General features: G+C 57.5%; 47 protein-coding genes (2 of these 47 cut by a window edge). 31 read left to right on the top strand and 16 right to left on the bottom strand.

Going from position 1 to position 57,671, the window contains the following annotated elements; genetic code table 11:
- A protein-coding gene (locus tag FQB27_RS09280; protein WP_169560736.1) for an adenylate/guanylate cyclase domain-containing protein crosses the window boundary here: on the bottom strand, window positions 1-108 show its start. Its footprint begins 1,056 nt before the window's first position; only the first 108 of its 1,164 coding nucleotides appear in the window; the start codon lies at window positions 106-108; the stop codon falls past the left edge of the window.
- Window positions 109-244: 136 nt separating this feature from the next.
- On the opposite strand from FQB27_RS09280, the gene rfbA reads away from it, so the two are divergent.
- A complete protein-coding gene (gene rfbA / locus FQB27_RS09285) occupies window positions 245-1,120 on the top strand; it encodes a glucose-1-phosphate thymidylyltransferase RfbA (RefSeq protein ID WP_169560737.1) in 876 nt (291 codons plus the stop codon).
- A 34-nt stretch (window positions 1,121-1,154) separates the two neighbouring features.
- Here the strand turns inward: rfbA and cysN are convergent, their stop codons facing one another.
- Window positions 1,155-3,053 (bottom strand): sulfate adenylyltransferase subunit CysN, encoded by a 1,899-nt coding sequence (gene cysN, locus FQB27_RS09290; protein ID WP_169560738.1) that lies wholly within the window; start codon window positions 3,051-3,053, stop codon window positions 1,155-1,157.
- A complete protein-coding gene (gene cysD / locus FQB27_RS09295) occupies window positions 3,053-3,961 on the bottom strand; it encodes a sulfate adenylyltransferase subunit CysD (protein WP_169560739.1) in 909 nt (302 codons plus the stop codon). Before cysD ends, cysN begins: the two co-directional genes overlap by 1 nt.
- A gap of 267 nt (window positions 3,962-4,228) precedes the next feature.
- On the opposite strand from cysD, the gene FQB27_RS09300 reads away from it, so the two are divergent.
- The 8 genes from FQB27_RS09300 (at window position 4,229) to FQB27_RS09335 (ending at window position 11,748) form a co-directional block, all read left to right on the top strand.
- Complete coding sequence (locus tag FQB27_RS09300) at window positions 4,229-4,867, top strand: paraquat-inducible protein A (RefSeq protein ID WP_169560740.1); 639 nt, start codon at window positions 4,229-4,231, stop codon at window positions 4,865-4,867.
- Window positions 4,864-5,499, top strand: coding sequence for a paraquat-inducible protein A (locus FQB27_RS09305; RefSeq protein WP_169560741.1), 636 nt, complete (start codon window positions 4,864-4,866; stop codon window positions 5,497-5,499). Before FQB27_RS09300 ends, FQB27_RS09305 begins: the two co-directional genes overlap by 4 nt.
- A complete protein-coding gene (locus tag FQB27_RS09310; protein WP_169560742.1) occupies window positions 5,492-7,201 on the top strand; it encodes a PqiB family protein in 1,710 nt (569 codons plus the stop codon). The genes FQB27_RS09305 and FQB27_RS09310 overlap by 8 nt, the downstream gene beginning before the upstream one ends.
- A 1-nt stretch (window position 7,202) precedes the next feature.
- The gene (locus FQB27_RS09315) at window positions 7,203-7,853 is read left to right on the top strand and encodes a PqiC family protein (RefSeq protein WP_169560743.1); all 651 of its coding nucleotides are present in this window, start codon (window positions 7,203-7,205) and stop codon (window positions 7,851-7,853) included.
- 22 nt (window positions 7,854-7,875) lie between these two features.
- Window positions 7,876-9,417, top strand: a complete 1,542-nt coding sequence (locus tag FQB27_RS09320; RefSeq protein WP_169560744.1) for an alkaline phosphatase family protein — start codon at window positions 7,876-7,878, stop codon at window positions 9,415-9,417.
- 105 nt (window positions 9,418-9,522) lie between these two features.
- On the top strand, window positions 9,523-9,981 hold the full coding sequence (locus tag FQB27_RS09325; RefSeq protein WP_206374485.1) for a MaoC family dehydratase: 459 nt from the start codon (window positions 9,523-9,525) through the stop codon (window positions 9,979-9,981).
- A 39-nt stretch (window positions 9,982-10,020) separates the two neighbouring features.
- Window positions 10,021-10,941 carry an SDR family NAD(P)-dependent oxidoreductase gene (locus FQB27_RS09330; protein WP_169560746.1) on the top strand — a complete coding sequence of 307 codons (921 nt, stop codon included), beginning with the start codon at window positions 10,021-10,023 and terminating at the stop codon, window positions 10,939-10,941.
- A 177-nt stretch (window positions 10,942-11,118) separates the two neighbouring features.
- Window positions 11,119-11,748 carry a TetR/AcrR family transcriptional regulator gene (locus FQB27_RS09335; RefSeq protein WP_169560747.1) on the top strand — a complete coding sequence of 210 codons (630 nt, stop codon included), beginning with the start codon at window positions 11,119-11,121 and terminating at the stop codon, window positions 11,746-11,748.
- Window positions 11,749-11,762: 14 nt separating this feature from the next.
- On the opposite strand, the gene hutU is transcribed toward FQB27_RS09335, so the two are convergent.
- Genes hutU through hutI form a run of 4 tightly spaced genes read right to left on the bottom strand, consistent with a single transcriptional unit; the run spans window position 11,763 to window position 17,054 of the window.
- On the bottom strand, window positions 11,763-13,430 hold the full coding sequence (gene hutU, locus FQB27_RS09340) for a urocanate hydratase (protein WP_169560748.1): 1,668 nt from the start codon (window positions 13,428-13,430) through the stop codon (window positions 11,763-11,765).
- A 12-nt stretch (window positions 13,431-13,442) separates the two neighbouring features.
- Window positions 13,443-14,249 (bottom strand): N-formylglutamate deformylase, encoded by an 807-nt coding sequence (gene hutG / locus FQB27_RS09345; protein ID WP_169560749.1) that lies wholly within the window; start codon window positions 14,247-14,249, stop codon window positions 13,443-13,445.
- 2 nt (window positions 14,250-14,251) lie between these two features.
- Entirely contained in the window at window positions 14,252-15,796 is a 1,545-nt protein-coding gene (gene hutH / locus FQB27_RS09350; RefSeq protein ID WP_169560750.1) for a histidine ammonia-lyase, read from the bottom strand.
- A 19-nt stretch (window positions 15,797-15,815) separates the two neighbouring features.
- Window positions 15,816-17,054 carry an imidazolonepropionase gene (hutI, locus tag FQB27_RS09355; protein ID WP_169560751.1) on the bottom strand — a complete coding sequence of 413 codons (1,239 nt, stop codon included), beginning with the start codon at window positions 17,052-17,054 and terminating at the stop codon, window positions 15,816-15,818.
- Window positions 17,055-17,115: 61 nt separating this feature from the next.
- On the opposite strand from hutI, the gene FQB27_RS09360 reads away from it, so the two are divergent.
- From FQB27_RS09360 to FQB27_RS09370, 3 genes are all read left to right on the top strand, one after another.
- Window positions 17,116-18,486 carry a formimidoylglutamate deiminase gene (locus tag FQB27_RS09360; protein WP_169560752.1) on the top strand — a complete coding sequence of 457 codons (1,371 nt, stop codon included), beginning with the start codon at window positions 17,116-17,118 and terminating at the stop codon, window positions 18,484-18,486.
- Window positions 18,487-18,508: 22 nt separating this feature from the next.
- Entirely contained in the window at window positions 18,509-19,261 is a 753-nt protein-coding gene (hutC, locus tag FQB27_RS09365; RefSeq protein WP_169560753.1) for a histidine utilization repressor, read from the top strand.
- Window positions 19,262-19,434: 173 nt separating this feature from the next.
- Window positions 19,435-21,648, top strand: a complete 2,214-nt coding sequence (locus FQB27_RS09370) for a sensor histidine kinase (RefSeq protein WP_169560754.1) — start codon at window positions 19,435-19,437, stop codon at window positions 21,646-21,648.
- 87 nt (window positions 21,649-21,735) lie between these two features.
- On the opposite strand, the gene FQB27_RS09375 is transcribed toward FQB27_RS09370, so the two are convergent.
- From FQB27_RS09375 to FQB27_RS09395, 5 genes are all read right to left on the bottom strand, one after another.
- Window positions 21,736-22,125, bottom strand: coding sequence for a hypothetical protein (locus FQB27_RS09375; RefSeq protein ID WP_169560755.1), 390 nt, complete (start codon window positions 22,123-22,125; stop codon window positions 21,736-21,738).
- 47 nt (window positions 22,126-22,172) lie between these two features.
- The gene (locus tag FQB27_RS09380) at window positions 22,173-22,817 is read right to left on the bottom strand and encodes a hypothetical protein (RefSeq protein ID WP_169560756.1); all 645 of its coding nucleotides are present in this window, start codon (window positions 22,815-22,817) and stop codon (window positions 22,173-22,175) included.
- Between the two features lie 157 nt (window positions 22,818-22,974).
- The gene (locus FQB27_RS09385) at window positions 22,975-23,724 is read right to left on the bottom strand and encodes a hypothetical protein (RefSeq protein WP_169560757.1); all 750 of its coding nucleotides are present in this window, start codon (window positions 23,722-23,724) and stop codon (window positions 22,975-22,977) included.
- 343 nt (window positions 23,725-24,067) lie between these two features.
- Window positions 24,068-25,063 carry a GlxA family transcriptional regulator gene (locus FQB27_RS09390; protein ID WP_206374487.1) on the bottom strand — a complete coding sequence of 332 codons (996 nt, stop codon included), beginning with the start codon at window positions 25,061-25,063 and terminating at the stop codon, window positions 24,068-24,070.
- 59 nt (window positions 25,064-25,122) lie between these two features.
- Window positions 25,123-26,817, bottom strand: a complete 1,695-nt coding sequence (locus tag FQB27_RS09395; protein ID WP_169560758.1) for a formate--tetrahydrofolate ligase — start codon at window positions 26,815-26,817, stop codon at window positions 25,123-25,125.
- 305 nt (window positions 26,818-27,122) lie between these two features.
- Between FQB27_RS09395 and FQB27_RS09400 the strand changes: the two genes are divergently transcribed.
- From FQB27_RS09400 to FQB27_RS09420, 5 genes are all read left to right on the top strand, one after another.
- Window positions 27,123-28,373, top strand: coding sequence for a sarcosine oxidase subunit beta family protein (locus tag FQB27_RS09400; RefSeq protein WP_169560759.1), 1,251 nt, complete (start codon window positions 27,123-27,125; stop codon window positions 28,371-28,373).
- An 11-nt stretch (window positions 28,374-28,384) separates the two neighbouring features.
- Entirely contained in the window at window positions 28,385-28,684 is a 300-nt protein-coding gene (locus FQB27_RS09405; RefSeq protein ID WP_169560760.1) for a sarcosine oxidase subunit delta, read from the top strand.
- Entirely contained in the window at window positions 28,681-31,704 is a 3,024-nt protein-coding gene (locus FQB27_RS09410; protein WP_169560761.1) for a sarcosine oxidase subunit alpha, read from the top strand. The genes FQB27_RS09405 and FQB27_RS09410 overlap by 4 nt, the downstream gene beginning before the upstream one ends.
- A complete protein-coding gene (locus FQB27_RS09415; protein ID WP_169560762.1) occupies window positions 31,691-32,275 on the top strand; it encodes a sarcosine oxidase subunit gamma in 585 nt (194 codons plus the stop codon). Before FQB27_RS09410 ends, FQB27_RS09415 begins: the two co-directional genes overlap by 14 nt.
- 141 nt (window positions 32,276-32,416) lie before the next feature.
- Window positions 32,417-33,784, top strand: coding sequence for a glutamine synthetase family protein (locus FQB27_RS09420; RefSeq protein WP_169560763.1), 1,368 nt, complete (start codon window positions 32,417-32,419; stop codon window positions 33,782-33,784).
- An 86-nt stretch (window positions 33,785-33,870) separates the two neighbouring features.
- Here FQB27_RS09420 and FQB27_RS09425 read toward each other — a convergent pair whose 3' ends face one another.
- Entirely contained in the window at window positions 33,871-34,626 is a 756-nt protein-coding gene (locus FQB27_RS09425; protein ID WP_277346042.1) for a DeoR/GlpR family DNA-binding transcription regulator, read from the bottom strand.
- A 273-nt stretch (window positions 34,627-34,899) separates the two neighbouring features.
- Here FQB27_RS09425 and FQB27_RS09430 point away from each other — a divergent pair, with 273 nt between their 5' ends.
- From FQB27_RS09430 to FQB27_RS09445, 4 genes are all read left to right on the top strand, one after another.
- On the top strand, window positions 34,900-36,291 hold the full coding sequence (locus FQB27_RS09430) for an aldehyde dehydrogenase family protein (RefSeq protein ID WP_169560765.1): 1,392 nt from the start codon (window positions 34,900-34,902) through the stop codon (window positions 36,289-36,291).
- Window positions 36,292-36,300: 9 nt separating this feature from the next.
- A complete protein-coding gene (locus FQB27_RS09435) occupies window positions 36,301-37,479 on the top strand; it encodes an iron-containing alcohol dehydrogenase (protein ID WP_169560766.1) in 1,179 nt (392 codons plus the stop codon).
- A gap of 148 nt (window positions 37,480-37,627) precedes the next feature.
- Window positions 37,628-38,392, top strand: a complete 765-nt coding sequence (locus tag FQB27_RS09440) for a DeoR/GlpR family DNA-binding transcription regulator (RefSeq protein WP_169560767.1) — start codon at window positions 37,628-37,630, stop codon at window positions 38,390-38,392.
- Window positions 38,393-38,464: 72 nt separating this feature from the next.
- Window positions 38,465-40,915 carry a GcvT family protein gene (locus tag FQB27_RS09445; protein WP_169560768.1) on the top strand — a complete coding sequence of 817 codons (2,451 nt, stop codon included), beginning with the start codon at window positions 38,465-38,467 and terminating at the stop codon, window positions 40,913-40,915.
- 84 nt (window positions 40,916-40,999) lie between these two features.
- Here the strand turns inward: FQB27_RS09445 and FQB27_RS09450 are convergent, their stop codons facing one another.
- Window positions 41,000-41,863 (bottom strand): LysR substrate-binding domain-containing protein, encoded by an 864-nt coding sequence (locus FQB27_RS09450; protein ID WP_169560769.1) that lies wholly within the window; start codon window positions 41,861-41,863, stop codon window positions 41,000-41,002.
- A gap of 351 nt (window positions 41,864-42,214) precedes the next feature.
- Here FQB27_RS09450 and FQB27_RS09455 point away from each other — a divergent pair, with 351 nt between their 5' ends.
- From FQB27_RS09455 to FQB27_RS09485, 7 genes are all read left to right on the top strand, one after another.
- Window positions 42,215-43,255 (top strand): putative 2-aminoethylphosphonate ABC transporter substrate-binding protein, encoded by a 1,041-nt coding sequence (locus FQB27_RS09455; RefSeq protein WP_169560770.1) that lies wholly within the window; start codon window positions 42,215-42,217, stop codon window positions 43,253-43,255.
- 113 nt (window positions 43,256-43,368) lie between these two features.
- Entirely contained in the window at window positions 43,369-44,475 is a 1,107-nt protein-coding gene (locus FQB27_RS09460; RefSeq protein ID WP_169560771.1) for a putative 2-aminoethylphosphonate ABC transporter ATP-binding protein, read from the top strand.
- Window position 44,476: 1 nt separating this feature from the next.
- Complete coding sequence (locus FQB27_RS09465; RefSeq protein WP_169560772.1) at window positions 44,477-46,183, top strand: putative 2-aminoethylphosphonate ABC transporter permease subunit; 1,707 nt, start codon at window positions 44,477-44,479, stop codon at window positions 46,181-46,183.
- On the top strand, window positions 46,184-47,575 hold the full coding sequence (pbfA, locus tag FQB27_RS09470; RefSeq protein ID WP_169560773.1) for a (R)-1-hydroxy-2-aminoethylphosphonate ammonia-lyase: 1,392 nt from the start codon (window positions 46,184-46,186) through the stop codon (window positions 47,573-47,575). It begins immediately after the preceding gene.
- Between the two features lie 117 nt (window positions 47,576-47,692).
- Window positions 47,693-48,868, top strand: coding sequence for a 2-aminoethylphosphonate--pyruvate transaminase (locus FQB27_RS09475; protein ID WP_169560921.1), 1,176 nt, complete (start codon window positions 47,693-47,695; stop codon window positions 48,866-48,868).
- A 33-nt stretch (window positions 48,869-48,901) separates the two neighbouring features.
- Window positions 48,902-50,575 (top strand): Na/Pi cotransporter family protein, encoded by a 1,674-nt coding sequence (locus FQB27_RS09480; RefSeq protein WP_277346054.1) that lies wholly within the window; start codon window positions 48,902-48,904, stop codon window positions 50,573-50,575.
- A gap of 31 nt (window positions 50,576-50,606) precedes the next feature.
- Complete coding sequence (locus FQB27_RS09485; RefSeq protein ID WP_169560775.1) at window positions 50,607-51,479, top strand: GNAT family N-acetyltransferase; 873 nt, start codon at window positions 50,607-50,609, stop codon at window positions 51,477-51,479.
- Here FQB27_RS09485 and FQB27_RS09490 read toward each other — a convergent pair.
- Window positions 51,476-52,219, bottom strand: coding sequence for a glycerophosphoryl diester phosphodiesterase (locus FQB27_RS09490; protein ID WP_169560776.1), 744 nt, complete (start codon window positions 52,217-52,219; stop codon window positions 51,476-51,478). The two genes, FQB27_RS09485 and FQB27_RS09490, sit on opposite strands and share 4 nt — an antisense overlap.
- Window positions 52,220-52,243: 24 nt before the next feature.
- Window positions 52,244-52,930 carry a uracil-DNA glycosylase gene (gene ung / locus FQB27_RS09495; protein ID WP_169560777.1) on the bottom strand — a complete coding sequence of 229 codons (687 nt, stop codon included), beginning with the start codon at window positions 52,928-52,930 and terminating at the stop codon, window positions 52,244-52,246.
- Window positions 52,931-53,137: 207 nt separating this feature from the next.
- Here ung and FQB27_RS09500 point away from each other — a divergent pair, with 207 nt between their 5' ends.
- The 3 genes in view from FQB27_RS09500 to FQB27_RS09510 are tightly spaced (each overlapping or abutting the next) and all read left to right on the top strand, a layout consistent with a single transcriptional unit that may run on beyond the window.
- Entirely contained in the window at window positions 53,138-53,983 is an 846-nt protein-coding gene (locus FQB27_RS09500) for an FAD binding domain-containing protein (RefSeq protein WP_169560778.1), read from the top strand.
- Window positions 53,980-56,721, top strand: coding sequence for a molybdopterin-dependent oxidoreductase (locus FQB27_RS09505; RefSeq protein WP_169560779.1), 2,742 nt, complete (start codon window positions 53,980-53,982; stop codon window positions 56,719-56,721). Before FQB27_RS09500 ends, FQB27_RS09505 begins: the two co-directional genes overlap by 4 nt.
- Window positions 56,718-57,671, top strand: the 5' portion of a protein-coding gene (locus tag FQB27_RS09510) for a 6-hydroxynicotinate reductase (protein WP_169560780.1). It continues 480 nt past the right edge of the window; 954 of the gene's 1,434 nt are visible here — the first part of the coding sequence; the start codon lies at window positions 56,718-56,720; its stop codon lies off the right edge, out of view. Before FQB27_RS09505 ends, FQB27_RS09510 begins: the two co-directional genes overlap by 4 nt.

Here is a 57,671-nt window from a genome sequence, read left to right on the forward strand (position 1 = left end):
GGGAATCCCATCCTGTCTGATGCGGCGGCAAAGCGTATCCACAAAGTCCAGCGGATCCGGCAGAAGGCGTCCCTCCGTCAGGAGCCAGTGCTTCGTTCCATCGATCATCAATTCACCTTTATCTGTTGAAGGCGTGTTGCCTCCGGGGCAGGATCGGATAAACTTATATAAGTGGGGCAAAGTCTAGACCGGGACCGAGAGGAATTCCAGACAGGACTGGCGGCAATAACAGGAGGGGGGCGATATGACGCATAAGGGGATCATTCTGGCAGGGGGAACCGGGTCACGGTTGCACCCGCTTACCCTTGGCGTCAGCAAGCAACTGATGCCGGTCTATGACAAGCCCATGATTTATTACCCGCTGACGACGCTGATGCTGGCAGGGGTGCGGGATATCCTGATCATCACCACCCCGGAAGAACAATCCGCCTTCAGGCGCCTGCTGGGGGATGGCTCGAAATGGGGCCTGAACCTTGTCTATGCGGTCCAGCCCAGCCCCGATGGTCTGGCGCAGGCCTTCCTGATCGGCGAGGACTTTATCGGGGAGGATCCGTCTGTCCTGATTTTGGGCGATAATATCTATTATGCCACCCAGTTTTCAAAGGCGCTTCAGAATGCGGCAAGCCAAACGGAAGGGGCAACCGTTTTTGGGTATCATGTGTCCAACCCGTCTGATTATGGTGTGGCGGAGTTCGATGGGGATGGCCGGGTGATCGGGGTCGAGGAAAAGCCGGCCAAGCCCAAATCCAACTTTGCGATCACGGGCTTGTATTTCTATGACAATCAGGTGGTTCGGCTGGCCAAAAGCCTGAAGCCGAGCGCCCGCGGGGAGTTGGAGATAACGGATCTTAACCGGTTATATCTTGAGAAAGGGTTGCTTCGTATGGAGTTTCTGGGCCGGGGAAGTGCGTGGCTGGATACGGGAACCCATGATCACCTGATGGAGGCGGCCTCTTTTGTCCAGACCATCGAGAAGCGGCAGGGCCTGAAGGTCGCCTGCCCCGAAGAGATTGCCTATCAGCGGGGATATATCAGCGGCCCAGAACTTCGCGCCCTAGCGGAGCCCCTGATGAAAAGCGGGTATGGGGAATATCTGCTGTCCCTGCTCCCGCAGGGATAGGGAGCCCGGCTTGCGGGCTCCCCGGTCAGGTTCGTCAGATGAACCGGTTTTCCTTCAGGTAGGCGATGATGTTATCGGCTGCCTGTTCGACGCTGGTGGTGGCACCGTCAATAATGATCTCGGCATTTTCCGGCCGTTCATAGGCTGAATCGATACCGGTAAAGTTCTTGATCTCGCCAGCGCGGGCCTTGGCGTACAGTCCCTTGATGTCGCGTTCTTCACAGACTTCAAGCGGGGTGTCCACAAAGACCTCGATAAACTCGCCTTCTTCCAGCAGGCCACGGGCCATCTGGCGTTCGCTGCGGAACGGCGAAATGAACGAGACCAGCGAGATCAGTCCCGCATCCACGAACAGTTTCGCGGTTTCACCCACCCGGCGGATATTTTCCACCCGGTCCGCGTCGGTAAAGCCAAGGTCCTTGTTCAGGCCATGACGGACATTGTCCCCGTCTAGCAGATAGGTGTGCTTGCCAAGGGCGTGCAGCTTTTTCTCCACCATGTTGGCAATGGTCGATTTGCCGGAACCGGACAGGCCCGTAAACCACAGGACGGATGCCTTCTGGCTTTTCTGTTCGGACCGGGTCGCCTTGTCGATATCCACGGATTGCCAGTGGATGTTGTCGGCGCGGCGCAGCGGGAAGTCGATGACACCGGCGGCGACCGTCGCGTTGCTGAACCGGTCAATCAGAATGAAGGAACCGGTCTGGCGATTGTCCGCATACGGGTCAAAGGCAATGGGCTTGTCGAGGGCAAAGTTACAAATGCCGATCTCGTTCAGCGCCAGGGTCTTGGACGCCACATGCTCCAGCGTGTTGACATTGACCTTGTATTTCAGGCTTGAAACCCGGCCGGTTGTCGTGCTGGTTCCCAGTTTCAGGATATAGTTCCGACCGGGAAGCAGGTCTTCCTCGCTCATCCAGACAAGTTTGGCCTCGAACTGGTCGGCGCAGGCCGGACGGTCCTGCAATCCTGCCAGCATATCGCCGCGGCTGATGTCAATCTCGTCCTCAAGAACAAGGGTGACCGCCTGACCGGCAAAGGCTTCTTCCAGATCGCCGTCAAAGGTGACAATCCGCTTGACCGTGCTGGTCTTGCCAGAGGCAGGCACCACAATGCCATCCCCGACCTTGACGCGGCCGCTGGCGATGGTGCCGGAGAAACCCCGGAAATCCAGATTGGGTCGGTTGACCCATTGAACCGGCATGCGGAACGGCTTGGCATCCAGATCCTGATCGATCTGGACGGTTTCCAGATAGTCGATCAGCGCCGGGCCGGAATACCAGGGGGTATTCTCGCTGTTTGCAATGATATTGTCCCCTTCCAGCGCGGACAGGGGAATGGCCATGATTTCATCGAAACCAAGCTGGTTGGCAAACGCCTCGTAGGAGGAACGGATGTCCTCGAACACGGTTTCGCTGTAATCCATCAGGTCCATCTTGTTGACGGCCAGAACCACCTTGCGGATCCCGAGAAGCGAGACCAGAAAGCTGTGGCGCTGGGTCTGGGTCAGGATGCCTTTACGGGCATCGACCAGAATGATGGCAACATCCGCCGTTGAGGCGCCGGTGACCATGTTGCGGGTATATTGTTCATGACCCGGCGTATCGGCGACGATGAACTTGCGCTTGTCCGTGGCAAAGAAGCGATAGGCCACGTCAATGGTGATGCCTTGTTCCCGTTCGGCCTGAAGGCCATCCAGAAGAAGCGCATAGTCAATATTTCCGCCTTGTGTGCCGACCCGCTTGCTTTCGGCGGCCAGTGTCGCGAGCTGGTCTTCGAACAGCATCTTGGAGTCCCACAGCAGGCGGCCGATCAGTGTGCTTTTCCCGTCATCCACACTGCCGCAGGTGATAAAGCGGAGCATGCCCTTGCTTTCCTGTGCTTTCAGGTATTCCTCGACCGAGGCGGGCGTTTGTTGAGCGTGAATATTCATCAGAAATAGCCCTCCTGCTTTTTCTTCTCCATGGAGCCGGACTGGTCCTTGTCAATGAGGCGGCCCTGACGTTCGGATGTGCGTGCGACCAGCATCTCCTGAATAATTTCGGGCAAGGTGGAAGCTGTTGATTCAACGGCCCCCGTAAGCGGGTAGCAGCCAAGGGTCCGGAACCGGACAGATTTCATTTCGGGCGTTTCGCCAGCCTCAAGCGGCATCCGCTCGTCATCGACCATGATCAACATGCCGTCCCGGTTCACGACGGGGCGTTCCTTGGCGAAATACAGGGGAACAATGGGAATATTTTCCAGATAGATATATTGCCAGATATCAAGCTCGGTCCAGTTGGACAGGGGGAAGGCACGAATGCTTTCGCCTTTCTTGACGCGGGCGTTGAACACATTCCACAGTTCCGGGCGCTGGTTCTTCGGGTCCCAGCGGTGGTTTTCCGTGCGGAAGGAAAAGATCCGTTCCTTGGCGCGAGAGGCTTCCTCGTCCCGCCGGGCGCCGCCGAAAGCCGCATCAAAGCGATACTGGTTCAGGGCCTGCTTCAACCCTTCGGTCTTCATCACGTCCGTATGCAGGGCCGACCCATGGGTGAAGGGGCCAATCCCCTGTTCAACACCATCCGGGTTGATATGGACAAGCAGATCAAGATCGTAGTCCTTGACCAGTTGATCCCGGAACTCGATCATTTCCCGGAACTTCCATGTGGTGTCCACATGCAGAAGGGGAAAGGGAATGGGGGATGGGTAAAAGGCCTTGCGCGCAAGGTGCAGGAGGACTGAAGAGTCCTTGCCGATAGAGTACAGCATGACCGGTTTCTCAAACTCGGCGGCCACCTCACGGAATATGTGAATGCTTTCTGCTTCAAGCTGTCGCAGATGTGTCAATCGGTTGTGTGTCATGCTTTTCTCAATAAATACTGACAATATGAAAACAATGTCTTTTCCTGAAATAACGATATTTTCCGGCTTCCACAAGGGGGTAGGTCAAATATTTTTGAAATTTTTGTGTAAAACAAATAATTAAACACAATTTTAGTGTGAAAAAGGCGTGTGGTGGCTGAGAGAACGGCATGGCCTTGTTCTCTGGAAATGTTTAATAATCTGATTTTCTTGACATAATAGGCTGGCCAATCAAATGTGAGTCATGCTTCACACGGATCGGAATGAATGCCGGATATTCTAAGAAAACTGCCGGAAACAGGCCCCTATATTGCCTGCCCGGAATGCGACCTGATACACGAACGGGGCCGGATGAGGCCCGGTCATGTGGGTGTTTGTCGTCGCTGTGGGGCGGTGCTTTTCAAGTCGCAGCATAACAGCCTTGACCGGACGCTGGCCCTGTCGCTCAGCGGTATCGTGTTCTTTCTGCTGGCCAGCTATTTCCCGCTGCTGTCTTTCCGTATGGAAGGGGCGTTTCGTTCCAACCAGTTGCTGGATGGCACCTTTGAATTTGTAAACGAAGGTTATTTCTTCCTTGCGGTCGTGGTGCTGGTATCCAGCGTCCTTGCGCCGTTTCTGGTGCTGGTCCTTGTCTCCAGTATCCTGCTGCCGCTGAAGTTCGGCGTCCTGCCATTTGCGGTAAAGTCACAGGTCCGCATTCTGGAACAGATCCGTCCGTGGGCCATGGCAGAGATTTTTCTGCTGGGCATTCTGGTGGCCTTTGTAAAGCTGGGGGATTTTGCAGAAGTGTCCGTGGGCGTCTCCTTTTACTCTCTGGCCATGATGGTTGTGGCGACGGTACTGGCTTTTACCACGCTGGATGAACACGAACTCTGGTCCCGGATCAGGGAAGTGGAAAACGGATGACAAAGCCAAGAACAGCCCGGTCCATAGGCGCGGCCTCCTGCAAGGGATGCGGATTGCTGGTCGAGGTGTCGGATGCACCAAAGGCGTTGCATCACTGCCCCCGTTGTCACACCGCGGTTTATCAAAGAATTCCCGACAGTCTGGCCCGCACATGGGCGTTCCTGCTGGCGGCGATGGCGCTTTATATTCCGGCCAACCTGTATCCGATCCTGACCCTCGTATCCTTTGGACAGAAGAACAGCGATACGATCATCAGTGGCGTGTTCTCGTTAATGGGGGCCGGGCAGTGGTCCATTGCCCTGATTGTTTTCGTGGCCAGTGTTCTTGTCCCGATTGTCAAGATTGTGGTCCTGTTGTTCCTTGTCTTGTCGGTCCAGCTCAAAATACAATGGCGGCCGGATGTGAGAACCCGCATGTATCGGGTGACCGAACTGGTGGGGCGCTGGTCCATGGTGGATATCTTCATGATTTCGATCCTGATCGCGCTGGTCAAGCTGCAGGCCCTTGCCAATGTGGATGCGGGGCCGGGGGCTGCGGCCTTTGCCGCGGTCGTGATTTTAACAATGTTGGCCGCCATGTCCTTTGATCCGCGTTTGATCTGGGACGTACTGGAGGAAGAAACGAATGAGTGACGAGACGGGTGTACCCGTAGAGAAGCCGGTTATCCGGCGGGGCTATGGCGGGTTGTTCAGTATCTGGCTTGTCCCGGTCATCGCCATTCTGGTTGCAGGCTGGCTGATATTCCAGAATATCAGCGAGAAGGGACCGGAAATCAGGATTTTCCTGCCGAGTGCCAAGGGGATGGAGGCTGGCAAGACGCCGCTGAAATACCGGGATGTGGTCATTGGTGTACTGGACCGGATCGAGTTCCCGGATGATGACAACGGGGTCAACCTGATCGTCGAGATCAACAGTTCAGCGGAAAAATACCTGACCGATACGGCCCGGTTCTGGGTTGTGGCCCCGGCCATCGGGTTCGAGGGGGTGTCCGGGTTGGAGACCCTGTTGTCCGGCGCCTATCTTGAAATCGACCCCGGTACGGGCGGTAAGGAAAAGCGTGATTTTGTCGGGCTGGAGACCCCGCCGGTGATTACTTCGCGCACGGCTGGAACCGAATTTACCCTGCTGACGCCCCGGCTTGGGACGGTCAAGCGGGGAACCCCCATCCTGTACCGCGGGTTGGTGGTCGGGAAAATCCTGGGATACTCCCTGTCCGGCGACAAGCAGGCGGTGGAACTTTACGCTTTTGTCGAGAAACCGTTCGATGCACTGGTTCATGAGGCGACCCTGTTCTGGAATGCGGGCGGGGTCAGTGTGACCCTGTCGCCTGCCGGGCTGGAGGTCGGGGCGGAGTCCCTGCAGGCGTTGATCGCCGGGGCCGTTGAATTTGAAACCCCGCCTTTCCTGACAGATACCTTCCGGGCGTCCGAGAACCACCAGTTCCAGCTTCATTCGAACCGAAGCGCCATGGAGAATGCCCGCTTTACCGAACGGGTCTCCTATATTCTTTACTTTGACGGATCGGTGAGCGGCCTGTCCGTTGGGGCTGATGTTGAATTCAAGGGCATGAAGGTCGGGACGGTCAAGGACATCAAGTTGCAGATTAACCCGGACACGGGGCAGTATTTCCTGCCTGTCGTGATTGAGATCGAACCACAGCGGGTGCAAATCGCGGGAGAAGAGACCCGGATTGATTCCGTGGTCGAGGCCGGACAGAGACGGGCCCGGATCATTTCCGCCCTGATCGAGAAGGGGCTGAAGGCGCGCCTGAAAACCGCCAATTTCCTGACAGGGCAGCTTATTGTCGATCTGGACCTGCTGCCGGAAAGACCCGCCCAGTATGTGGCGGAACAATCCGATATGCAGGAAATCCCAACCGTTCCCGCCGGGATGGATGAAATCACCACATCCCTGGCCCGACTGGTCGAGAAAATCGAGCGTTTGCCGGTGGAAAGGGTATCGAAGGCCGTGCTGAATACGGCGGAAGGGTTGGAGCGGATCGTCAATTCGCCGGACTTTGCCGGATCGGTCACGGAAATCCGGGAAACAGCCCGCTCCGTTCGCCGGCTTGTAGATAATATCGACCGGGAAACCCTGCCGGCCATTGGCGGCGCGTTCGAGGATACCCGAAAGGCGTTGCAACGGGCCGATCAAACCCTGCAAAGTGCCGAACAGTTATTTGACAACACGAACGGGATGCTGGCGGACGGATCGCCTTTGAAATATGACCTCACCGTCATGATGCGGGAATTGGCCGCCGCCAGCCGGGCGGTGCGTAATTTGGCCGATTTTCTAGAACGGAACCCCAGTTCCCTGTTGGGAGGAAAGAAGTAGGATGAACAGTCAAGCGCGTATCCATGGTATCAGGGCGGTGAAGAAAGTTTCTCTTGTGGCCCTGACCTCCCTTGTGCTGGCAGGCTGCAGTGTTATTGGTCAGTCCGAACCGACGCGGTTTTATACCCTGACACAAGCCCTGTCCCCGGCCGAGGGGACCGAGCGATATGACATTCCGGCCCCGGTCTATGTGGGGATCGGCCCGGTCGAGATTCCGGGATATGCAGATCGGCCCCAGATTGTGACCGAGGGGGAGGCCGCTGTCCTGAAAGTTGCTGATTTTCATCATTGGGCGGAACCGGTTGCCGAGAATATTGAACGGTTGCTGGTGGCGAATATCGCGGCCTTGACCCGCTCCCGTCAGGTCTTTCCCTATCCGGCCCGCTTCAACCCGGACAGCAAAAGCCTGCAAGCCTCGGTCGAGATCACGGAAATGACCCAGCAGGCAAATGGGGCGGTCATCCTGACCGCCAGTTGGAATGTGAAACGAACCCTGTCCAATACGCTGTTGGTGCGGGAGAGCGGCGCCTATCAGGGCACGGCCCCGGCCGGGGACTATGCGGCCTATGCCCAGACCCTCGGGACCCTGATCGGTTCCCTGTCCCGGGACATGGCACGATCAATTGCATCAGCGGCGGAAATGGGAACCTGATTTTCGGTCTGCGGAGAATGGCATGACAAATGTTCTGTTTATCACAATCGACCAGTGGCGGGCCGACTGGCTGGCGGCCAATGGCCATGACCATGTGGAAACCCCGGCACTGGATGCGCTTGCCGCGGATGGGGTCCTGTTCCGGCAGCATTATTCCTGTTCTGCACCGTGCGGCCCGTCGCGGGCCACCTTGCATACGGGGATGTATCCCAGCAATCACCGGTCGGTCAGAAACGGAACGCCGCTGGATGGCTCCCTGACCAATATCGCCCTCGAAGCCCGAAAGGCCGGGTTCGAACCCACCCTGTTCGGATATACCGATACCACGGCCGACCCCACGGGACGGGACCTGAAGGACCCTGATCTTGCAACCTATGAAGGGGTGCTGCCGGGGTTCAAGGTTGGCGTCAGCCTGCCGGAGCATAGCGCCCCCTGGCTCGCCTATCTGAAGGGAAAAGGCTATTCGGTGCGGAAACCCGGTTTTGATATCTACCACCCGGATCCGGATTTTGACCTGCCGAAGGGACGGCATGAAACCTTTGCCCCGTCCCGCATCCGGGCAGAAGACAGTGAAACGGCATGGCTGACAAATCAGGTGATGGATCATATTGACGGCTTGTATGGCAAGCCGTTCTTTTATCATCTGTCCTACCTACGGCCGCATCCACCCTTTATCGCGTCGCCGGAATATCATGATCGCTATGCCCCCGGTGATATGAAGCCACCCATCGATTTCGGCGACCCCGATGCGGTGGCCGCCCGTCATCCCATGCTGGAATTTGCGCTGGCCCGCACCGGGCTGGAGCATTTCTACATGACCGGAAAGGGGCTTGCGCGGGATCTGGATGCGGACGGGATTGCCCAGATCCGGGCCATCTATTCCGCACTGGTATCCGAGGTGGACCACCATGTGGGGCGGTTGGTCGAGCAGTTGAAGGACGCGGACCTTTATGACGATACCCTGATTGTGGTGACCTCCGATCATGGTGAGCAGCTTGGGGATCATCACCTGATGGGCAAGCTGGGGTTCCATGACCAGAGCTTCCATATCCCCCTGATCGTGAAACCCCCACGGGACAAGAACCTTGCCCGTGGGCGAACGGTTGACGCGTTCACGGAATCCGTCGATATCATGCCGACAATCCTTGATCTGATTGGCAGGGACGTGCCGTTGCAATGTGACGGGCATTCCCTTGGTGATTGGATTTCTGGAGAAACACCGGTTAAATGGAGAAGTGCGGTTCACTGGCTGTTTGATTTCCGCGATATCGAGCATCGGGAGCCGGAGACCCTGCTGGACCTGTCCCATGATGAATGCAGCCTTCTGGTCCTTCGCGATGACCGCTTCAAATATGTGCATTTTGCGGCCTTGCCGCCGCTTCTGTTCGATCTGGTGAATGATCCGGATGAATGCCACAATCTGGCAGAAGAGCCGGATTATCAGGCGGTTGTCCTGCTCTATGCGCAGAGGCTGCTGTCCTGGCGCATGTCCCACGAGTTTGGGGCGCTGGACAAGCATCTTGCAACGTCTGATGGTATGATCGTGGGGCGGAAATCGCGGTAAAAGCCAGGGGCGCGTGTATTTTTCTTTTGGAATTAACGGAAAAATGGCTATCGTTTCCGCAACCAACAATCAAAAAACTCCAGTAAGGGGGGAGCGGGCATGTCCATGACTATTTCCAAAGAAGATTTCCTGAACTCAAAAGGCGCTGTTTACGGACCGGGCGAATGGTTCAAGGTTGATCAGGGGCGCATCAATGCGTTTGCCGATGCAACCGATGATCACCAGTTCATCCATGTTGACCCGGAAGCGGCCAAGGATACGCCGTTCGGCGGCACAATCGCCCACGGCTTTCTGACCCTGTCCCTGCTGGCCTATCTGGTGCCGAAGATTACGCCGGTCCCGGAGAACAAGAAAATGGGGGTCAATTACGGCCTCAACAAACTTCGTTTCCTGCAACCGGTGGCGGAGGGCAGTGAAATTCGGATGACAGCCAAGGTACTCGATGTTGCCGAGAAACGCCCCGGTCAGGTTCTGGTGAACACCGAAGTGACAGTCGAGATCAAGGGGCAGGAAACCCCGGCCCTGATCGCCGAGTGGCTCGGGATGACATTTTTTGAAGACTAAAGACAGTCAAGATTTCAGTTAGAGGATTGAGGAGCAAGAATGACGATCCGATTTGACGGGAAGGTGGCCATCGTCACCGGTGCCGGGAACGGCTTGGGGAAATGCCACGCCATCGCCCTTGCGGCACGGGGGGCAAAGGTTGTTGTCAACGATCTGGGCGGTGCCCGGGATGGTGTTGGCGCCTCTAGCGAGGCGGCCCGCGCCGTCGTTGCCGAAATTGAGGCCGCCGGCGGCGAAGCCATTGCCAACGGCGCTGACGTTACCAACTACGAGCAGGTCGAGGCCATGGTCAATGAGGCCCGCGAAAAATGGGGGCGCGTTGATATTCTGGTCAATAACGCCGGGGTTCTGCGGGATAAATCCTTCAGCAATGTGGAACTGGATGATTTTGGCTTTGTGCTGGATGTGCACCTGATGGGCGCCGTGAATTGCACCAAGGCGGTCTGGCCCCTGATGCGGGAGCAGAATTATGGCCGGGTTGTCATGACCACTTCTTCCAGTGGCCTTTACGGAAACTTTGGTCAGACCAACTATGGTGCGGCCAAGATGGGCGTGATCGGACTGATGAATACGCTGGTTCTGGAAGGCGGCAAATACGGCATTCGGGTCAACGCCCTGTCCCCGTGTGCGGCTACCCGCATGACAGAAGACCTGATGCCGGAAAACCTGCTGGGGCTTCTCAAGCCTGAAAGCGTGACCCCGGCCTTGCTGTATCTGGTATCCGAGGATGGCCCCAACCGGACCATCATTACGGCCGGTGCCGGAACCTTCGCCCGCTCCATCGTGTATGAAACCGGCGGGATGTGGCTGCCGGAAGAGGACCAGACACCGGAGAAGATCGCGGAACATTGGGACGCCATTTCCGATCCGTCGACCCAGAAGGAATATACAAGCGGTAACGACCAGACCCAGAACATGCTGACCAAGGCAGCAGAAGGACTGGGCATCAAGTTGCAGTAACCGCCGCATGACCGGAAAAAGCCGCCGATATTTTCGGCGGCTTTTTTTTGTGGTCAGCGGGTGCCTGAAAGCGGGCAGGCGGGGTTCATGTTTTCGTTATGTAGAAAAGTATAAAATACGACTTGTTATCAATCCGCCTGATTGACTAGAATTCGCGAGCACAGGTTGGGAGGCGATGTGACAAGAACAGCGGGATCAAGCGGCGAGAAAACCCTGAAGGCATTGCGGGAGGCAGGCTTGCAGCGGCTCTATCGGCAGGGATTTGCCGGTATGACCCTGCGCCAGCTTGCGGGGGATGTGGGGATACAGGCGGGGTCGCTCTATAACTATTTCCAGAATAAGCAGCATTTCCTGTTTGAGCTTCTGGAAAAGGTCATGACTGACCTGACGGATGAAATGGATGCAAGGTTGCAGGGGGTCGAGACACCGGAGCAGGCGCTGCTGGCCTTTATTGAGTGCCACGTCTCCTTTCACTCCTCCCGCAACAAGGAAGTGATTGTCAGTACGATGGAACTGCGCAGCCTGACACCGGAAAACTATACGGTGATTGTCCTGATGCGCGATCAATATGAAGGGCGGCTTCGGGATATTCTGGAATGGGGAAATCGCACCGGGTGCTGGTTGGTCCCGGATTCCCGGGTGGCGACCAAGATCATATTGGGGATGATGACAAGTGTGGGGAGTTGGTATCGCCCCGGAGGCCGGTATCGGATTTCCGATCTTGTCCTGATTTACCAGAAAATGGTGGAAAACCAGCTTCGCCTTGGCGGAGGCCCGAAGGATGCGAGCCCGAAGCTCGCATCCTGATCAGGGGACCTGATTTAGTCGATGGACGGCAGGTTAAGGCCGTTTTCGCGGGCGCATTCCTTGGCGATTTCATAGCCTGCATCCGCATGACGCATGACACCGGTTGCCGGGTCATTGAACAGAACCCGTTCAAGGCGGGCATCCGCTTCTTTTGAACCATCACAGACGATGACCATACCGGAATGCTGCGAGAAGCCCATCCCGACGCCGCCGCCGTGATGCAGGCTGACCCATGTGGCACCGCTGGCGGTGTTCAGCAGGGCGTTCAGCAGCGGCCAGTCGGACACGGTGTCGGAACCGTCCATCATGGCTTCGGTTTCCCGGTTCGGGCTGGCAACAGAACCGGAGTCCAGATGGTCGCGGCCAATAACGATCGGGGCTTTCAGTTCGCCGTTCCGCACCATTTCGTTGAAGGCAAGGCCAAGGCGGTGACGCTGGCCAAGACCGACCCAGCAAATCCGGGCGGGAAGGCCCTGGAAGTGGATTTTCTCGCGGGCCATGTCCAGCCAGTTGTGAAGGTGCGGATCATCGGGGATCAGTTCCTTGACCTTGGCGTCTGTCTTGTAGATGTCTTCCGGGTCGCCGGACAGGGCCGCCCAGCGGAACGGACCGATGCCCCGGCAGAACAGCGGACGGATATAGGCCGGCACAAAGCCCGGGAAGTCAAACGCGTTCTCGACGCCTTCTTCAAGGGCCATCTGGCGGATGTTGTTGCCATAATCCACGGTGGGAATGCCGCGTTCCTGGAATTCCAGCATGGCGCGAACCTGAACGGCCATGGATTTACGGGCAGCAATCTCGACCTCTTTCGGGGCGGATTCCCGCTTGTCCTGCCATTCGGCCAGTGTCCAGCCTTGCGGCAGGTAACCGTTGACCGGGTCATGGGCGGAAGTCTGGTCTGTGACAATATCCGGCAGTTCGCCGCGTTCCAGAATGGCCGGGAAGACATCGGCGGCGTTGCCCAGCAGGCCGACGGAAATGGCTTCACCGCGCTGGGTGGCTTCGCGGATCATGTTCAGGGCGTCGTCCAGTGTATCCGCACGCTTGTCCAGATAGCCGGAACGCAGGCGGAAATCGATGCGGCTCGGCTGGCATTCAACGGCCAGCATGGAAGCACCGGCCATTGTCGCAGCAAGCGGCTGGGCGCCGCCCATGCCACCAAGGCCACCGGTCAGGATCCACTTGCCGGTCAGGTCGCCGTTATAATGCTGGCGGCCTGCCTCGACGAAGGTTTCATAGGTGCCCTGTACAATGCCCTGACTACCGATGTAAATCCAGGAACCGGCGGTCATCTGGCCGTACATCATCAGGCCCTTGCGGTCCAGTTCGTTGAAATGGTCCCAGTTGGCCCAGTGGGGCACGATGTTGGAGTTGGCAATCAGAACCCGCGGGGCGTTTTTGTGGGTCTTAAAAACACCAACCGGCTTGCCGGACTGAACCAGCAGGGTTTCGTCTGTTTCCAGCTCCTGCAAGCTTTTGACAATGCGATCATAGGCTTCCCAGTTGCGGGCGGCGCGACCGATGCCGCCATACACAACCAGTTCATGCGGGTGTTCGGCAACCTCGGCGTCAAGGTTGTTCATCAGCATCCGAAGGGGGGCTTCGGTCATCCAGCTTTTACAGCTGAGGTCCGTCCCGGTGGGGGACTTGATGATGCGACTGTTATCAATACGGTTCGTCATTACTTTTCCTTCCTACGATCCATAGGTATTTCGGCCCCACGCGATCATGGTCTCGAGCAGGGTTTTCAGGTGCGGTTTGAGGGATGAAGCCTTGTCTTCCCGCCAGTCAAAGGGGTGAACCTCTTCCATATAGGCGGTCTGGGCGATTTCCATTTGAACGGCGTGGACGTTATCGGCTGGCGTGCCGTAGTGGCGGGTGATGAACCCACCCTTGAAGCGGCCATTGATCACGTAGCTGTAGTCACCGTTTGCCAGTGTCTGGTCCAGACACTGTGTCAGTTCCGGTGCGGCGCTGGAGCCGCCGCCTGTCCCAAGGTTGAGCATGGGAAGGGCCCCCTCGAAAAAGCGGGGGACAACGGAACGGATGGAGTGGCAATCATAAACCAGGGCGTAGCCGTGCTGCGCCTTGACGCGGGCAATCTGGGCGGCAAGGGCGTCGTGATAGGGCTGCCAATAGGTCTGTTTGCGATCTTCTATTTCGGCGGCATCCGGCTCTTGTCCGTCCTGGTACAGGGGGCTGCCGTCGAACAGGGTGGTGGTGCAAAGCTCGGTAACGCTCTGTCCCGGATAGAGGGAGACCCCGCCGGGGTCCCGGTTCAGGTCAATGACATAGCGGGAATAGTGGGTCTGGACCACGGTGGCGGACAGGTCTCGCGCCATGTCTGCATACAGGTCAGGGATGTGCCAGTCCGTATCGGGAAGCTGAAGCGCGGCCTCTGTCAGGCGGTCCTCCATCCCCGGTGCCAGTTGGGTGCCGGGGTGGGGCTGGCTCAAGATCAGGGGGGACGTTCCCTCGCTGACGGTGTAAATGTGACTCATTTTCAGTGCACCAATCCTGTTTTTGGAAGATATGCGGCAAATTCATTCCGCAATTCATCGGTTTTGACCCACGCCTTGATGGCTTCGATATCCGGGGCAAAGAACCGGTCCTCGTCATAGGCGGGGACCCGCTCCCGAATGCGCCCGAACAGGGTTTCCAGTACCGTTGAGGATTTCAGCGGGTGGCGGAACTCGATCCCTTGTGCGGCGGCCAGCAATTCAATCGCCACAATGGCGGCGGTGTTGTCGGCCATGCGCAGAAGGCGCCGGGCCCCGTGGGTGGCCATGCTGACATGGTCTTCCTGATTGGCGGATGTGGGGATGCTGTCCACGGAGGCCGGGTGGGATTGCTGCTTGTTTTCGCTGGCAAGGGCCGCTGCGGTTACGTGGGCAATCATGAAGCCGGAATTGACGCCCGGCTTGCCGACCAGAAAAGCGGGCAGGCCGCTGATTGTGGTGTCGATCAGCATGGCGACGCGCCGCTCCGACATGGAGCCAATCTCGGCAATGACCAGTGCCAGGATATCAGCGGCAAGCGCGATGGGTTCGGCGTGGAAATTGCCGCCGGAAATGACCTCCCCTTCCTCGGTGAAGACCAGCGGGTTGTCGGACACGGCGTTGGCCTCGATCTCGATGGTGTGGGCCGCGTTGCGAAGCTGGTCAAGGCAGGCGCCCATGACCTGTGGCTGACAGCGCAGGCAATAGGGGTCCTGAACCTTTTCGCAGTCTTCGTGGGATTTGCGGATTTCGCTGCCCTCGATGATCTTGCGATAGGCTTCGGCCATATCCACCTGTCCGATCTGGCCGCGGGCCTCGTGAATGCGGGCATCGAACGGGGCATCCGTGCCCTTTGCCGCATCTAGGGACAGCCCCCCGGCGAGGGTGGCCGCCGCCAGAAGTTTTTCAGCCTCGAACAGTCCGGCAAGGGCAAGGCAGGTGGAAACCTGTGTGCCGTTCAGCAGCGCCAACCCCTCTTTCGGGGCGAGGCTGATCGGGGTCAGGCCAAACCGGGCGAGGGCGTCTTTTGCGGGGATCAATTCACCGTCAACGCGGGCCTCGCCAACGCCCATCAGGCAGGCCGTCATATGGGCCAGTGGTGTCAGGTCGCCGGACGCGCCAACGGACCCCTTGGCCGGAATGGCCGGATAGATATTATTGTCGAGAAGGGCGATCAGTGCCTTGATGACCAGCGGGCGGACCCCGGAAAAGCCCCGCGCCAGACTGGCCGCCTTGGTGGCGATCACCAGCCGGACAACCCGGTCTTCCAACAGGGGGCCGGTGCCCGTCGAATGGGACATGACAAGGTTCTTCTGAAGCAGTTCCAACTGATCGGAGGGGATGACCTCCTGTGCCAGTCGGCCGAACCCTGTATTGATGCCATAGACGATGCGGTCTTCATCAATGATCTTTTGTACGGTGGCGGCGCTGGCCTCCACCTTGTCCCAGCAGGACGGGTCCAGCGAGAATTTGACAGGGCCGGCATAGATGTGCCGCAGGTCATCCAGACCAAGGTGCCCCGGAACGGCGAATATGGATTTGTCGGACATGATGGTTCCTTGTGTCTGATCAGTTAAACGGGGTTTCGGTACCGTTGAAGTACCGTTTGTACAGGCTGGCATTGCCGATGCTGTTGGTCAGTTCGGCAGGATGGTCAATATCCCAAACGGCAAGGTCCGCCTGCTTGCCGACCTCCAATGTGCCGATCTCGTGGGAAAGGCCGAGGGCGCGGGCTGCGTTCCGGGTAAAGCCTGCCAAGGCTTCCTCCGGTGTCATGCGGAAGAAAATGGCGGACATGTTCATGACCAGTGTCGGGGAAATAACCGGGGAGGAACCGGGATTGCAGTCTGTTGCCAGCGCAATGGGAACCTTGTGTTCCCGCAGCAATTCCAACGGCGGCAACTTGGTTTCCCTGAGGAAATAGAACGCGCCGGGCAGCAGAACCGCCACCGTGCCATGGTCGGCCATGGCCTTGACGCCGCGTTCATCCAGATATTCCAGATGATCCGCAGACAGGGCCTTGAAATGGGCGGCCAGTTCCGCGCCTTGCAGGTTGCTGAGCTGTTCTGCGTGAAGTTTGACCGGAACCTTCAGGGCCTCGGCGGCCTTGAACAGGCTGCGCACCTGCTCGGTTGAAAAGGCGATTTTTTCGCAAAAGGCATCGACCGCATCCACAAGGCCAAGGGCATGGATCGTCGGCAGCATTTCCTTGCAGACCTTGTCCATGTAGCCATCGGAATCGCCTGCAAATTCGGGCGGCAGGGCATGGGCCCCCAGAAATGTCTTTCGCACCCGGACCGGGTTTTGTTCGCCCAGCTTCTTCGCAACCTCCAGCATCTTGATCTCGTTTTCCAGATCAAGGCCATAGCCGGACTTGATTTCAAGGGTGGTCACGCCATAGCGCAGGCTTTCCTTCAGGCGAGACTGGCTGGCGGCCAGCAGGTCGTCTTCACTGGCGCGGCGGGTGCTGTTCACGGTCGAGATAATACCGCCGCCCTTTTTGGCAATTTCTTCATAGCTGGCACCGTTCAGGGCCATTTCAAATTCTTCGGCCCGGTTGCCGCCATAGACCATATGGGTGTGGCAATCGATCAGACCCGGTGTCATCCAGCGGCCTTCCATATCGATTTCAACGCAGTGGGACGGACGGGTGAAGGAGGGGAGCGCATCTTGGGTCCCGATCCAGGCGATCCTGCCGTTCTGGATGGCCAGACAATCGGCGTCTGTCGCACCGTAGGGAGAGGTATGCTCGACCATCGTGGCGAGTCGCGTATTGATGAACAACGTATCCCATTCTGTGTTCGGCATTTCTTCGTCCCTTGTGAATTTTGAATTTGTATATACAAATTATTATGATAAGATATTCGTCATGATCAAGCATTTTTTTCAAAACGCCTTCATCCAGGGCAAATGGGTAAAAAACGTCACCCTTACGGTTGGGGATGATGGTTGTGTGGCTGCTATTGAAACAGATAGCGCAGGGGCAGGGGCCGACAATCAGGGGGGTGTTCTGGTTCCCGGCATGCCGAACCTGCATTCCCACGCCTTTCAGCGGGCCATGGCCGGACTGGGGGAAATTGCTGGGCCGGGGGATGACAGCTTCTGGAGCTGGCGGTCGGTCATGTACAAGTTTCTGGCCGAAATCGACCCTGAGGATATGGAGGCCATCGCCGCCCAGCTATATCTGGAAATGCTGAAATCCGGCTTCACCTCGGTTGGTGAGTTTCACTATCTGCATCACCAGAAGGACGGAACCCCTTATGCCAATCCGGCGGAAATGTCGCTCCGGGTTATGGCGGCGGCGGAACAGGTGGGGCTGCAAATGACCCTGCTGCCGGTTCTCTATTCCTATAGCGGGTTTGGCGAGGCGGCCCCGACCGACGGGCAGCGCCGCTTCATTCATTCAACGGATGCCTATCTTGATCTGGTGGACCGGTTGGTGGCTGAAACCGCCGGAAGGCCGGGCTTTGATGTGGGCTTGACCCCGCATTCGTTGCGGGCGGTAAGCCGGGATCAGTTGCAGGCGCTGGCGGAATACCGGACCCCGGAGATGCCTGTCCATATCCACATTGCCGAACAAATGAAGGAAGTGAATGACTGTCTGGACTGGTCCGGTCAGCGTCCCGTGGAATGGTTGCTGAATAATACGACCGTCGATGAAAACTGGTGTCTGGTCCATGCCACCCATCTGACCCCGCAGGAAGTACAGGGCATCGCAGAGCGGGGCGCGGTTGTGGGGCTGTGCCCGGTGACCGAGGCCAATCTGGGGGACGGATTGTTCCCGGTAGAGGATTTCCTGTCCCAAGGGGGGCGCTTCGGGATCGGATCTGACAGCAACATCAATATTTCCGTCGCCGAGGAATGCCGCATTCTGGAATACGGCCAGCGGCTTGTACGGCAGAAACGCACCCTGATTGCGGAGCGGAATGCCTCAAACGGGGAACGTATTCTGTCTCTGGCTGTAGAGGGCGGGGCGCAGGCGCTCTGTCCCGGAAAGCCGGCGGGGATCGCCGTTGGCGCGCCAGCCAACTATCTGACACTGGATGAAAACCACCCGGCGCTGGTCGGGCGAGGTGTTCAAAATATTGTTGATGGATGGTTGTTTGCGGGCAACAACTCTGTTGTAAAGGATGTCTACGTGGCAGGGCGGCCTGTAATTCGGAACGGTCATCACGACCGGGAGGAGGAAATTCTGGCCCGGTTCAGCACGGTAATGAAACGGCTGGCCACAAAAATCTGATGCCGGACATCTGGAACAAGACATGACCCTGATCGAAGAACTGCCTGAAAACAGCACTGAACCGCTCTATAAGCAGATCAAGCAACTGATCGTCAGCAAGATAGAGGCAGGAGAGTGGCGTCCGGGGGATCGTCTGCCCACGGAGCACGCGCTTGTGAAGGAGCTGAAAACATCGCGCATGACGGTAAACCGGGCTTTCCGTGAATTGACACAGGAAGGGGTTCTGGTCCGCCGTCAGGGGTCGGGAACCTTTGTCTCGCCATCAAAACTTGAAACGGGCATGCTGGAAATCCGCAACGTGGCGGAGGATATCACCGCCCGCGGGAATGAGCATTCATCCGAGGTTCTTCTGCTGGAAACTGTCGATACCGTCCCGGCTGAAATCGCCGAGACCATGACGGACCTTCCCCGCGGTGCGGCCTTTCATTCCCTGTGTTTGCATTTCGAGAATGGCAGGCCGCTCCAACTGGAGGATCGATATGTGAACCCCCGGCTGGTGCCGGATTTCCTGAAACAGGATTTTTCGGTCCAGACCACCGGCGGCTACCTGCTGGACAATGTTATCTATACCCACGCCGATCACCGGATCAGTGCCGCCATCCCGACGGAGGAGCAGAAAAAGCTGCTTCGGCTGGAGGAGGGAGAGCCCGTTCTTGTGCTGGAGCGTCACACCTATTGCCCGGATGGGGTCATCACGACCGTGCGTCTTTACCATCCGGCAAGCCGCTATGAATTCAGCGGGACCTTCTTCCCCCATCGGGAATTGTCCGACTGATCATTTTGGCAAATTCTTGAGCGGGATACGCATTCCGGTTGTGGTGTCGCTTTAAATATGTAAAATGGTCTAATATAATAGGTTGTGGAATATTCAGCCCACAGGTGATACCGGGCTGAAAAACAAACATTGCAGTTCCCCTTTCACACAGAAGAATTGGCGCTTTTTCTGCTATGATTGAAGACCGACTGATACAGGCACAGGTTCTTGTTCGGAAAAAAATCAAGGAACTCATCCTTCCGTTGCTGATTTTTGTCCTGGGCTCGTTCGGGCTGATTTTTTTCGGCATCTGGCAAACATCGGAAATTCAGGATGAACAGACGGTTGAATCCTCCAAATTCCTGCTGGAAACCCTGATCAAGGAAGAAAAGGCGGCTCTGGAGACGCTGGTTTACGACTACGCCTACTGGCAGACCGCCCTTGAAAATCTTGTGGACACGCAGAATAGAGAATGGGCGCAGGACAATATCGGTCGGTACTTGCAGGAAACGTATGGTTTTGATGCCACTTTCGTTCTGGATGGGGAGAACCGCAGTGTGTTTTCCATCGAAAAGGGGGAAATCCTCTCGAAAGAGTTTTTGGCCTTTGTTCTGAACGGGGATGAGTTTGTCAGTCGGATCAGGACCGCCCGCGCCCTTGGCCGGAAAGCCCCCCTGTCGGAAGTGGTGCGATTGAAGTCCGGGGATATGGCGCTGGTGGCGGCGGCAATGATTGAATCCGATTTGCAGGAAGTCGGTGCCGACGGCGCGGGCGCCTACCGCAAGTCTGATTATGTTCTGGTGCTGGTCAAGCCCATGGGCGAGCGGTTTATCGAGGCCATTTCCAAGCGCTTTTCCTTTACCGGTCTTGAGGCCGTCGCCGGCCCTGATGTGGAAGAACACAAGCGGGCCTATCTGTCGCTGACGGATGGGCGGGGCCGGGTTGTTGGTTATCTGGAATGGAGCCCGGCACTACAGGGGCCTGCCTTTATCTCGCTCTCTCTTCAGAATATCGCCTTTGCCGTCATACTGTTGTTTGGATTGATGGTTTTGATTGTCTTGCGGACCATGAAGCTGTTTCGCATGTTTGATACCCAGTATCGGGATTACCTTGAGAACGAACAGAAAATGCGTCACTACGAAAGTGCCATTTCCGAACTGGTACAGGGGGAATTCCTGTATGAAATGACGGTGATTGAGGCGCTCAAGGAAATTGTCCGGAACGTGGCGGAAACCCTGAAAATCGACAAGGTCAGCATTTGGCAGATTGATATGGAACAGAACGCCCTTGTCAGTGCCTGCCGCTTTGATCGGGCAATCGGCGGGTTTCTGCCGGACCTGACATTGAAGGGGGAATTGCATCAGGATTTCTTCAAGGCCAGCCAGACAGGACATGAATTAAGCATTGCCAATGTCTGGAAGGATCCCCTGACCCGAGGCCTTCGCAAAATCCGTTTCCCCGAGCAGGAGCCCCTTAGCCTGATCCAGATGCCGTTCTCGATCCGCGGGCGGCAGGAAGGGTTCATCAGCCTTGCCAAGCGGGAAAACGATTATGAATGGACCAAGGAAGAGCGGCGCTTTGTGCAGTCCATTTCGGATATTGTGACCCTGATTTTTGAGGCCCATCTTAGGGACCAGATCGAACAGGAACTGCGCAAGGAGAAAAACAAGGCCGAGGCCGCCAATCTGGCCAAGACCGAGTTTCTGGCCAATATGAGCCACGAGCTGCGCACCCCCCTGAATGCGGTGATCGGCTTTTCCGATCTGATGCAGCAGAAAATTTTTGGGGAACTGGGGTCGCCGCGCTACGAGGATTATCTCAGTGATATCAATATGAGCGCCCGCCACCTGCTCAGTCTGATCAATGAAATCCTTGATGTGGCCAAGACCGAATCCGGGAAATACGAGATTTTCCCGACGGATGTGGATATCGCAACCGAGATCGATAGTGCGATCCGCCTGCTGCACGGACGTTTCAAGGACAAGAAATTCACGGTGGAAACCCGGCTGGCCGACGGGATCGGGACCATCAGCGCGGACCCGAAATGTTTCCGCCAGATCATCCTGAATATCCTGACCAATGCGGTCAAGTTTTCGGGCGATGATTGCCTGATCGGGGTAACCGCGGACGTCAAGGGGGATGCAGTTGAATTCTCCTTCTCGGACAATGGCATCGGTATCCCCCGGGATCAGCTTGAAGAGGTTTTCAAGGCCTTCCACCAGATTGAGAGTGCCCTCAGCAAGACAACGGAAGGCACCGGTCTTGGGCTTGCCATTACAAAGGCGCTGGTGGAAATGCACCATGGCGGCATTGCCATCGAAAGCGAGCCGGGACAGGGCACCACAATCCGGGTCACCCTGCCGGTCAAGCAACCCGAAACCCGCGCCCGCGCAAGGGATGCTGCCTGATCTATTCAGGCAGGAAAAAGATTTTTTGAGATAGGCTTGTCTTCGAGTATTTAAACATGCTGAGGATCGCTGCTAGGGAGTGTGAATTCACTCTAATTTAAAAGTGCAATGTCCGGTTTCTTCATCTAGGTAGGTAACCTTCCATTTTTGGTTACGTCGTTTTTTGGGGTGCCAGGGGTCGGCCTCTTTATAGCCTCTTTCAGGGCTGCCGGTTACAATGACCATATCCACATTGCCATTGAAGTCGGAGAGTGCTCGTTGCAAATGTTTGGTACGCTTTTTGTTCCCGGACTTGCGCCCCCATTCTTCATGTGGGGCACCAAATAGCTTGGAGTCAAAGGTCAGTACATTATCTATTTTCTTTATTTCTTGTTGCCAAACAGCTACGCAGATTCCATCGTCTTTCTCAGCGCTCCAGTCTTGGCGAGGCGAAATAAGATCGTATCCTAATTTTTTGAATGCTTCTGTATACGTCATGATTTTTTCCTTGCTAAGTAGTGCTTAAAATAATTGGTTTGTTTAACTTAAAGTTTGCCCAATAAGTTCTTTACTTCTTTCATGCACTCGACTGCTTGAAGTTTGGGGCAGTTGATGGAAAGGTGGTGGCAATAGATTGCGGGAATGCCCTGCCACTCGCCACGACCGAAAGTCATGTGGTTTTGTTTATGTTCAAATTTGCAATCTTGCCATTCTATATTGAACGCTTGAGAAGCCTTGTCTCCGAAAATGAGGATTGCTTTTGGTGATTGCGCCATTAATAAGCGTTTGTTCCAATTTAGAGAAAAATCTCGCCAGACCTTTCTGGGGCCAGTCTTCGGGTGCTCCCACATGCGAGCTTCCTGAGTGGGGGCAGAGGGGAAAATTGCGGCATGGGCAACTGTTCTTTCGAACAGTGTTTTTCGCAATCCCGCTTGAGCCATATATTTTCTTAGTATTTGGCCAAATCTATATGTATCGTTGAGGTAAAGAAGTTGGCTTGGTGCCTCGCGTTGAATGGATTTGTCTTCGCCGCCACCTTGAAATGTTATGAGTGCTAGGTCCGGGGTATCGGCAAGGGGGGCATATAGGGGATTTAGTCCATGTTGTACGACGCTTGCGAGTTCTTTATCCTCTAACATTTTTCCAACTTCTGCATACAGTTCCTCGGATAAAACGGTGAGCTTGGTCATGATCGTTTCCTTTAGGTATAGTTGTAGGTGCTTTGAAGAAGCTGTTCTCTAAAGCTTTTGAGAAAATACATTTTGAAATTGATTGATATGGGTGCGCTAAGCCTTTGTAGGCTCAAGGTGATCTGGCTACTGTTGAGTGTTCAGTGTTCCCGTGAAACTAATTTTTTGTTGCCTCAGGTCGTTTCAGTTTTAGGTATTCTGAAAACTGTAAAGATGGCCTTTCGTGTTTGTTTTCCGGTGAGGTGTATGGTGTGTCTATATCAATCCCGGCATGTATTAGAATGAGAATGCAATCATCGTCTCGGAGGGCGGAGGTATCGGAAAAATTCTGCTCTGTTCCAAAGGGGTGGTGGTTGCGAATATATTTGGCTTTTATCCACTCCGTCTTTTGAAATTTACATTCGAGGTCGTTCCATGCGTTCCGGTTGGTTCCTCCAGCAACTTCGTTTGCAAAATGAGAAGGGGAGAATTTCTGTTCGTTTACAAAAAGAGAGCCGTGACGAACTGTTGCAAGATCTAAGTCTAAATTTTTGTGTTTACCTTTATAGCGGGAGCGGACAAGTGTGCCGTTAGGAAGCCATGCACTTCCCCACCACATGCCCTCCCCGTATCGTCCCCAATAACTTTCCCAATCCGCTTTCATAAGTGCAAATTTATGCGGGGTGATGCCGAAAAGAGTAATGCTATCCTCATGTTGAAATTGGTTTGAAAGGTGTTCCGCAAGCACGTCATATATATATGCGGCTGGGCTAATTTTTCCCTCTGACAGATGGAAAATCGCGGCGCATTGATCTATGTGCACAGGTATGCTTACAAATTCAGACGGGTTTTTGGGTAGTCTTTCGACGATCCCTTCTTCTGAGTGCAGGCTTGTGTGCGAGAAAAAGTCAAATTTCAATACAGACATGAATGTTTTCCCTAGTGTTGTTTTGCAACAATAGCATGAGAATTTTCTTATGTAAATGCGAAAATAGTAAAAAAATTTCCGTTTTGAGTAATTCGCTCAGATTGCGCGCCTTTAGGGGGGGGCTCTTAAAAAACCTCAACTACGGCAGTATGCAAAGTTTCGACCTTTGAAAGTCGAGGTGGTGACTATATTTTTTTCTCAGTCAATATTGTGCGGTTGCGTCGTTCCGTTGAAAAAAACAAGGCTAGATATAGGTGGAAAAGGGGGATAGCTCTAAAATATGGTTTCTGTGTTATCAGTTTTCGGCAGTGATATTCAGAATGCTAGTCTTTACGGCTGATCGTCAGGTGCGGACCCGGCGTTCCTCGCTGGGGGTATGGCCGAAATGTTCGCGGTGGCATTTTGAAAAATGCGATGCGGATACAAAACCGCAGGCCAGCGCCACCTCGATAATGGGCAGGCTGGTCTGGGTCAGAAGATACCGCGCCCGATCCAGCCGCAATTTCAGGTAATAGCGGGTGGGGGAGCGTTTCAGGTATTTCTGGAACAGGCGCTCCAGTTGCCGGGTCGACAGGCCCACTTCCGTTGCAAGGTCACTGCAACTGAGGGGGTCTTCCAGATTGTCTTCCATACAGGAAATGGCGGCCAGAAGTTTGGGGTGGGAAATTCCCAGCCGGGCCCTCAGTTCCATGCGCTGGCGTTCCGACCCGTCGCGAATACGGTGATGGATCAACTGGTCGGCAACGGCAAGGGCCGCTTCATGATCGATCTGGCTGGAAATCAGCGACAGCATCATATCAAGGGACGCTGTTCCCCCGGCGCAGGTATACCGGTTGCCATCAATCTCGAACAGTTCCGTGGTAATCTCCAGATCGGGGAAATCCTCGCGGAAACCGGATGTGTTTTCCCAGTGGATGGTGCAGCGATGCCCGTCCAGCATGCCCGCCCGGGCCAGCACGTAAGAGCCTGTGCAGATCGCACCGATATCGGCGCCATAGGATGCGGCCTTCCTGAGTGCGGTCATCACTTCCGGGGTGCAGCGGGCCTGGATGTCCAGTCCCCCGCACAGAAAGACAATGCTGTGTTTCGGCATATCCGAAAAGCTGCCAGCCACCGGGATTTCCAGCCCGGCGCTGCTGCGGGCCGGGGCACCGTCTTCCGAATAGCATTTCCAGTCATAGATCTGCCGCCCGGCTGTGCGGTTGGCCAGACGCAACGGTTCAATCGCCGAGATAAAGGCAAGTGACGAGAAGTCGGGGACCAGACAAAAACCGATACTATATTGTGCTGTTGCCCCTTCCATCTTGTCGAAGGAAAGGGTTGTGCCTGAACTGTTCATACGCCAAACGCTACTCAAGTTTCATTTTTTCAGCAACGGTTTTCCGTGCTCCCTCCGGGCTAGAACAATCCGATGATCTGCCCGTTTTCAGTCACATCAATCTGCGTCGCTGCCGGGATGCGCGGGAGCCCCGGCATGGTCATGATATCCCCGCAGATGACAACGACGAACTCGGCCCCGGCGGCGACCCGAACCTCGCGGATGGGAACCACATGATGGCTGGGGGCGCCTCTCAGGGTGGGGTCCGTCGAAAAGCTGTACTGGGTTTTGGCAATACAGACCGGATAATGGCCGAAGCCCTGTTCCTGAAGTTCCCGGAACTGGTTCTCCACCTTCTGGTCGGCGATGATGTCATCGGCGGCATAAATTTTGGTGGCAACGGTTTTAACCTTCTCCCAAAGCGGGGTTTCATCCTCATATAGCAGAGAGATCGGTCTTGCCGGTTTTTCCAGTTGGCTGACAACCGTCCGGGCAAGGACCTCGGCCCCGGCGCTGCCCTTGCCCCAGTGGTCGCACAGCACTGCCTTGACGCCGTGGCTGGCGCAAATTTCCTGTACGGCCTCAATTTCCGCGGTGGTATCTGTTGAAAAGCGGTTGATGGCAACCACAACGGGCAGGTCGAACTTGTGCAGGTTGTCAATGTGGCGGGTCAGGTTTCTGGACCCCATCTGGACGGCGGCCACATCTTCCCGGCCAAGGTCCTGCTTGGCAACGCCGCCATGCATCTTGAGGGCGCGAACCGTGGCGACAACAACGGCGGCCTCCGGGTTCAGGTCCGCCTTGCGGCACTTGATATCAAGAAACTTCTCGGCGCCCAGATCGGCTCCGAAGCCCGCCTCGGTCACCACATAATCGGCCAGTTTCAGGGCGGTGCGGGTGGCCAGAACGGAATTGCAGCCATGGGCGATATTGGCAAAGGGGCCGCCATGGACAAGGGCTGGATTGTTTTCAAGGGTCTGGACAAGGTTCGGCTGGAAGGCATCCTTCAGGACCGCCGCCATGGCACCGTGGGCGTCAAGATCGCGGGCGTGGATGGGTTTGCGGTCGCGGGTAAAGCCGACAATAATATTGCCGAGCCGCTTTTTCAGGTCTTTCATATCCGTGGCCAGGCAGAAAATGGCCATGACTTCCGAGGCGACGGTAATGTCGAAATGGTCTTCCCGCGGGAAACCGTTGCTGACACCGCCCATGCTGTTGACGATATATCGGAGCGCTCGGTCATTCATGTCCACCACGCGCCGCCAGGTGATCCGCCGTTCATCCAGCCCCAGTTCATTGCCCCAATAGATATGGTTGTCGATCATGGCGGCCAGAAGGTTGTTGGCCACACCGATGGCATGAAAGTCGCCGGTGAAATGCAGGTTGATGTCGGTCATGGGGACGACCTGGGCGTAGCCACCCCCGGCGGCACCGCCCTTCATGCCAAAACAGGGCCCAAGCGAAGGTTCCCGCAGGCAGATCATGGCCTTCTTGCCAATCCGGTTGAGGGCGTCTCCAAGGCCAACGGTGGTGGTTGTCTTGCCTTCGCCCGCCGGGGTCGGGGACATGGCCGTAACAAGGATCAGTTTGCCATCGGGCCGGTCTGCAAGCCGTTCAATGTAATCCAGCGAGATTTTCGTCTTGTAGTGGCCAAAGGGCTCAAGATTGTCCTCCTCAATTCCCAGTCGCTCCTTTGCCAGGGGCAGGATTTTTTCCATGCTGGCGGCATTGGCGATCTCAATATCGGTTTTGGGAGTGGTATGTTGGTCGGTCATTCTGTCGGCCCGTTGTCTATGCCCGTTTCCGGTATGAAGGAGTGAGGTGCACGGGACCTGTCCCGGACCTCCTTGAATATTAACAAAAATAAAACCGACGGGGGATTGGGATCACCCGCCATTCTGCAGGGGACACTAAATCCTCCGGCCTCGGTTGAACAGGGATAATCTGCTTTCAGCAGGGGCGGCGTGTCGGATTTTTGGTGCAATATGGCGGATCGGTGTTTTTGTCCTTGCGGGTGTCGTATCACCATCCATAATGTAGAAAAACATCACGCAGGGTGAGAAACGGGAAACGGAAAAGAATGGCGAAATATTCTATTTTTTCCATCGCACGCAACGCCTTCAGTCATCATCGGAACTGGCCGCGTCAATGGCGCAGCCCCGACCCGAAGCCGGATTATGATGTGATCATCGTCGGCGGCGGCGGGCATGGGCTGGCAACAGCCTATTATCTGGTGAAGGAACATGGCATCACCAATGTGGCGGTGCTGGAAAAAGGCTGGCTTGGCGGGGGGAATACGGCCCGCAACACGACCATTGTCCGTTCCAACTATCTGTGGGATGAAAGTGCGGCCCTCTATGAAAAGTCCCTGCAGCTTTGGGAAGGCCTGTCACAGGATATCAATTATAATGTGATGCTCAGCCAGCGGGGGGTGCTCAATCTGGCCCATAGCCTTGGCGATGTGCGTGAAGGTCGCCGCCGGGTCAATGCGAACCGCCTGAACGGGGTCGATGCGGAATGGCTGGATGAGGAACAGGTCAAGGACTTTTGCCCGATCATCAATATTTCCCGGTCGGCCCGCTATCCGGTGCTGGGGGCCACCTTGCAGCGGCGCGGCGGCGTTGCCCGTCATGACAGTGTGGCATGGGGCTATGCCCGGGCCGCGGATGCGCGCGGGGTGGATATTATCCAGAATTGCGAGGTGACGGGCATTCGCCGTGACGGCGACACTGTCACCGGGGTCGAGACAAGCCGCGGCTTTATCGGCGCCCGCAAGGTGGCGCTGGTCACGGCCGGGCACAGTTCCGTTGTCGCCGCCATGGCCGGTCTGCGCCTGCCGATCGACAGTCACCCCCTGCAGGCGCTGGTATCCGAACCCATCAAGCCGGTGATCGACTGTGTGGTCATGTCGGGGGCGGTGCATGTTTATGTCAGCCAGTCCGACAAGGGGGAACTGGTGATGGGGGCGGGCATTGACAGTTTTAATTCCTACGGCCAGCGGGGCAGCTTTCACGTGATCGAGCATCAGCTTGGCGCCTGTCTGGAGCTGTTCCCCATTTTCAGCCGGGTTCGCATGATGCGAAGCTGGGGCGGCATCGTGGATACCTGCCCGGATGCGTCACCTATAATTTCAAAAACACCGGTTAAAGGTCTTTATATCAATGGTGGCTGGGGAACCGGCGGGTTCAAGGCAACCCCCGGATCGGGGTGGTGCTTTGCCCATACGGTGGCGCGGGACGAACCCCATGCCCTGAATGCCCCGTTCAGTCTGGACCGGTTTACCAGCGGGGCGCTGATCGATGAACATGGCGCCGCTGGCGTCGCCCACTAGAAGGAGGGGACATGCTCAAGATTGAATGCCCCTGGTGTGGGCCGCGACATGAAACGGAATTCCGCTATGGCGGGGAGGCCCACCGGGTTCGCCCTGAAAAGCCGGACAGCCTGACGGATGAGGCATGGGCGGCGTTTCTGTTCATGCGAACCAATACCAAGGGCGCCTTTGCCGAGCGGTGGTGCCATGTGAACGGCTGTCGGCGCTGGTTCAATGTGTTGCGCCATACGGTCAGTCACGAAATTCTGGCGGTTTATGCCATGGGCGAGGTGCCACCGGTTCCGGGCGCCCGGAAGGAGGGCGGCCAATGAGCATGTTGAACCGCACGGCCAGCGGCGGCAGCGTCGATCGGTCGAAACCGCTGAATTTTACCTTCAATGGTCAATCCTATCGGGGATTTGAGGGGGATACACTGGCCTCGGCCCTGTTGGCCAACGGGGTCCATCTGGTGGGGCGCAGTTTCAAGTATCACCGCCCGCGCGGTATTGTCGCCGCCGGGGCGGAGGAGCCGGGCGCATTGGTGCAATTGGAAACGGCAGAACATACGGAACCCAATATCCGGGCCACGCAGATCGAGCTGTATGAGGGGCTGGTCGCCAGCAGCGTGAATGTGTGGCCCAGCGTGGATTTCGATGTCAGTGCCATCAACGGCCTGTTTGCCAAGCTGTTCACCGCCGGGTTTTACAACAAGACCTTCATGTGGCCCCGGTCCTTCTGGATGCGGCTGTATGAGCCGGTGATCCGCCGGGCCGCCGGATGGGGGCGGGCGCCGACAACCTCGGATCCCGATTTGTATGACCACATGCATGACCACCCGGATGTGCTGGTGATCGGTGCAGGGCCGGCGGGCTTGTCAGCCGCGGTCGAGGCGGGCCGGGCCGGGGCGCGGGTGGTTCTGGTGGATGAACAGGCGGAGCCGGGCGGCAGCCTTTTGACGCTGGAGCGCGAGATTGACGGCCAACCGGGCCGGGACTGGGTGCAGGACCGCATCGCCGAACTGGAGGCCATGCCGGATGTGCGCATTTTGTCCCGGACGGTTCTGTTTGGCTATTACGATCATAACTATCTGGTGGCGGTAGAGCGGAAAACCGATCATCTGCCGGTCATGAAACGGCCGGGCCGGATACGGCAGCGCACCTGGCATTTTCGGGCCGGGCATGTGGTGCTGGCCACAGGCGCCCATGAACGGCCGCTGGTCTTTGCCGACAACGACCGGCCGGGGATCATGCTGGCGGGCAGTGTGCTGACCTATCTGAACCGATATGGTGTGTTTCCGGGCAAGGAAGTGGTGCTGTTCACCAATAATGACGGGGCCTATGAAACTGCGCTGGCCCTGCACGAACAGCGCCTGAAGGTTGCGGCGGTGGTGGATGTCCGGCATCAGGTCACCGGGGCCTTGCCTGCCCGTGTGCGGGCATTGGGGATCCCTGTCTTTGCCGGGCATGCCCTGTCAGCGACGCGGGGCGGGAAGCGGGTCTCCGCGGTCGAGGTTCGGCCGGTTCAGCAGGGGGCCGGAAAACTGACCGGTGCCGGTCGCTGGATCAATTGCGATCTTGTGGCCATGTCCGGCGGTTGGAGCCCGGTTGTTCATCTGTTCAGTCAGTCGCAGGGGCGGCTGGAATTTGACGCGGGAAAAAGCGCTTTTGTCCCGGCCCATGCGGTGCCGGCGCAAACGGTTGCCGGGGCGGCCAATGGCGATTTCCTGTTGAAAGACTGCCTTCTGGCCGGTCGGGAAGCTGGGCGGAACGGGGTTCTGGCCGCAGGCCTGAAGCCAAAACGCCGGAAACCCGCCGCAGCGGTCCATGAGCCGGAAACCGCGCCCATGGAGCCTGTCTGGCTGGTGCCGGGGCGCGAGCCTGTGGGGGTCGGGAAGGCCAAGCATTTTGTCGATTTGCAGAATGACACCACGGCGGCGGATATCGCGCTTGCCACACGTGAGGGGTTTGAAAGTTCCGAACATGTGAAGCGATACACCCTGACCGGTTTCGGCACGGATCAGGGCAAGACATCGAACATTAACGCGCTGGGAATTCTGTCCGGTCTGCTGGACAGGCCCCTAGGGGAGATCGGCACCACCACCTTTCGCCCGCCCTACACGCCGGTGGCCTATGGGGCGCTGGCGGGGCGGAATATCGGGCGCTGGTCCGATCCGGTCCGCACCACATCCATCCACCCGTGGCATGAGGGGAACGGCGCCCGGTTCGAGACGGTGGGGCAATGGCATCGCCCGTGGTATTACCCGAAAAACGGCGAGAACCTGCAGGCGGCCGTAAACCGGGAATGCCTTGCGGTGCGAAACGGTGTCGGGGTGCTGGATGCGTCCACCTTGGGGAAAATCGATATTCGGGGGCCGGATGCGGCGGAATTCCTGAACCGGGTTTATACGAACGCATGGTCGAAGCTGGGCGTGGGGCGCATTCGGTATGGCCTCATGTGCCGCGAGGATGGCATGGTCTTTGACGATGGCACCACGGCGCGGCTGGCCCCGGATCATTTCCTCATGACCACGACCACGGGCAACGCCGCCGTGGTTCTGGACTGGCTGGAAGACTATCTGCAAACGGAATGGCCGGACTTGAGGGTGTATTGCACCTCGGTGACCGAGCAATGGGCCACGGTTTCGGTGGCGGGGCCAAAGGCACGGCGGGTCCTTGAAAAACTGGCGCCGGAGATGAAACTCGGTCCGGACGATTTCCCCTTCCTCAGTTTCCAAGAGGGAACCGTTGCCGGTATGGCCGCCCGGATTTTCCGCATCAGTTTTACCGGTGAACTGACCTTTGAAATCAATGTCCCCTGGCATCAGGGCTTGGCGCTCTGGAAGGCCGTGATGGACGCCGGAGAGGAATTTGGCATCACTCCTTACGGAACCGAGACCATGCATGTCCTGAGGGCGGAAAAGGGTTTCATCATTGTCGGGCAGGAAACCGACGGCACCACAACCCCGCAGGATTTGGGGATGGACTGGATTGTGTCAAAGGCAAAGCCGGATTTCATCGGCAAGCGGTCCTTTACCCGATCGGATACAAGCCGCCCGGATCGCAAGCAACTGGTCGGCTTGCTGACGGAGGACCCGGAAACGGTTCTGCCGGAAGGGGCGCAACTGGTGTTTGACCCCCATGCCCCGAAACCCATGCCCATGGTCGGGCATGTCACGTCCAGCTATTACAGCGCGGCGCTGGGACGCAGCATCGCCCTGGCGCTGGTAAAGGGGGGGCAGGACCGGATGGGACAGCATGTTTTTGCCCCGCTGGAAGGGGGGACCGTTACCGCCGTGCTGACATCCCCCGTCTTTTTCGACAAGGAAGGGGAGCGACAAGATGGCGAAATATGAAAACTGGCTGTCTCCGGTTGCCGCACTGGCGCCGTCCTTTCCGCAAGGGCTTGAGGCCTTGCCCTTTTGTGCGCAGGTCAACCTGCGGGGCAATCCCGGCGACCCGGAATTCATGTCTCGTGTTAAGGGAGAGTTGGGGTTTGCGCTGCCGACCGTTCCGAACACGGTGGCCGGCCGGAAGAAATGCCGGGCCTTGTGGCTGGGCCCGGATGAGTGGCTGATCGTTGAAGAAGGAGATGCCCGGTTCCGTGACGCGCCGGAGGGGGCACTGGCGGCGCAGCTGGAACAGGCGCTGGAGGGCCTGCATCACGCCGTCACCGATGTCAGCGCCAACCGTATCCGCCTTGAATTGTCAGGGCCAGAGGTCAGGACCGTTCTGATGAAAAGCTGCGAGCTGGATTGCCACCCGGCTGTATTCAGGCCGGGGCAGGTCGCCCAAACCCTGCTGGCCAAGGCGCAAGTGATCCTGGAGAAACCGGCAGAGGATCGCGTTCACCTTTATGTGCGCAATTCTTTTGCCCTGTATGTGGCGGAATGGCTGGTGGATGCGTTTCGGTACAGCGGTGAATAATCTGTAAATTCTGAAAAAATATCACTTTGGTGATCATAACCCGTTGTATGGGTTGTGATTTTTATGCAATTGTCTAGGTTTGTTTCGCAAAATGACAAAAGCCGCTCCGCCCGGACCGGTGAATAGACAGGGTAGAGGAATATGGATCCAAGGGAAGTCAAAACCGCCGCAGACGCACGGAAAATCATTGAAGAGCGCGGTTTACAGTATGTGAAGGTAGGCCTGTTTGACATTGATGGGGTCATGCGAGGCAAGTATCTGAGCAAATCCAAGTTTCTGGGTATTCTTGAAAAAGGTTTTGGCTTCTGCGACGTGGTGCTCGGCTGGGATGTGAACGACCAGCTGTATGATCAGGAAAGTTACACCGGTTGGGCATCCGGCTATCCCGATGCGCATGTGGTGCCTGTCATCGACAGTTGCCGCGAATTGCCGCTGGAAGACAACATGCTGCTGTTCCTGCTGGAATTTTCGGATCGGGCAGAGACTGTCTGTCCGCGGGGAACCTTGCGCCGCGTTTTGCAGAAGGCGGACAGCATGGGCTACACCGCCACTGCCGCCTGCGAGTACGAATTTTTCCTGTTCAATGAAACACCGAAATCCGTGCGCGAGAAAAACTACCGGGACATGGACATGTTTACCCCGGGCTTCTTTGGGTATTCCATGCTGCGGGCCTCGGTCGAGTCTGACTTTTATCAGCAGTTGATGGATCTCTGTATTGAGATGGACATGGAACTGGAAGGGGTTCATACGGAAACCGGCCCCGGCGTGCTGGAAGCTGCGATTGCCTACGACGAGGCGCTGGCCGCCGCTGACAAGGGCGCCCTGTTCAAGACCTATACCAAAATTCTGGCGCAGCAAAATGACCTGATGGCCACCTTTATGGCCAAGTGGTCCCCGGATTATCCGGGACAAAGCGGACATATTCATCTGTCCCTTGCAGGCAAGAACGGCGAAAGCGTTTTCCACGATCCGTCCCGCCCCGACAGCATGAGCGATGAGATGCGGTATTTCATCGGCGGACAGCAGGCCCTGATGCCGCAGCTTCTGGCGATGGTGTCCCCGACCGTCAACAGCTATACCCGTCTTATTCCGGGTTTCTGGGCCCCGACCGAGGCAAGCTGGGGTGTTGAAAACCGGACCTGTGCCTTGCGGGCCATTCCGGGTGATGCCAGGTCGCAGCGGGTTGAATACCGGATTGCGGCCGCAGACATGAACCCCTATCTGGCCATTGCGGCGGCGCTGGGGTCCGGGCTGTGGGGCATTGAAAACCGGATTGAACCCACCGAAGGCATCAAGGGCAGCGCCTACGACAAGACATTCCCGCCGGAACTGGCCTTGCCCCGTACCTTGTGGGAAGCGGCACAAAGCCTCAAGGCGTCTTCTGCGGCCCGGTCCCTGTTTGGCGATGCCTTTGTGGATCACTTTGCCATGACCCGCGAATGGGAAGAACGCGAGTTCCGGAAGGCCATTACAGACTGGGAACTGCAGCGCTATTTCGAGATTATCTGATCCCGCATCTGCCTGCCAGGGCGCATGACATCAAAGAAAAACCGGCAGTCGCAACTGCCGGTTTTTTTTATGGGAAAGGGAGGCGCTCAGGCGACCTTGATCCTGTCCGGGCCAAGCTGCTCGACAAGGTCCCGGTCCGGCATCTGGTCGGTAATCAGCAAATCCACCTCTGCCAGATCACAGACCTTGACGATACCGGCCCGGCCAAACTTGGTGTGGTCGGCGGTGACAATCACATTCTCTGTTTGTGGAATGACGGCCCGTTTGAATTCGGCTTCTGCCAGATCGAAATCAAGGCAGCCTTTTTGCGCGTGAATGGCTCCCATGGAGATGAAGGCCTTTTGGGTCGTGAACTGACGGGCAAAGGCAACGGCGGCCGGGCCAAAGGCGGAACTGTCGTCGGCACGGATTTCACCGCCCGCCATGAAGACCCGGTTATTGTTGCGCGAACATAGCTCCCGCGCCACTTCGGTGGAGTTGGTGAGGATCGTCAGGTTGCGGTGGGAAATGAGTTCCCGTGCGAAATAGCAGGACGTGCTGCCGTTGTCGATAAACAGCACATCCCCATCCACCACCAGACCGGCAGAGAGTTTTGCGATCCGCTGCTTTTCCTCCCGTTGCTCCTGAAGCCGCCGCAGGAAAGGCGGCTCCTGCGAACTTTGGGGCAGCATGACGCCGCCATGAATTTTTTCGGCTGCCCCGCTCAGGGACAGTTGCCGGATGTCCCGCCGGATGGTTTCATCGGAAACCCCCAGTTTTTCGGCCAGTTCAATAACACTGCAAGATTTTTGGGCCTGCAGGATATTCATAATTTCAAGCTGTCTTTTTGATTGTTTAATCATGTCCCGGACGATCTTTAAAGCCTAGTGATCCATGTCTATTGCATCATTTTTGCTACAGAAATAGGACGGATACAATATGATTTGTGTGGATTTCCAAAATGGGATGACCGGTTTTTGTGGGGGATGGGGCGGCGGACGTCAAAACAGGGTGGAACAAGCACAAAAAAACGGTTGTGGGGGGCATTCAAAAGTGAGTAAATGACACATCTTTATGATGTGCTCACGGCAGGCCCGGTTGAGCCTCAACAGTACCAATCTATGGTGGGAGTATAAATGTCCGAAAGTTTGAAGACCATCAGTCCGGTCGATGGAACCGTCTATGTTGAACGTCCCTATATGGACAGAGTGGAAATTGATGCCGTTCTGGACCGGGCGCAGGCTGCGCAAAAGTCATGGAAAGGCCGCTCGCTGGAGGAACGCGCCGCGATCCTGACCGCCGGTGTCGAGAAATTCGTATCCATGAAGGACCGCATTGCCGAGGAACTGGCATGGCAGATGGGGCGCCCCATCCGGTTCGGTGCAGGCGAGGTTGGTGGGTTTTCAGAACGGGCCACCTACATGATTTCTGCGGCAAAGGACGCGCTGGCCGATATCGCGGTTGGTGAAAAGGAAGGCTTTACCCGCTATATCAAGCGCGAACCGCTTGGTGTGGTCTTTACCATTGCCCCGTGGAATTTCCCGTATATGACAGCGGTGAACTCCATCGTGCCGGCCCTGATGGCGGGGAACGCCGTTATCCTCAAGCATGCCACGCAAACCCATCTGTGCGGCGAGACCATGCGCGATGCCTTTGTTGCGGCGGGATTGCCTGCGGACCTGTTCCAGCTTGTGACCGTGACCCACGGTCTGGCGGCTGATATCATTCAGTCCGGGCGCGTCAATTTTGTGGCCTTTACAGGCTCCGTCCCTGCCGGTGCGGCGATCGAGAAGGCGGCCACAGGCCAGTTTATCGGTGTCGGGTTGGAACTGGGCGGCAAGGACCCGGCCTATGTGCGGAATGATGCCGATGTAGATTATGCGGCGGAAAACCTTGTTGATGGCGCCATGTTCAACTCCGGTCAGTCCTGCTGCGGGATCGAGCGGATTTACGTGCACGAGGACGTGTATGACCGCTTTGTGGAGGCTGTCGTCAAGACAGTAAACGGATACACGCTGGGCTCACCGTTGGATCAGGAAACCACATTGGGGCCGTGCGTCAACGCGGCTGCAGCTGATTTTGTACGCGGACAGGTGCGGGATGCCGTGGCCGCCGGGGGTCGGGCCCTGATCGATCCGGCGACCTTCCCCATGGACAAGGAAGGAACCCCCTATCTGGCGCCGCAGGTGGTTGTGGATGTGGATCATTCCATGCGCCTGATGACCGAGGAAAGTTTCGGTCCCGTTGTTGGCATCATGAAGGTCTCCTCTGACGAGCATGCAATTGAACTGATGAATGACAGTGAGTTTGGTCTGACCGCTTCTGTCTGGACCAGCGACGAGGACGCCGCCGTTCGGATCGGGGACCAGATCGAGACCGGAACCTGGTTTATGAACCGTTGCGACTATCTGGACCCGGCGCTGGCCTGGACCGGCGTCAAGAATTCCGGGCGGGGCTGCACCCTGTCCGTGGTCGGCTATGAAGGCCTGACCCGTCCGAAATCCTATCACCTTCGTACCAAGATTTAAGGTAAGTGAATGACCGTCGATATTAAAAGCCTGAGTGGCAACTGGAACTATCCGACTTCCGTTCGGTTTGGGGTTGGGCGTGCCAATGAAATCGGGGCTGCCTGTAAGGAACTGGGGATGACAAACCCGCTTCTGGTAACCGATCCGGGGTTGGCCGGTCTGCCGATGATCGCCAGCGCCGTTGAAAACTGCAAGGCTGCGGGGCTTGGATGCGCTGTTTTCAGTGATATCAAGCCGAACCCGGTTGGCAAGAATGTTGAGGATGGCGTTGCCGTCTACAAGGCTGGCAACCATGATGGTGTGATCGCCTTTGGCGGTGGCTCCGGTCTGGATGCGGCAAAGGCGATTGCGCTGATGGTGGGGCAGACCCTCCCGCTCTTTGATTTTGAGGATGTGGGCGATAACTGGACCCGCGTCAATGTGGACGGGGTGGCCCCGGTTGTGGCGGTTCCGACCACATCCGGTACCGGTTCTGAAGTGGGGCGGGCCTCTGTCATCACGGACGAGGCCAACCATGTGAAGAAAATCATCTTCCATGCCAGCATGTTGCCGGAAATCGTCGTGGCAGACCCGGAACTGACCCGGGGACTGCCGCCTCATATTACGGCGGCAACCGGTATGGACGCGCTGTCTCACAATCTTGAGGCTTATTGCTCGCCCTTCTTCCATCCGATGGCCGAAGGGATCGCGGTTGAAGGTATTCGTCTGGTCAAGGAATTCCTGCCGGATGCGGTTCGCGATGGCAACGACCTGGTGGCCCGCAGTCAGATGATGGTCGCCTCAACCATGGGCGCAACAGCATTCCAGCGGGGCCTGGGCGGTATGCACGCACTGGCCCATCCGCTGGGTGCCTTATATGACGCGCATCACGGTCTTCTGAATGCGGTTCTGATGCCTTATGTGCTGATCCGCAACCGCGAGGTTATTGCCGATCGTCTGGCCCGCGTCGCCGCCTATATGGGGCTTGAAGATGCCAGCTTTGACGGGTTCCTGGGCTGGGTTCTGGACCTGCGCAAGGAAATCGGTATTCCCAATGATCTCGGCGCGCTCGGGATTGATGATGAAAAGGCGGAACTGGTCGGGAAAATGGCTGTCGAGGATCCGTCCTCCGGCGGCAACCCCATTGCCCTTTCCGCCGAGGAATATACCGAAGTCTTCCTGAATGCGGTCAAGGGGAACCTTGACTGATCGCGAAGATGGATGGCAGGCGGTCTTGTCTGCCTGATCGGAAGGATCGAAACAGGGGTCTGCGTTTTGCGCAGGCCCTTTTTTGTTTTTGCAAGGTTTGCAAAATTTTGCAAAACACCTTACCCTGTTTGCAACAACAGGAGGCCATATGCTGGCAGAAGAGCGGTATTTTTTGATCATGCGGGAACTGTCCCGGTTTGGCGCGGTGACCATTCGCGATTTGAGCGACCGGTTCGGGATGTCGCGGGAAACGGTGCGCCGGGATATTTCCCATTTGGCGGAACAGGGAAAGCTGACCCAGATCAGGGGCGGGGCACTTTCGCCTTCTCGTAAGGAACCGGACCTTGAGGAACGCTTGAAAAGCAGCCCCGAAGGCAAGCGGGCCATTGGCCGCCACGTGGCAGGCCTGATCCCGGACGGGGCGTCGGTTCTGCTGGATTCCGGTTCGACCACCTTGGCAGTGGCAGAGGCCTTGCTGGATCACAAGGACCTTAAAATCCTGACAAATGACATGCGAATCTGTTTGCTTCTGGGGCGGGTGCCCGGCAATGAGGCAGCCCTTCTGGGCGGACGTTTGGCTTCTTTTGAGGACAGCGTTGGCGGTTGGGATACGGTTGACATGCTGTCCCGCTACTCTGTGGATTACGGGGTGATCGGGGTGGCCGCCCTGTCGGCGGAACCGGCGGTAATGACCTTCGATCGGGAGGGGGCGGCCCTCCGCGAGGCCATGATCCGCAGCGCCCGAATTCCGGTCATTGTGGCCGATCACAGCAAGTTTGGCGGGGTTGCAGACTGCCGGATCAGGGGGGCGGAAAAGGTCGCCTATCTGGTGACGGATCAGGCGCCGGGGTCGGACATGCGGGCGGCGCTGGATCGGTTGCCCGCCGAACTGATTGTCACAGAACGGTCTTAACTTCCCTCTCGACATTTTGCAAAATGATGCTAAATGGCAAATATTGCAAAATTCTGATCAGGGAAGACTATCATGACAGAACGGACACTTCCTTCCTCTGCGAAAGTGGTTGTTATCGGCGGCGGCATCGTCGGCTGTTCCATTGCCTATCATCTGACCAAACTGGGATGGACGGATGTTGTCCTGCTGGAGCAGGGCAGCCTCAGTTGCGGCACAACGTGGCACGCTGCCGGGCTTGTAGGGCAGCTTCGTTCGGTGTCCAACATGACCCGCCTGATCAAGTACAGCACCGATCTTTATGCCAGTCTTGAGGCGGAAACGGGTCTTTCCACCGGATGGAAACGGTGCGGATCGGTCGGGGTGGCCCGGACCGATGCCCGCATGACCGTTTTGAAACGCAGTGTGGCCATGGCCCGCAGTCATGGCGTTGAGGCTGAACTGATTTCCCCTGATGAGGCTGGTAAGATATGGCCCCTTATGCGAACCGATGATGTGAAGGGGGCGGTCTGGTTGCCGGGGGATGGCAAGGCCAACCCGACGGACCTGACCCAATCATTGGCGAAAGGCGCGCGGAAGGGCGGGGCGCTGGTTCTTGAAAATATCCGGGTCACCGATGTGAGTGTTGACGCGGGCCGCCCCGTTGCCGTTGAAACCGATCAGGGCCGCATTGCCTGTGAATATGTGGTCAATGCCGCTGGTCAGTGGGCGCGTGACCTTGGCCGCCGGTCCGGTGTGACCATCCCTCTCTATTCCGCGGAACACATGTATATCGTGACCCGACAGATCGACGGTGTACATCCTGACCTGCCGGTGCTGCGCGACCCGGATGGGTATATCTATTGCAAGGAAGAGGTGGGCGGCCTTGTCATGGGCGGGTTCGAGCCAAATGCCAAGCCGTGGGGCATGGAGGGCATCCCGGACAAGTTTGAATTTCAACTGCTGCCCGATGACTGGGACCAGTTTGAAATCCTGATGGAAAATGCCCTGCACCGCATTCCTGCCCTGGAAAATACCGAAGTCCGCCAGTTCGTGAACGGCCCGGAAAGTTTCACGGCGGACGGAAATTACATTCTGGGGGAGGCGCCGGGCCTGTCCAATTACTTCGTGGCGGCCGGGTTCAATTCCATGGGCATCGCGTCGGCGGGCGGGGCAGGGCGGGCCCTTGCCGAATGGATGGTGGAAGGCGAACCGACCATGGACCTGTGGCCCGTTGATATCCGGCGGTTCGGGAATTTTCAGGCCAATGACCGTTGGCTTCGGGACCGAACCATTGAAAGTCTCAGCCTGCATTACGCCATGTCGTGGCCGAAAAAAGAACTGGAAAGCGGGCGGCCCTTACGCCGATCACCGGTCTATTCCCTGCTGAAAGAGCAGAATGCCTGCTTTGGATCAAAAATGGGGTGGGAACGGGCAAATTTCTTTGCAAAAAGCGGTGAAAACCCGGTTATAGAACATTCGTTCCAAAAGCAGAGCTGGTGGGAAGCCGCCCGGCAGGAGCATCTGGCCACCCGCGAGGCGGTGACCGTTTTTGACCAGACCTCCTTCGCCAAGTTCCAGTTGCAGGGCCCGGATGCAGAGGCAGTGTTGCAATATCTATGTGCCAATGATCTGGCCGTTCCTGTGGGACGGACGGTTTATACGGGCATACTGAATGACCGGGGCGGGTATGAAAGTGACCTGACCGTCAGCCGCATCGCCGAGGATTGCTTTTTTCTTGTGACGGGCAGCGGTCAGGCCACCCGCGATTTTGACTGGATCACCCGGAACATGCCGGTTGGCGCACGGGCGGTGCTGACCGATGTGACCTCCGCCTGGGCGGTGTTCGGGGTTATGGGACCGAATTCCCGTGATCTGCTGGCGCGTTTGACCCCGGCGGACCTCTCAAACGAAGGCTTCCCGTTTGGAACGGTTCAGGACATCCCCATGGGATACGCCATGGTGCGGGCCGTGCGCATGACCTATGTGGGGGAGTTGGGGTGGGAGCTGTATGTGCCGACCGAATTTGCCGTGGGGGTCTATGAGGACCTGATGCGGGCGGGCGAGGATCTTGGCATCCGAAATGCCGGATATTTCGCCATGGATAATCTTCGTATTGAAAAGGGGTTCCGGGCATGGGGGCATGAATTGACCCCGGATGTGACCCCGTTCGAAGCCGGGCTTGGTTTTGCCGTCAAGCTGGATAAGGACACTCCGTTCAAGGGGCAGGAGGCGCTGAAACAATTGAAGGGGACGCCCCTGATCCGGCGGCTGGTTTATTTCCTGCTGAAGGATGCGGATGTGCAAATCTGGGGTCGGGAGGGGATCTTGCGAAATGGCGTTCCTGTGGGCGAGATCGAATCCGCCGGATACGGCCACACCCTCTGCGCGTCGGTGGGGCTTGGCTATGTCACCCATGAGGGGGGTGTCACGCGGGACTATCTGACGGACGGTCACTTTCAACTGGATGTGGCGGGGCAGCTTTATGATGTGAAGGCCATGCTGCAAACCCCGTATGATCCACGAGCGGAAAGGGTCCGGCAGTGACCGTTCCCTTTCCTTGGCCTTGACCTTGACCTTAACCCCGCTTCCGTCCCCGTCCGCGTTGTTGATGGGGAGGGGGCAGGGGCGTCAGGCGTCTTCCTGATTGCTGTCAAAAAAGGCGGCCACGCTTCGAAGGGGCAGCTTTTCCTTCAGGCAGACCAGAGATTCGGTCATGCTGGCCGTGCAGTCAGACAGGGTCAGGGGGACAAGACGGGAATCAAACCCGAATTCCGGTTCGCTGACGATGCCAACGCCGATCCCGGCGGCCACGGCCTCGCGCACGGCTTCGCGGCCCTGCACCTCCATGGCCAGATTGACCTTCAGGCCGGCGTCCTGCATGGCAGTTTCCAGATGAGCCCGCGTCTTGGAGCCCCGCTCCCGCAGGACCAGTGGCAGGGCGGACAATTCCCGAAGGGTGAGGGACTGCCGGTCCGCAAGGGGGTGGTCCTTCGAGATAAACGCCACCAGCGGGTCCTGCCGCAGGACAACAGAATGAAAGCGCGGGTCGTCCGGCATATCGGCAACAACCCCGATATCAAAGTGGAAATCCAGCAGACCGGCCCGGATTTCATCGGAGTTTCCCATGCGCAGGCTGACCGTAATGCCGGGATACTGTTGGCGGAACCGGCCGATCAGTGGCACCACATGCAGCGGCGTGTCAGAGGCAATATTGAGGTGCCCTTTTTCAAGCACCTGATTGGCGGATAACAGGTCCACGGCCTGTTTCTCGATATCGAACATGCGCTGGGTATGCTCAAAAAGCTGGCTGCCAAGCTCGGTCAGGCGGACAACCCGCTTGTGACGATGAAACAACAGGACGTTGAAATGCTCCTCCAGCTTCTTGACCTGATCCGACACGGCGGGCTGGGTCAGGCCCAGATGATCTGCGGCTTTCGAAAAGCCGCCGCGAAGGGCGACCGCATGAAAAGCGCGAAATTGCGAGTAGTGCATAAGTCTGGCCTATTAGTAACATAACAATAAAAGTCTGTAATTATGATTAGAGGCAGGTTATCCTCTGGTCAAGGGATTAGGAGGAATCCCGCCGCTCCATCAAATTACATTTATGAAATATGTTGAAATTATGTGGTTTTGGGGCGAGTATTTGTCGGTTCGCGCCATATTGCTGCGTGAATTGATTGGGAGATAATCAGAAAAGTGTCGGGTTTTGGGGGCTGTAACAAAACAATAATAAAACTGTCTTCATTTGGTGCCGAGTAAAAAATTAAAGGTGTCCTCAGTTCCTGGCGACAGGAAATCGACAACTCTTTTTTGGTGTGAGTGTCTAACAGAAGGATTCGAAGAATGAAATCTCGTAAGCTGAAAACGACCTTTTTGGGGGTGCTTGGCGTCGCGTTCGCGGCAACTGCCTTTGCGAATATTGCGTCTGCCGCAACCGAACTGACCGTTTACACCGCCGTTGAAGCGGAAGACCTGAAGAAATACGCAAAGCGGTTCAACGAAGACCATCCGGATATCAAGATCAACTGGGTACGCGATTCCACCGGTATCGTGACAGCCAAGCTGCTGGCGGAAAAAGAAAACCCGCAGGCGGATGTGGTCTGGGGTCTGGCGGCCACCAGCCTGATGCTGCTGGGCGAGGAAGGCATGCTTGAGCCATATTCCCCGAACGGTGTTGAGAAACTGGACCCGAAATTCCGGGACAAGAACAACCCGACAACCTGGACCGGAATGGACGCCTGGGTTGCCTCCATCTGCTACAACACCGTTGAGGCTGAAAAAGCCGGCCTGCCGGTTCCGACCTCCTGGAAAGACCTGACCAAGCCCGTCTACAAAAACCAGGTGATCATGCCGAACCCGAATTCTTCCGGTACCGGCTTCCTTGACGTGTCTTCCTGGCTGCAGCTTTTTGGTGAAGAAGGCGGTTGGCAGTATATGGATCAGCTCCACGACAATATCGCCCGCTACACCCACTCTGGCTCCAAGCCGTGTAAACTGGCAGCCGCCGGTGAAATCCCGATCGGTATCTCTTTTGCTTTCCGTGCTGCCAAATCCAAGGCACAGGGCGCCCCGCTTGAAATCATCATTCCGACAGAAGGCGTCGGCTGGGACATGGAAGCAACGGCCATCATCAAGGGTTCCAAGAACATGGAAGCCGCCAAGACATTGGTAGACTGGTCCATCACCAAGAAAGCCAATGAAATGTACAACGAAGGCTATGCTGTTGTTGCCTATCCGGGTGTCGCAAAACCGGTTGAGCATTTCCCACCGCAAGTTGGCTCCGCAATGATCGACAACGACTTTGCCTGGGCCGCGAAGAACCGCGATCGCATTCTGAAAGAGTGGCAGGAACGCTACGATTCCAAATCTGAAGCGAAGAACTGATCCAGCGTCATGTTTGGACCGGCCCCTCATCCCTGTTTTGGGATGGGGGGCTGGTGCGTTTCCAGAATCGCACGTTTGTTGGTTGCTGGGTTATTTTGCATTAGGGAAAAATTATGAATTTAGTGAGTAGTGAAAGTCTGGAAAAGCAATATCTACAGATCCGGAATCTGACAAAAATCTTTGGTGATTTCGCGGCCTTGAAGGATGTCTCTCTGGATGTGTTCGAAGGCGAGTTTGTCTGCTTTCTGGGGCCGTCCGGATGCGGAAAGACAACCCTGCTGCGGGCCATCGCCGGGCTGGATATCCAGACCCAGGGAACGGTGGAGCAGGAGGGGCGGGATGTTTCGACCCTGCCAGCCGCAGAACGGGATTTCGGTATTGTTTTCCAGTCCTACGCCCTGTTCCCGAATCTGACGGTTGCTGACAATGTGGGATATGGTCTGGTCAATATGAAGGCGGACAAGGCCAAGGTCAGTGCGCGGGTTGAGGAGCTTCTGTCACTGGTCGGGTTGTCCGATCAGGGCGACAAGCATCCGGCCCAGCTTTCCGGCGGACAGCAACAACGGGTAGCCCTTGCCCGTGCGCTTGCCATGTCACCGGGGCTGCTGCTGCTGGATGAACCGCTGTCAGCGCTGGACGCCAAGGTTCGGGTACATTTGCGCCACGAAATGAAGGAATTGCAACGCCGTCTGGGCGTTACGACCATCATGGTTACCCATGATCAGGAAGAGGCGCTGACCATGGCCGACCGGATTGTGGTCATGAACAAGGGCGTGATTGAACAGGTGGGAACACCTGAGGAAATCTATCGCCACCCGGCCAGCCTGTTTGTGGCTGAATTTGTGGGGACCATGAATTTCATCGACGCCGGACGGGGCCCGAAGGGCGAGGTGGTGCTGGGGGATTTGACCCTTGAACTGAGCCCGCGCGAAGAAGCCAAGTTGAACGGCGGGGATGTGATCACCTGTGTCCGGCCTGAGGATATCAAGGTCCGCAATGTGGATGAGAATACGGTTAATTCCTTCCCGGTGACGGTGACCGATCTTGAGTTTCTGGGGTCGTTCTATCGCGCTACGCTGAACAACGACACTTTGCTCAATCACGAGATTTTTGGGGATTTTTCCATCAATCTGGTGCGGGATCGGGACATCCAGATTGGCAACACCATCCGTGTCGCCCTGCCTGTCAATCGGTTGCATATTTTCCGCAAGGGGAAATGAGATGACGGATCAGGCTGTATCAGAGTTAAAATCCCGCGCCATTCGTCCCAAGTTGAGCCGGGATGACTGGGTCATGCGGGGGTTCATCCTTGCCATTGGGGCGTGGCTTGTCGTCACCCTGTTGCTGCCGCTTTATTCCATGCTGTCAAAGAGCCTGGAATCGAAGGACGGCGCCTTTGTCGGGCTTGGGAACTATATCGAGTATTTTTCCACGCCAGCCCTGTTTTATTCCATTAACAACAGTTTCTTCATTGCCATTGTCTCTACGCTGATCACCATCAGTCTGGCGACGGTTTTTGCCTTTATTCTGGCCCGCTCCTGCATTCCGGGAAAAGCGGTTTTCAAGGGGATTGCCCTGCTGCCCCTGCTGGCACCGTCCCTGTTGCCGGGGATTTCGTTTGTTTATCTGTTCGGGCGTCAGGGGGTCTTGAAGGGCCTGCTGGGGGATTACAGCATCTATGGCCCGATCGGCATTGTGATGGGCGAGGTGTTCTATACGTTCCCGCACGCCCTGATGATCCTGATTGCCGCCTTTTCCATTGCCGATGCCCGCATGTATGAGGCCGCCGTGGCCCTTCGCACTTCGCGCATTCGGACCTTTTTCACGGTCACATTGCCGGGAATCAAATACGGGTTGATCAGTGCCATTTTCGTGGTGTTCACCCTCGTGATCACGGATTTCGGTATCCCCAAGGTTATCGGTGGCCAGTATAATGTTCTGGCGACGGATATTTATAAACAGGTGATCGGGCAACAGAATTTTGAAATGGGCGCCGTGGTCAGTGTCGTCCTGTTGATCCCGGCCATTCTGGCCTTTGCGGTGGATCGTTTCGTGCAGCGGAAACAGGTTGCCATGCTGACAGCGCGGGCCGTTCCCTATGAGCCGAAACCCCATGCGTTGCTGGACAAGATTTTCTTTGTCTACTGCCTGATTATCAGCCTGATGATTGTGGGCATTATCGGCATGGCCGGTTTTGCGTCTTTCGTGTCCTTCTGGCCGTATAATCTGGAACTGTCACTGAAGAACTATAACTTCGACCTGATGGATGGGGGCGGCTGGTCGTCGTTCTACAACTCCCTCAAGATGGCAGCCTATACGGCGGTTTTCGGAACCATTGTGATCTTTACCGGCGCGTATATGGTCGAGAAGGCGAACGGCTTCAAGATCGTGCGCGGTATCATCCAGTTCCTGTGCATGATCCCGATGGCGGTGCCGGGGATGGTGCTGGGTCTGGCCTATATCTTCTTCTTTAACAGCCCGTCCAACCCGCTGGGGTTCATTTATGGCACCATGCCCATTCTGGTGATTGTCACCATTGCGCATTTCTATACGGTCAGTCACCTGACAGCCATGACGGCCCTGAAACAGATCGATCCTGAATTCGAGACGGTCTCCGCCTCGTTGAAGGTGCCGTTCTTCAGGACATTCCTGCGGGTTACTGTGCCGGTCTGTATGCCCGCCATTCTGGATATTTCCATCTATCTGTTCGTGAACGCCATGACCACGGTGTCTGCGGTGATCTTCCTCTATTCATCGGATACGACACTGGCGTCGGTTGCGGCGCTGAACATGGATGATGCCGGGGACGTGGCGCCTGCGGCGGCCATGTGTATGGTGATTGTGGCAACATCCGCCACGGTGCGCGTGCTGCATGCCCTGCTGACGCGGGGGTTGTCGCGGCGGACCCAGGCATGGCGGCAGCGCTAGATGACCGGGGCTGACAGACCGGGCGGGAGGCCCCATCAATCCGAAGGGGATGTGAATTTGTCACCCCGAAGGCAGGCATGGGCCGCCCGCAACATCGATCCGTCTTCGTCCCGCCTGCTGGCGCGGGACGAGGCGGCCTTCCTGCATCAGTCGGTTTCAACCCCTTGTTTGAACACCATCAAGGGGGCGGAAGGGGCCTATATCATCGACGGGCAGGGCCGGCGGTATCTGGATTTTCACGGTAACAATGTCCACCATATCGGGTATGGGCACCCCAAATTGAAAGAGGCCATTACCCGGCAAATGGAGGAACTCCCCTTTGCCCCGCGGCGCTTTACCTGTGAGCCTGCTGTTGAACTGGCGGAAAAATTGCGGGACATTTCGCCGGGGGATCTTGGCAAGGTGCTGTTTGCGACCGGCGGGTCCGATGCCATCGAAATGGCGCTGAAGGTGGCGCGGGCCAAAACCGGCCGGTTCAAGACCCTGTCTTTCTGGGATGCGTTCCACGGGGCCGGGTTTGGCGCGTCCAGCATCGGCGGGGAGCAACTGTTCCGGGGGCAGGCGATCGGACCGCTTTTGCCGGGAACCGAACATGTGGCCCCCTTTGCCTGCTACCGCTGCCCCTATGGATATGAGGCAAGGCCAGACGGAACCCCCGATCTTGAAACCTGCAAGATGACCTGTGCCAATATGGTGCGTTATGTGCTGGAAAAGGAAGGCAATGTGGCGGCGGTGATTGCGGAACCGGCCCGTGCCGTTCCCTATATGCCACCGCCCGGTTTCTGGAAGGCCGTGCGGCAGGCCTGTAACGAGGCCGGGGCAGTGCTGATTTTTGATGAAATTCCAACGGGCCTTGGCAAGACCGGGAAGATGTTCGCCTGCGATCATGATGAGGTGGTGCCGGATATCCTGGTCATGGGCAAGGCGCTGGGGGGCGGTATTTTGCCCATCGCCGCGACCCTGTGCCATCCCGATCTGGATGTGCTGGGGGAGTATGCCATCGGGCATTACACGCATGAGAAAAACCCGGTGACCACACGGGCCGCCCTGACCACCATCGAGATTATCGAGGAAGAGGGGCTGGTGGAAAATGCCGCCAGCGTGGGGGCTTATGCGCTGGCGCGGATGCAGGATATGAAATCCCGCCATGACCTGATCGGGGATGTGCGGGGGCGGGGATTTTTGCTGGGGCTTGAATTGGTCGAGGACCGGAAAACCCGGGCCGGCGCCCCGGATGCCGCCGAGGAAATCCTGTATAAGGCGCTGGATGCCGGTCTCAGTTTCAAGACCACCATGGGCAATGTTCTGACCCTGACGCCCCCCCTGATCACCACCCGCGAGCAGATGGATTTTGCGCTGGATATTCTGGAAGCGGCCATCGCGGCCTATTGATAATTTAAACTGATATATTGAATTAAAAATAGCAATTTGACTTATCCTTTGGGGCGGCGCCATATCAGGGCATTGATGCCATGATCCCATTTGAAAAGGAGAAGGGATGTGACCCAGATGGCTGTTGCAAGTCAGGAACTTTCCACAGAACAAGGAACAATCGCCGTGGGCGGGGAACCTTACCTTTTGACGCCGGGTCCGCTGACCACGGCGCTGTCCACCAAGGCGGCCATGCTGCGGGACTGGGGATCGTGGGATGGAGATTTCAAGGCCGTTACGGCGGAAATCCGGTCCCGTCTGGTTGAGATGTGCGGGGGCGAGGATGCCTATGACTGTGTCCTGATGCAGGGAAGCGGCACCTTTTCCGTCGAGGCGGCGCTGGCGTCCTTTATCCCGCAGGATGGCAAGGCGCTGATCTTGATGAACGGGGCCTATGGGCAGCGGTCCGCCAAGATACTGGATTATATTGGCCGCGCCTATGTGACACTGGACAAGGGGGATTACCTGCCGCCGATGCCCGAAGAGGTGGATGCCATCCTTTCCGCCGACGGGGACATCACCCATGTGGTGGTGGTGCATTGCGAGACCAGTTCCGGTATCCTGAACCCGCTGAAGGGGATCTCGGATGTGACGCAAAAGCATGGCCGGAAGCTGATCGTGGACAGCATGAGCGCCTTTGGCGCGGTGCCGGTGGATGTGGCCGATGTCCCGTTTGAGGCGCTTGTTTCCTCCGCCAACAAATGTATCGAGGGCGTGCCCGGATTCGGGTTTGTGCTGGCCCGGAAATCCGCCCTTGAAGCGGCACGAGGCAACAGCCATTCTCTCAGCCTTGATGTTCATGACCAGTGGGTCTACATGAACAAGACGGGGCAATGGCGCTTTACCCCGCCAACCCATACGGTCGTTGCCTTCCGGGAGGCCTTGCACCTGCACGAGAAGGAAGGGGGCGTCACGGGGCGTCTTGCCCGCTATACCCGAAACCGGGATGTACTGGTGTCCGGGATGCGGGCCCTCGGGTTTGAAACCCTGCTTGAGGATGAATGGCTGTCGCCAATCATCACCACCTTTTTCAGTCCGGCGGACCCCGCCTTTGATTTCGGTCGTTTTTATGATGAAATCAAAGCCCGGGGGTTCGTTATCTATCCCGGCAAGTTGACCGAAGCGGAAAGTTTTCGCATCGGTTGTATCGGCGCACTGGACCACAGGGTCATGGAAGGTGTATTGAAGGCAGTCAAGGAAAGTTGTGAGGCGATCGGGGTGACGAACTTCGGTCCGCCGGATGGAGTGAAATAAGAAAAATTGCATGCAACATCGGTTCTGATCAGTTTGTTAGGTGGCGTGGCCCTTCTTTTGTGGGGGCTGCGCATGGTAAATACAGGTGTGACCCGCGCGTTTGGCCGGGAGCTTGGGAAAATCCTCAATCTTAGCCTGCGGAACCGGGTGAATTCGTTCTTCGGGGGCCTTGGCGTGACCATGCTGCTGCAAAGCAGTACCGCCACGGCCCTGCTGACCGCCTCGTTCGCCGGGCGGGGGCTTGTCCCTGCGGCGGCGGGCATTGCCATCATGCTGGGGGCCGATGTGGGAACCACGCTGGTGGCTCAGTTGCTGAGTTTCGATCTGTCCTGGCTGGCACCGGTGATGCTGTTTGTCGGCTTTGTGCGTCATTCGTCCGCCAAGTCCACACGGGCCAAGAATCTGGGGCGTATCCTGCTGGGCCTTGGCATGATGCTGACCGCCTTGAAACTGTTGGTCATGGCATCGGAACCGGTGCGCCAGTCCGATGTGGCCCAATATGTCTTTTCCTCCCTTGCCAACGAACCCGTCCTGACCGTGGTGCTGGGCGCGCTGGTCGCCTTTATCGCCCATTCCAGTCTGGCGACGGTGCTGTTTATCGTGACGCTGGCCTCTACGGGTGGGGTGCCGCTTGATGTGGGTTATGCCATGATTCTGGGCGCCAATCTGGGCGGTGCGTTGCCGCCGGTTCTGGCAACCATGAACGGGGATGCAGCGTCGCGCCGTCCGCCGCTTGGCAACTTTATCTGCCGGCTTGCCGGGGTGATTGTCCTGTTGCCGTTTCTGGACCTTGTGGCCATGGAACTGGTCCGGCTGGAATCAGAACCGGCCCGTCAGTTGGTCAACCTGCATACCTTCTTTAACCTTGGACTGGCCGCCTTCTTCATTTTCTGGACGGGGCCGCTTGGCCGCCTGACCGAGAAGCTGATCCCGGAAACCCGGAATGCCAATGCCTCGACCCCGGTACCCATGCATCTGGACAAGGCGGCACTGGCCAGTCCGCAACTGGCACTGGCCAATTCCGTGCGGGATACCCTGCGGATGGGGGATGTGCTGGAGCAGATGTTCCGGGATTTCCGCCAGGCGTTTGAGAATAACGACAAGGCGCAGCTGGAACCGGTTCGCAAATCCGACGAGTATCTGAAGAATTTCAGTGCCGCCATCAAGCAGTACCTGACCGAGCTTGGCCGGGAAACGCTGGAGGAAGAGGATGAGGAACGCTGCACGGAAATCATTTCCTTTTCCAGTGATCTGGAACAGATCGGCAATATTGTCGTCCTGAATCTGGCCGAATATCTGGAACGCACCAACGAGCAACAGATTGTCTTTTCCGATGCGGACATGAAGGACCAGAACCGGTTGTTTGACATGCTGGTCGAGAACCTGAAACTGTCCTTCAGTGTGTTGCTGACACGGGACATGACAACCGCAGGCGTATTGGTGCGAAAGAAACAGGCGCTGCGGGATGAGGTCTACAAGGCCGCCAACGACCATCTGGAACGGCTGCGGTTCGATCAGTCCTTTGCACAGGATGCCAGTGCCCTGCATCTGGGCCTGCTCAGCGATTTGCGGCGGATCAGTTCCCTGATCAGCTCCATCGCCTATTCGGTGCGACTGGATGCGGAACGGCTGGCCGCCGGGAAGGGCACGGCAAAACCGGCCTCGACCGACGAGGCAACTACGCTGGACCCGTCCGGTAATCTTTAACCCTCCGGAAGACGCAGACAGGAGATAAACCATGACCCTGACAGCACGGCATGGCGCGGATATCCGCAGGCTTGACGGTTCCCATATGGACGCCCTGATGGCGATCACCGACGAGGTTGGGTGGGGCTTCACCCGTCAATACTGGCAGGTGGTTCTGGCGGCGGGGGCCGTGTTCGGCCTGTACCGGGACGAAGACACACCGGCGGCCGTGTCGGCCATTTTCGATTATGGACCGGAATTGTCCGCGCTGGGTGTGGTGATTGTCCGGGAACGGTATCGCGGGCAGGGGCTGGCGTCCCTTGTGATTGACGCGGCCGAAGGCGGCCTTGAGCGCACCGGTGCCCCGCTTCTGTTGATTTCAACAGCCGATGGTCAGCCTGTCTACGAACGGCGGGGCTTTGTCACGGTGTCGGAATGCCGCAAACTGGTCAAGCCGGAAGGCGTGATCGTCGGGGAGCCGCCGAAACTGGAAAACGGCCGGTTTGTTCCGGTCACTGAAGACAATCTTGACCGTGTTCTGGAACTGGACAGGGCGGTGTTTGGTGCGGACCGGACGCCGGTTATCCGCGCCATGTTCCATACCTGCCTGCAGGCCTTGGCGGTTGAGCAGGACGGCGATCTGACTGGATATGCCTTCCTCTATGCCCGGCAGGGGATCGAGGCGATCGGGCCGGTGGTGGCCGAAAATGATGCCATGGCTAAAGCCCTCTGTCAGATGCTGGCCTATGGCCGGGAGGGCGGGGTACGGATTGATGTTCTGTCCCATCAGGCAACCTTTGGGGAGGCCCTTGGAACCCTTGGCTTCCAGACGGCGGAGGCTGTCCCGCTCATGATGCTGAACGGGAGCAGCGACCTTGTCAGCCGTCCGGGTGCCTATGCGCTTGTCTCGCAGACCTATGGTTAGATCAGGGGCAGCAGGCGGTCGGGATAGTCGGTGATCACCGCATCGACCCCCCAATCCAGCAGGCGTTTTGCCTCGTCCTCGTCATTCACCGTATAGACAAGGAACTTGTATCCGGCGGACTGAACGTCCCGGACCGCGGCCTCGGTGACAAATTCCCGCTGCACATGCAGGCTGGCGGCGCCGGCCTCGCTAAGACGCTTTTCCCAATCCGGCGCGATGGCCTCGGTCAGGTATCCCAAGGGCAGGTGCGGGGTGATCCGTCCGATGGTCACCAGTGCCTCGATATCGAAGGAGGACAGCAGAATGGGGAAACGATCCTTCAGGTGGGTGTTCAGGAACTGCCCGACGGTTTCCGCGGTTGGAACCTGCCAGCCCGCGCAGGGCTTCACTTCCAGATTGAGACTAATGCCAAGATCGGCAAGGCAATCCAGTGTTTCTTCCAGCGTGGGAATGCGTACACCGCGATACTGGTCGGAGAACCAGCTTCCTGCATCCAGATCGCGAATTTCTTCGAAGGTTTTCAGCAGGATGGGGCCGCTGCCATCGGTGCAGCGCTTGACATCCATGTCATGATGGATGACCGGCACCCCGTCGGCGGTCAGTGTTACGTCAATTTCAATACTCTTCGTGCCGACCTCGGCTGCCTTGCGAAAGGATACCAGGGTATTTTCCGGGGCCAATCCCCGTGCTCCCCGGTGGCCGATAATGCGTGGCATGGTATCGAAGAATGAAGTGGTCATGTAATCAGGCTCCAAATCAGGAAATTAGTCTGTGTCTGTGATGGACCAGTCGATAGGTGACTGACCTGTTTGTTGTAGATAATCATTTGCCTTGGAAAAATGGCCATTCCCAAGGAACCCCCTGTGGGCGGACAGGGGGGAGGGATGCGGACTTTCCAGCACCAGATGTCGGCTCCGATCGATCATCCGGCCTTTCTTTCGGGCATAGCCACCCCAGAGAAGGAAAACCAGATGGTCCCGCTCTGCGTTCAGGGCGGCCACGGCGGCATCGGTGAAATCCTCCCAGCCCTGCCCCTGATGGGAACCGGCCGCCGCCTCTTCCACTGTCAGGACCGCATTCAGGAGCAATACCCCCTGTTTCGCCCAGTCTTCCAGATTGCCGTGGCAAGGGACGGGAAGTCCAAGGTCCCGGTTGATTTCCTTATAGATATTGCGAAGCGAGGGCGGGATCGGAACGCCTTTGCGAACGGAAAAGCTGAGCCCGTGGGCCTGTCCCGGACCGTGATAGGGGTCTTGCCCCAGAATGACAACCTTGACCGCGCCGAAGGGGGTAGCGTTGAAGGCGGAAAACACAGCCTGCCCGTCCGGGAAAATCCGCTTTCCCGCCTGTTCCTCGGCGGTCAGGAACTTTTCAAGCTGCTGCATATATGGTTTGTCAAACTCGGCGCCCAATATTGACCGCCAGCTTTGGTCCAGATGTCCCGGTATCACAAGTGCCCCTTAAAGCGTGATCGTTTTCTAAAGGTTCAGGATGCGTTTCAACACGAATCCGGTTAAGTCTTATTATGGGTTGATCGGGAGGAGAAGCGATTTATCTTATAACGCTTGCAATATGAAGGAAATATGAAACCGGTTGCTTGACAGCCTTCCCTGTTTTTCTAATATTGTTCGTACACAAATAAAAAGAGGCGATGGTAAATGGGAGATTATTATCGGCCTGCCGTGCTTTCCGATCTGTTACAGCGATTGGAGGCGGGTAATGCAGCCATTCTGGCCGGAGGGACGGATTTTTATCCGGCCCGGGTCGGTCGGCATCCGCATGAAAATATCATCGATATCACCGCCGTTCAGGCCTTGAAGGGCATTCGCGAAACGGCAGATGGCTGGACCATTGGCGCGGCCACCACATGGGCCGATGTGACAGCGGCGGAACTGCCCCCGCTGTTTGATGGGTTGAGAGCGGCGGCGCGGGAAGTGGGCGGACGGCAGATACAGAATGCCGGCACCATTGGCGGCAATGTGTGCAACGCATCCCCCGCAGCGGACGGGATGCCCGCGCTTCTCAGTCTTGATGCGGAGGTGGAGATACAGGTGCGACGGGGCTGCCACAGGATGCCGGTTCGGGATTTTGTTCTTGGAAACCGGAAAACGCAGCTTGAGGCAGGCGAAATTGTTACCGCCTTTCATTTTCCGCGCCGCGATCCGCAGCGATCAAAGGGCAGTTTCCTGAAACTGGGGGCGCGGCGCTATCTTGTGATCTCGCTGGTGATGGTTGCGGGAAGTGTCGAATGGGACAGCGACCGGATCATCACATCCTGCCGCATTGCCGTGGGCGCCTGTTCCGAAGTGGCGGAACGTCTGGCGGCGCTTGAAAATCGTCTGATCGGCCAGAAACTGTCTGGCGGGCTTGAGGCACTGGTCGGGGATGACTGCCTTGCCGGGCTTGCCCCGATTGATGATGTGCGCGCCACGGCAGCCTATCGGCAGGAAGCCGCGGGGGTGCTTCTGCGCCGCCTGATCCGGGAATGGGGAGAAATGGCATGACATCCACGATTTCTTTCAAGGTGAACGGGGCCAGGGCCCGTGTCGATGTCTCCCCGGTGAAGCGGTTGTCTGATGTGCTGCGGGATGATCTGGGACTGACCGGAACCAAGGTGGGGTGCAATGCCGGGGATTGCGGGGCCTGTACGGTTCTGCTGGATGGGGAGCAGGTCTGTTCCTGCCTGACAGCCGCGGGACAGGTGGAAGGGCGCAGCGTCACCACGGTTGAAGGGTTGGCCCCGACCGGTGTTCTGAATGATTTGCAGGCGTCCTTCAAGCGCCATGGTGCGGCCCAATGTGGGATTTGTTCGCCCGGAATGCTGATGGCGGCGAGCAGCCTGTTAAGCCGCTGTTCATCCCCGACCCGGACACAGGTGGAGGATGCCCTTGGCGGGGTTCTGTGCCGTTGCACCGGATATCAGAAGATCGTCGAGGCGGTGATGGATGCAGGCGGGCAGGGCGAGGCGTTGACGTGCCCTGGGGCGGGCGCGGCGGTTGGCGCGCCCTTGGCCAAGCTGGACGCCGACCCGAAATTGACAGGGGCTGAAAAATACGGCGCGGACAGCATTCCGAAGGATGCCTTGTGGGTGCGGATTTTCAGGTCCCCCCACGCCTTCGCCCATGTCCGGTTGGGTGATTTTGGTGATCTTGTCGCCGCGACTGACGGGCTTGAGGATATTCTGACCCATGAAGATATTCCGTTTAACCGGTTTGGAATTTATCCGGTCGGCAAGGACCAACCGGTCCTGACAGAAGGGCTGGTCCGGTACCGGGGGGATGCGCTGGTGGCGGCGGTGGGAACCCGGCAGGCGGTTCAGTCCCTGCAACTGGCAGACCTTCCCGTCACGTTCGAGGCCATGCCGCCGCTCACCGGGGTGGCAGAGGCAAAAGCCAGTGACGCTTTCCAACTGCACGAGGACAAACCGGGGAACATTCTGATTGAGGGCGCGGTTCGAAAGGGAGAGGCAAAAGCGGCCTTTGAGAGCGCAGCAGCCCGGTCGGAAGGAGCCTTCACGACCCATTTCGTGGAACATGCCTATATCGAGCCGGAAGCCGGATGGGCGCGCCCCGTGGGAGACCGGGTCGAGGTTCATGTCACCACACAGGCGGTGCATATGGACCGGGACGAAATTGCCAGCGTTCTGCAAATTCCAAAGGATCGGGTTCGGGTGATCCCGACCGCCTGCGGCGGCGGCTTTGGCGGCAAGCTGGATGTGTCGGTACAGCCCATTCTGGCGGTGGCGGCGATGAAATACGGGCGGGCGGTGGCCTGCGTGTATGAACGGCCTGACAGCATGGCATCCAGCACCAAGCGGCACCCGTCTGAAATTACCTGTCGTTTTGCCGCCGATGAACAGGGGCTGCTGGTGTCCAGTGAACTGATTGCAGATTTTAATACGGGGGCCTATGCGTCGTGGGGGCCGACGGTGGCGGGGCGCGTCCCAGTGCATGGAAGCGGGCCGTATTTCGTGCCGAACGTCCATAATATCGGGCGCGGGGTTTTTACCAATGGACCGCCCGCCGGGGCTTTTCGCGGCTTCGGCGTGCCACAGGCGGCCATCGCCCATGAATGTATGATGGATGATCTTGCAGAACAACTGACCCTTGACCGGTTGGAAATCCGGCTGCGAAATGCCTTGCGGCCGGGCCAGCCAACGGCGACCGGACAGGTTCTGACCCACAGCGCAGGCATGGCTCCCTGTCTGGAAGCCCTGAAAGAACCGTGGGCGGAATTGAACCGGCAGGCGGATGGGTTCAACAGGGCATCATCGGGAAGCCTGCGGCAAGGGGTGGGCATCGGTGCCATGTGGTACGGGATCGGCAATACGGCCCTGTCCAACCCGTCCACCATGGAAGTGGGAATTGATCCCGGAGGCCAGATTGTCTTTTTCAACGGCGCGGTGGATATCGGGCAGGGGTCAAACACCATTCTGGCCCAGATTTGCGCCGATGCGGCGGGACTGCCGGTTGAGGCCTTTACCTATATCATGGGGGACAGCGACCTGACGGAAGATGCCGGAAAAACATCGGCATCGCGCCAGACATTTGTTTCAGGCAAGGCGGCGGAACAGGCCGGGCAGGATTTGCGACTGTCCATCCTGCGGCATGTGAATGCGGGCGAGGGCGCGCGGATCACTTTGTTGCCCGGCTGTCTGGTGGTTGAGGATGACAGCGCCCGTCACGAAATCCATCTGGAAGACCTTCCCCGGCAGGACAAGGGTATGGTGTTCATGGGGCGGGGCAATTTCGATCCGCCGACCCGTCCCCTTGATGAAAACGGGCAAGGGGACCCGTATGCTACCTACGGGTTTGCCGCGCAGATTGCGCTGGTTGAGGTGGATACGGACCTTGGAACCACCCGCGTGCGCAAGATTGTTGCCGCCCATGATGTGGGCCGGGCCATCAATCCGCAACAGGTGGAAGGACAGATTCATGGGGGCATTGCCCAAGGGATGGGCCTTGCCCTGATGGAGGAATATGTCCCCGGCGTGACCGAGAACCTGCATGATTACCTGATCCCCACCTTTGGCGATATGCCGGCTATGGAGGTGATCATTGTCGAGGATGAGGAACCGCTGGGCCCCTATGGTGCCAAGGGGGTTGGCGAGCCGGGACTGGTCCCGACCGCCCCCGCCATCTTTGGGGCGGTGCGTCACGCCACCGGGGTTCGGGTGACCGAGGCCCCCTTGCTGCCCCACAAATTGAAAGCCGCCCTGACCAATCAAGAGGCCCGAAAATGACAGATGAAAGCCCCAAGGACGAAGGTCTGATCCGCTGTGATGCCTGTCCGGTTCTGTGCCGCATTCGCGAGGGCCGGGCCGGAGCCTGTGACCGGTATGCCAATGTACAGGGGGTGCTGACCCGTGTTGATCCGCTGCTGGTTCTGGAACAGGCAGACAGATTGGTTCCCTTTGCGGAGGGGGCCGCGTCATGGCAGGGGGATCGGGCGGTGCAGGCGGTGCCGGTGATCACGGGCGTCGGGTCCGGGACGACCTATCCCGATTACAAGCCCGCGCCGTTTATTGTCGGGGCCAGTGTGAAGGGTGTGGATACGGTCACGGTGGTGTCTGAAGGCATTTTCAGTTACTGCGGGGTCAAGGTGAAGATCGATACCGACCGGTATGTGGGGCCGGAAAGCGCCGCCGTCTTTGCCGAAGGGGAACAGGTCGGTCATGTGACAACCGCCGAATATGGCAGCCAGATGCTGTCCCTTGGCGGGGTGCGCCATTTGACGGGCGGGTCCAAGAAAGAGGGGTGGGTCACCTGCGATACCCTTTTGAATTTGTGCAACAAGAAGGCCGTTGAACTGACCGTGGAGGGCGGCGCCCGGATACTTGTCCAGTCCGGCCAGCCCCCGATCATTGACGGCGACCGGGAAGAGCGGATGCGGGTTGGCTGTGGGTCGGCCACCATCGGCATTTTCGCCCGGCAGTGGTTTGGCAAGGTGGATGAGGTGATCGTGGTGGATGACCATATCACCGGCGTCCTGACCGAGCATCAGGCCGGGCAGTTTCTGGATATGCCCGTGTCGGGGATCAAGGTGCGGGGGCGGCGTTCCACACCGGGGCGGTATTTTCAGGTGGCGGAGCATGGCGCCGGATGGGGCGGCACCGATATCACCAATCCCCTTGATATCATCGACAGGGTGGACCCGAAAAAGGCTCGGCCCGGCATGACCCTTTTGATGGTT

The organism is Sneathiella chinensis, assembly GCF_012720115.1.
Taxonomy (GTDB): domain Bacteria; phylum Pseudomonadota; class Alphaproteobacteria; order Sneathiellales; family Sneathiellaceae; genus Sneathiella; species Sneathiella chinensis.

Bases quoted from the DNA above. Each gene is read 5' to 3' on its own strand.
- pbfA (WP_169560773.1), top strand. From the start codon at position 46,184: ATGACCGGGGCTGACAGACCGGGCGGGAGGCCCCATCAATCCGAAGGG.
- FQB27_RS09375 (WP_169560755.1), bottom strand. From the start codon at position 22,125: ATGACGTATACAGAAGCATTCAAAAAATTAGGATACGATCTTATTTCG.
- FQB27_RS09425 (WP_277346042.1), bottom strand. From the start codon at position 34,626: ATGATTAAACAATCAAAAAGACAGCTTGAAATTATGAATATCCTGCAG.
- FQB27_RS09360 (WP_169560752.1), top strand. From the start codon at position 17,116: ATGATCAAGCATTTTTTTCAAAACGCCTTCATCCAGGGCAAATGGGTA.
- FQB27_RS09405 (WP_169560760.1), top strand. From the start codon at position 28,385: ATGCTCAAGATTGAATGCCCCTGGTGTGGGCCGCGACATGAAACGGAA.
- FQB27_RS09300 (WP_169560740.1), top strand. From the start codon at position 4,229: ATGCCGGATATTCTAAGAAAACTGCCGGAAACAGGCCCCTATATTGCC.
- FQB27_RS09485 (WP_169560775.1), top strand. From the start codon at position 50,607: ATGACCCTGACAGCACGGCATGGCGCGGATATCCGCAGGCTTGACGGT.
- rfbA (WP_169560737.1), top strand. From the start codon at position 245: ATGACGCATAAGGGGATCATTCTGGCAGGGGGAACCGGGTCACGGTTG.
- cysD (WP_169560739.1), bottom strand. From the start codon at position 3,961: ATGACACACAACCGATTGACACATCTGCGACAGCTTGAAGCAGAAAGC.
- FQB27_RS09400 (WP_169560759.1), top strand. From the start codon at position 27,123: ATGGCGAAATATTCTATTTTTTCCATCGCACGCAACGCCTTCAGTCAT.
- FQB27_RS09465 (WP_169560772.1), top strand. From the start codon at position 44,477: ATGACGGATCAGGCTGTATCAGAGTTAAAATCCCGCGCCATTCGTCCC.
- hutH (WP_169560750.1), bottom strand. From the start codon at position 15,796: ATGTCCGACAAATCCATATTCGCCGTTCCGGGGCACCTTGGTCTGGAT.
- hutG (WP_169560749.1), bottom strand. From the start codon at position 14,249: ATGAGTCACATTTACACCGTCAGCGAGGGAACGTCCCCCCTGATCTTG.
- FQB27_RS09310 (WP_169560742.1), top strand. From the start codon at position 5,492: ATGAGTGACGAGACGGGTGTACCCGTAGAGAAGCCGGTTATCCGGCGG.
- FQB27_RS09505 (WP_169560779.1), top strand. From the start codon at position 53,980: ATGACATCCACGATTTCTTTCAAGGTGAACGGGGCCAGGGCCCGTGTC.
- FQB27_RS09395 (WP_169560758.1), bottom strand. From the start codon at position 26,817: ATGACCGACCAACATACCACTCCCAAAACCGATATTGAGATCGCCAAT.
- FQB27_RS09450 (WP_169560769.1), bottom strand. From the start codon at position 41,863: ATGCACTACTCGCAATTTCGCGCTTTTCATGCGGTCGCCCTTCGCGGC.
- FQB27_RS09475 (WP_169560921.1), top strand. From the start codon at position 47,693: ATGGCTGTTGCAAGTCAGGAACTTTCCACAGAACAAGGAACAATCGCC.
- FQB27_RS09445 (WP_169560768.1), top strand. From the start codon at position 38,465: ATGACAGAACGGACACTTCCTTCCTCTGCGAAAGTGGTTGTTATCGGC.
- hutI (WP_169560751.1), bottom strand. From the start codon at position 17,054: ATGCCGAACACAGAATGGGATACGTTGTTCATCAATACGCGACTCGCC.
- FQB27_RS09500 (WP_169560778.1), top strand. From the start codon at position 53,138: ATGGGAGATTATTATCGGCCTGCCGTGCTTTCCGATCTGTTACAGCGA.
- FQB27_RS09325 (WP_206374485.1), top strand. From the start codon at position 9,523: ATGACTATTTCCAAAGAAGATTTCCTGAACTCAAAAGGCGCTGTTTAC.
- FQB27_RS09430 (WP_169560765.1), top strand. From the start codon at position 34,900: ATGTCCGAAAGTTTGAAGACCATCAGTCCGGTCGATGGAACCGTCTAT.
- FQB27_RS09440 (WP_169560767.1), top strand. From the start codon at position 37,628: ATGCTGGCAGAAGAGCGGTATTTTTTGATCATGCGGGAACTGTCCCGG.
- FQB27_RS09460 (WP_169560771.1), top strand. From the start codon at position 43,369: ATGAATTTAGTGAGTAGTGAAAGTCTGGAAAAGCAATATCTACAGATC.
- hutU (WP_169560748.1), bottom strand. From the start codon at position 13,430: ATGACGAACCGTATTGATAACAGTCGCATCATCAAGTCCCCCACCGGG.
- FQB27_RS09490 (WP_169560776.1), bottom strand. From the start codon at position 52,219: ATGACCACTTCATTCTTCGATACCATGCCACGCATTATCGGCCACCGG.
- FQB27_RS09435 (WP_169560766.1), top strand. From the start codon at position 36,301: ATGACCGTCGATATTAAAAGCCTGAGTGGCAACTGGAACTATCCGACT.
- FQB27_RS09330 (WP_169560746.1), top strand. From the start codon at position 10,021: ATGACGATCCGATTTGACGGGAAGGTGGCCATCGTCACCGGTGCCGGG.
- FQB27_RS09415 (WP_169560762.1), top strand. From the start codon at position 31,691: ATGGCGAAATATGAAAACTGGCTGTCTCCGGTTGCCGCACTGGCGCCG.
- FQB27_RS09305 (WP_169560741.1), top strand. From the start codon at position 4,864: ATGACAAAGCCAAGAACAGCCCGGTCCATAGGCGCGGCCTCCTGCAAG.
- FQB27_RS09455 (WP_169560770.1), top strand. From the start codon at position 42,215: ATGAAATCTCGTAAGCTGAAAACGACCTTTTTGGGGGTGCTTGGCGTC.
- FQB27_RS09370 (WP_169560754.1), top strand. From the start codon at position 19,435: ATGATTGAAGACCGACTGATACAGGCACAGGTTCTTGTTCGGAAAAAA.
- hutC (WP_169560753.1), top strand. From the start codon at position 18,509: ATGACCCTGATCGAAGAACTGCCTGAAAACAGCACTGAACCGCTCTAT.
- FQB27_RS09420 (WP_169560763.1), top strand. From the start codon at position 32,417: ATGGATCCAAGGGAAGTCAAAACCGCCGCAGACGCACGGAAAATCATT.
- FQB27_RS09320 (WP_169560744.1), top strand. From the start codon at position 7,876: ATGACAAATGTTCTGTTTATCACAATCGACCAGTGGCGGGCCGACTGG.
- FQB27_RS09410 (WP_169560761.1), top strand. From the start codon at position 28,681: ATGAGCATGTTGAACCGCACGGCCAGCGGCGGCAGCGTCGATCGGTCG.
- FQB27_RS09380 (WP_169560756.1), bottom strand. From the start codon at position 22,817: ATGACCAAGCTCACCGTTTTATCCGAGGAACTGTATGCAGAAGTTGGA.
- FQB27_RS09390 (WP_206374487.1), bottom strand. From the start codon at position 25,063: ATGAACAGTTCAGGCACAACCCTTTCCTTCGACAAGATGGAAGGGGCA.
- FQB27_RS09315 (WP_169560743.1), top strand. From the start codon at position 7,203: ATGAACAGTCAAGCGCGTATCCATGGTATCAGGGCGGTGAAGAAAGTT.
- cysN (WP_169560738.1), bottom strand. From the start codon at position 3,053: ATGAATATTCACGCTCAACAAACGCCCGCCTCGGTCGAGGAATACCTG.
- FQB27_RS09385 (WP_169560757.1), bottom strand. From the start codon at position 23,724: ATGTCTGTATTGAAATTTGACTTTTTCTCGCACACAAGCCTGCACTCA.